The sequence below is a fragment of the Methylobacterium sp. NFXW15 genome (assembly GCF_049887755.1).
Lineage (GTDB): Bacteria > Pseudomonadota > Alphaproteobacteria > Rhizobiales > Beijerinckiaceae > Methylobacterium.
Genome location: NZ_JAGEKG010000004.1, coordinates 394286 through 447909, shown reverse-complemented (window position 1 = coordinate 447909; position 53624 = coordinate 394286). Strand labels below are relative to the sequence as shown.

The window sequence follows — 53624 nt, the reverse complement described above, 5'->3', positions numbered from 1 at the left end:
GCGCCCCTGCCCCTGGCGCTGCTGCCGCCCGGTAGTCTCTATCGGCAATGCGCCCTCGACGCTCTCGGTGAGAGTGGACGCAGCTGGACGATCACGGCGGTGAGCGACAGCATCGCCGGACTCCAAGCGGCAGTCCGTGCGGGGCTCGCCGTCTCGATCTTTCCCCTCTGCGCGGTGGATGGCGAGGTGCGGCGCCTCACGGTTGCCTCGGGGCTACCGGACCTCCCCGCCCTTCGAATCGTTTTGCAACGCAAATCGGGCGAGGTCTCTTCGGCCGTCGAACACTTGGCGCAGTATATCCTGTCGGAACTCGGCAGCATCAGCGGCTGACCGCCTCCTCTGCTTCCCAAGCAATCCGGCAATGCGGCAGCGCGACGCGATTGTTTTTGCAGCGCAACAGGACAGATGGTAGTTCACTTCACCGAGTGACGACCCTTCCGGCTGCCATGAACCATCTCGAACGCGTGCGTGACATCCTGCCGATCCTCGCCGCGCTCTATGCGATGGTGATGGTCGCGAATATTCATGCGGGCCCACGCCTGATGTTGCCTGCCAGCACGGGTATCGACGCGGAACGCGTGGTCGCGGGCCTCAAGTGGCACATGCTCGAAATTGGCCGGAACGAGCAGAACGAAGCCCTGCTGTTTCCGGGAAACTAGAGCGGTTTCGGGAAAACCTGGATCACACGGCGCCCCCGTCTTTGCGAGCGTCAGCGAAGCAATCCAGGGTCGCGCGACTTGGCCAAACGTGGCGAATCCCTGGATTGCTTCGCGTGCGCTCGCAAAGACGATCAAGTCGGCGATCCAGATCAAACCGAAAACGCCCTAACGCCCCGCGTCGATGACATCCCAGCCGCCATTGCGGACGCAGTGAAGCAATCCAGGGGGCGGGTCGCTGCCCTGAATTGCTTCGCATTGCTTGCAGTGACGTGAAAGTTCGATGTCGACGGTCAGACCGGCGGGCGCTGTGGGCGCATGTCCGACTTCTCGATACCGGCGATCGGAACCGGTTTCTTCATCGCATCACGCCGGAAGGGCTCGCCGAGTTCCTGGTTCAGGATCACCTCGATGAAGGTGGTGATGCCACGTCCCTGGTCCTCGCCAGCCTGCTGGATCGCCTGGGTCAGGTCACGAGTGTTGTCGACCCGGACCCCCTTGAAGCCGCAACCCTCGGCGATCTTGGCGTAGCTGAGCTTGGGGTCGAGTTCGGTGCCGACGAAGTTGTTGTCGTACCAGAGCACAGTGTTCCGCTTCTCCGCGCCCCATTGGTAATTGCGGAAGATCACCATGGTGATCGGCGGCCACTCGTCCCGGCCGATGGAGGTCATCTCGTTCATCGAGATGCCGAAGGCCCCGTCCCCCGCGAAACCGAAGACCGGCGTATCCGGCTGGCCGATCTTGGCGCCGACGATGGACGGGAAAGCGTAGCCGCAGGGACCGAACATGCCCGGCGCGAGGTATTTCCGGCTGCGCTCGAAGCTCGGATAGGCGTTGCCGATGGCGCAGTTGTTGCCGATGTCGGTCGACATGATCGCGTCGCGCGGCATCCCGGCCTGGATCGCCCGCCACGCCTGGCGAGGCGACATCCGATCGCTGTCACGGGTCTGCGCCTCCCGATTCCACGTCGTGCCCGGATCGTCGTCCTCGTGATCGAGGGAGGTCAGGGCCTGTGCCCAGGCCGACTTGGTCTGATGAATCAGTGCCTTGCGCTCCTCACGGCCCGCATGTCCGGCGTCTGAGGTGACCTGCTCCAGAAGCTGCCGGGCGACCTGCCGCGCGTCGCCGCAGATGCCGACCGTGATCGGCTTCGTGAGCCCGATGCGATCGGGATTGATGTCGACCTGGATGATCTTGGCCTGCTTCGGCCAATAGTCGATGCCGTAGCCCGGCAGGGTCGAGAACGGGTTGAGGCGGGTGCCGAGCGCCAGCACCACATCGGCCTTGGCGATCAGCTCCATCGCCGCCTTCGAGCCGTTATAGCCGAGCGGGCCGACCGCCAGCGGATGGCTGCCGGGGAACGAATCGTTGTGCTGGTAGCCGGAGCAGACCGGAGCATCGAGCCGCTCGGCGAGCGCCGCCGTCTCGCGCACCGCGTCGCCGATCACCACGCCCGCGCCCGCCAGGATCACCGGGAACTTGGCGCTCGAAAGGATTTCGGCCGCGTCGGCGATGGCCTGACGCCCACCCGCCGGACGCTCCAGGCGCACGATCTGCGGCAACTCGATATCGATGACGTGGGTCCAGTAATCCCGGGGGACGTTGATCTGCGCGGGCGCGCAGCCCCGCCACGCCTTCTCGATGACTCGGTTCAGCACCTCCGCCACGCGGGACGGATCGCGCACCTCTTCTTGGTAGCAGACCATGTCCTTGAACAGGTTGAGCTGTTCCACTTCCTGGAACCCGCCCTGGCCGATCGTCTTGTTGGCCGCCTGCGGCGAGACCAGCAGCATCGGCGTGTGGTTCCAGTAGGCGGTCTTCATCGCGGTGACGAAGCCGGTGACGCCGGGGCCGTTTTGGGCGATGGCCATCGCCATCTTGCCGGTCGAGCGGGTGTAGCCGTCGCAAATCAGGCCCGCATTCGTCTCGTGAGCACAGTCCCAAAACGTGATGCCGGCTTTCGGAAAGAGGTCCGAGACCGGCATCATGGCCGAACCGATGATGCCGAAGGCGTGCTCGATGCCGTGCATCTGCAGCACCTTCACGAAGGCTTCTTCCGTGGACATCCTCATGGCGCGCTCTCCTGGCGTTTTCCCTGGCGTTTCCCCGCACCGGCCCGTACCGGGCCTTCCTGCGACCCTCGCCTGGGGGACGTGATCCAGCCTCTCGACGGAGTGTCCCCACCCGGTGTCGCAGCGCCCCACTCGCCGTCTCGACCCAGGGAGCGCTTGCAGGCCATTCATGGACGCACATTCGAGGCGCTGCAACAGAAATCTCGTTTTTTTGCTTTGAACGTTCTGATTTTTGGAATAAAGGTCGAACTGAGATGGACGAAGCCGCCGAGTCCTCACCCGCCCTCAAGGCCTTCGGCCTGCTGGAGGCGATCGCCGCCATGGACCACGCCCCGACGCTCGCGGAACTGACGGAGGTCGCCAACCTCCCGAAGCCGACGCTTCACCGCTGGCTCACCATGCTCGAAGGGGCGGAACTGCTGCGGCGGCTGCCGGACGGACGGCGCTACGAGCTCGCGGCGCGCTCCACCTCGCTCGCTTTCGCCATCCTCTCGAACAATCCCGGTTCGATCCGCCGGCACCAGATCCTTCAGGGCGTCGTCCGAGATCTCGGAGAATCCTGCAATCTCACGGTGCTTCAGGGCGGAGAGGTCATGTATCTCGACCGCGTCGAGGCGGCGGCCCCCTTGCGGGTCGCCTTCCAGAAGGGCTCCCGCGTGCCGGCGCATTGCTCGGCGAGCGGCAAGCTCTTCCTTGCGCTCATGCCGCGCAGCCGCCGCGAGCGCCTGCTCGCGACTCTGCCGCTCGACCGCTTCACCGCCAACACCCTCACGGAGCCGGGGGCGCTCGAGGCTGAGCTGCAGCAGATCAAGCGGCAGGGCTATGCCCTCGACGACGAGGAGTTCCTGACCGGGCTCTTCTGCGTCGCGGTGCCGATCCTCGACAGGGACGGGCGCGATTGCGTCGCGGCCCTGGCCCTCCAAGCCCCGGTGGTCCGCCTGTGGCGGGAAAACGCCCCCGAGCGGCTGCCCGTGCTCCGCGCCGCCGCGTCCGCGCTGGCGGCGACACTCACCTGACAGCTCAGGAGAATTCCATGAACATGCTGCGCGTGGCGCCTTCCTATCCGAGGCTCGACGACCTCGCGCAGCGGGCCCGGGCCTCGGGGGCGATCAAGGTCGGAGTGGTCTACCCTTGCGAAGCCTCTGCTCTGGCGGCGACGTTCCAGGCGGCCGATCTCGGCTTCATCGATCCGGTGCTGATCGGCCCTTCCGCGGCGATCCATCGACTGGCGGAGGAGGCGGGCCTCGCCCTCGGAGAGCGGGAGATCGTGGAGGCCGCCGATCCCCTGGCCGCCGCCCGGCGGGGCGTAGCCTTGGCAGGCGTGGGTGAGGTCGCGGCGCTGATGAAGGGATCGCTCCACACCGATGAATTGCTCGGCGCGGTGGTCGGCCGGGATAGCCCCCTGCGGATGGGCCGCCGCACCAGCCACGTCTTCTGGTTCGACTGCCCCGCCTACCACAAGCCGCTGATGCTGACCGACGCGGTGGTGAACATCGCCCCCGGACTGATGGAGAAAGCCGACATCGTGCGCAACGCGATCGACCTCGCGCATAGGCTCGGCAACCCGATGCCGAAGGTCGCGATCCTCGCCGCCGTCGAGACCGTGAACCCTGCCCTGCCCTCGACGATCGACGCCGCCGCCCTGTGCAAGATGGCCGATCGCGGCCAGATCACCGGGGCCGTCCTCGATGGTCCGCTCGGCTTCGACAACGCCGTGTCACTGACTTCGGCGACCACGAAGGGCATCGTCTCCCTCGTCGCGGGCGAGCCCGATATCCTGGTGGTTCCGAACCTCGATGCCGGCAACAGTCTCTATAAGTCGCTGGTCTATCTCGGCGGCGCCGCCTGCGCTGGATTGGTTCTGGGAGCCCGGGTGCCGATCATCCTCACGAGCCGTGCCGACTCGGTCCAGGCGAGGATTGCCTCCTGCGCCCTCGCCACCCTGGCCGCGGCCGAAGATCGGGCTGGCTAGGCCGACGGCACTGTCCGTGCGCTGCTTGGGTTCGGGGGATCGCGGGGACCGGCATCGCATGGCTGGGCCCAGCTTTGCGAGAGCTCGGTCGAGAAGCGTAGCAATCGGGGAGGGTCGTGTGCACGCTCGTGCTCGACGGGGAGCGGCGCTTGCCGCTCACACCCCTTTGAGCAGCCACCGCAGCGGCAGGGCGATGGCGGTGAGGCTCGCCACGCTCATTGCCCAGATCAGCACGAACCAGCCGAGCTTGCGCATCAGTGGTACCCCGCTTCCGCCGTGACCTTGCCGCGGAAGAGCCAGTACACGTAGGCCGTGTAGGTCAGGATGAGCGGCACCAGCACGGCCGCGCCGTAGAGCAGGAAGGCCTGCGACTTCGGGGTCGTCGTCGCCTGCCAGATCGTGACGCTCGGCGGCACGATGTAGGGCCACATGCTGATGCCGAGCCCGACATAGGACAGCAGAAAGACGCCCAGCGCGCAGAGGAAAGGCGTGACCTCCTCGCGCCGCTCCAGGGCATGGGCGAAGCGCCACGCCAGGAGCCCGACCAGGATCGGCACCGGCGCGCCGATGAACAGGCCGGGCAGGCCGAGCCAACGATCACGGAAAGGCGCGCTGATCGCCAGCATCGTCGCCGAGACCACGGCGATGAGGATGAGTGTCGCCACCGCCAGCGGCTTGGCGAGGTTGTAGGCGCGGATCTGCAATTCGCCGTTGGTCTTCCAGATCAACCAACACGCTCCGAGCGAGCCGTAGCCCACGACGAGCGCGAGGCCGGTCAGCACCGAGAACGGCGTCAGCCAATCCCACCAACCGCCCGCATAGGCGCGGCCCTCGATCTTGATGCCCTGCACGAAGGCGCCGAGCGCGATGCCCTGGCAGAAGGCGGCGACGTAGCTGCCCCAGGAGAAGGCGCGGTCCCACCAGAGCTGCCCGCGCGGCGTCGCCATGCGGAAGCGCATCTCAAAGGCCACGCCCCGGAACACCAGGGCGAGCAGCATCAGGATCAGCGGCATGTACAGGGCGGGGAGGATGGTGGCGTAGGCCAGCGGAAAGACCGCGAACAACCCGCCGCCGCCGAGCACGAGCCACGTTTCGTTGCCGTCCCAGACGGGGGCGACCGAATTCACCATCACGTCGCGCTCGGCCTTGCCGCGCACCGCCGGGAACAGGATGCCGAGGCCGAGATCGAACCCATCCATCGCCACGTAGAGGAACACGGCGGTGGCGATGAGGATCGCCCAGATGAGGGTGAGATCGAGTTCCATCGTGGGCTCTCCTCACTCGGCCGGTTGCAGGTGAACGTCACCTGCCAGGGCGGGCGCCGGGGTGATCCCGGCCGTACGCACCGGCTGGCCGACGGGCGGGCCGGATTCGTGGGGGCGCGGCGTCTGGTTGAACAGATGGAGCAGGTACCAGATGCCCGCCCCGAACACTGCGAAGTAGACTAGGGCGAAGGCCGCGAGCGAGGCCGCCACCGCGGGCGCAGCAATGGGCGAGACGCTGTCGGCCGTGCGTAGCAGACCGTAAACCGTGAAGGGCTGGCGACCGGCTTCCGTCACCACCCAGCCTGACGTCACTGCGATCAGCCCCGAGGGCCCCATCGCCACGGCGAAGCGGTGCAGCCAGGGCGTCTCGAACAGGCGGCCCTTGGAGCGCAGGTACAGCGACCACAGCCCGAGGCCGATCATCAGCATCCCGAGCCCGACCATCACCCGGAAGGCCCAGAACACCAGCGGCAGGTTGGTCGGCCACGTGTCGCGCGGCAGGTCCTTCAGCCCCGTGACCTTCGCGTTCAAATCATGCGCGAGGTAGAGGCTCGCGAGGCCGGGAATGCCGATCTCGTACTTCGTCTCGGCGGCTTGCGCGTCCGGCCAGCCGAACAGGATCGAGGGCGCGCGGGTTACGCTGTCGAAATGGCCCTCCATCGCCGCCACCTTGGCCGGCTGGTGGTGGTAGCTGTTGCCGCCGTGGAGATCGCCGAGCACCATTTGTACTGGGGCAACGAGGGCCGCCATCCACATCGCCATGGAGAACATCAGCCGGGCGCGGGGATTGGTCCGGTCGCGCAGCAGATGCCACGCGCCGACCGCGCCGACGATCATCGCCGTCGTCAGGTAGGCCGCCGTCACGGTGTGGGCTAAACGGTAGGGGAAGGACGGGTTGAAGACCACCGCCCACCAATCCTCGGGCACGAAACGGCTTTCGGCATCGAGGACATAGCCGGTTGGCGTCTGCATCCAGGAATTGGCGGACAGGATCCAGAAGGCGGAGATCAGCGTCCCGAAGGCTACGAGGCCAGTGGCGAGGAAGTGCAGGCGGGGGCCTACGCGCTCCATCCCGAACAGCATCACCCCGAGGAAGCCCGCCTCCAGGAAGAAGGCGGTGAGCACCTCGTAGCCGAGCAGCGGTCCCAGGATCGGACCGGTCTTGTCCGAGAAGACCGACCAGTTGGTGCCGAACTGGTAGCTCATCACCAGCCCCGACACGACGCCCATGGCGAAGGCTACAGCGAAGACCTTCAGCCAGTAGCGGTAGGTGTCGAGATAGACCGGCTTGTCCGTCGCCAGCCAAAAGGCTTCCAGCACCGCGAGGTAGCTTGCCAGCCCAATGGTGAAGGCCGGAAACAGGAAATGCCAGACGACCGTGAAGGCGAACTGGCTGCGCGCGAGATCGAGCGCGCTCGGGAGATGGTCGACCAGCATCGGATCGGTCCCTCATAGGGATGGCCCGCGGGACGGCCCTGGAGGCCGACTCGCGACGCATGTTGTTACCTCGCGCCGATGCCGTCTTATGTCAATCCATGTTTTTGTTAGACGTCATTTTCCGAATATGTAAAGATATATCGAGCTGAAGTTGTTAGTGGATCTCTTAGTGCCACTTCTAGGGGCATCGCTTTATGAATTCAGAAAGCAATGATTCGGGCCTCGTCAAACCGCCTCCGGCGTGCCCCCCCATCATCGGTGACGCCGCGCCGAACTTCCGCGCCCGCACCACGATGGGCGTCCGCACCCTCTCCGCCTATCGGGGACGCTGGCTCGTCTTCTTCTCGCACCCGGCCGACTTCACGCCGGTCTGCACCAGCGAGTTCGTCGCCTTCGCCAGGGACTTCGACGCCTTCCAGGCGCTGGATTGCGATCTGCTCGCCCTGTCCGTCGACAGCCTGTCCTCGCACCTCGCTTGGCAGCAGAGCATCGAGCAGCGTTTCGGCGTCCGGGTGCCGTTCCCGATCGTCGAGGATCCGGCGATGGGCATCGCCCGCGCCTACGGCATGCTGCCGGCGGGGGCGACCTCTACGGCGACGGTGCGCACCACCTTTGTCATCGATCCGGAGGGCCTCGTGCGCGCCTCGCTCGCCTATCCGCTGACGGTGGGGCGAAGCATCGATGAGATCTTGCGTCTGGTGCAGGCGCTGCAGGCCAGCGATGCGGGCGACGTGTCGACGCCGGAGGGTTGGCGGCCGGGCGAGCCAGCGCTGATGAACCCGCCGCTGACGAGCGACGAAGTCGGTGGCTGTGGCATCGATTGGTACTACCGCTTGGACAACGCATGATGGCAGCCGGAACCGACGAGGCGCTGGCCGGGCCTGCCGCCGATCTGCTCAAGCTGGTTGCCAACCCGAACCGATTGCGCATCCTTTACCTGCTCGCCGAGGAGGAGTGTTCGGTCTCGGAGATCGAGCAGCGCCTCGGCATCCGCCAGCCGACGCTGTCGCAGCAGCTCGGGGAACTGCGCAACGCCGAGGTCGTGGCCACACGGCGGGAGCACAAGGTGGTGTTCTACAGCTTGAGCGATCCGCGCCTCAGCGCGCTCCTCGCCGCGATCGAGGACATCCTGATCCTCGACCGCCCGCAGCGACGGGCACCCGTGCGGACGGCCGAGGCGCGGGCCCGCGCCCGCGACCGCGCCTTGGGGCAGGCGGCCCAGTTCGGGTCGGTCGGAGACGAGCCATGATCACGTTCCTCCCACCGCTGGCAGGCGGGGCCCTGATCGGCGCCTCGGCCGCCTTGCTGCTGCTGGCCAGCGGGCGCATCGCCGGAATCAGCGGCATCCTGGGCGGCCCGCTCGGACCCTCCGTGCGGGGCCGGGTTCGGCCCCGGCCCGGCGCAATGGGTCGGGTGCCTGCCCGCATAGCGAGGCAGTCTCCTGGCTTTCAGAGTCGAGTGGTCAACGCTGTGAGCCAATCCGGCGAGGCGTTGACCAGGGCAGTCTCGGCCGCCTTGTCGAGCCCGGTGGCGATCATCAGGCCAGTGGCCACGAGGATCAGGCCGAGGACCGCCTTCAGCCCCTTGCCGAGCCCCATCATCCGGTCGCGCCAGCGCATCAGCACTTCGCGGGACAGCGTCCCGAGCAGAAGCAACGGCAGGGCCGCGCCGAGGCCGAACAGCAGCATCGTCAGCGCCACCGTGCCGAGGTCGCGCCCCTGCGAAGCCAGCAGCGAGGCCGCGCCGAGCGTCGGCCCGACGCAGGGGCTCCACACCGCCCCGAGCAGGAGCCCGACGCCGAATTGACCGGCGAGCCCGCTCGTGGAGAACCCACCGAAGCGGCGCTCTGTCCAATCGCTCACCGGCCCCGCCGCCGCCGCGAGGCGGGTCTGCGTGATGGGTACCATCAGCACGAGGCCGACAAGTATCAGCAGGATCGCCGCCGCCACCCGGAACACGCCCGCATCGAGGCCGATGGCGAAACCGATCGTCGCTACGAACAGGCCAATGACGACGAAGGACAGGGCGAGCCCGGCCGCCAGCGCCGCCGGGCCGAGCCGGTGCTCGGAGGCCGCCGCCCCCAGCACCAGCGGCAGCAGGGGCAGAACGCAGGGTGAGAGCACCGAGAGGATGCCGGCCAGGAAGGCGAGGCCGAGGGTTGCGACCATGGCAGGCGTCAGATCGCCTTGCCGAGCCGAGCCGTGCGCAGTTTGGCAGCGCGCAGGTCGACCCCCGAGAGATCGAGGCCGGAGAGCAACTTGTCGTGCAGGTCGATCGGCTTGCCGTCCGTCGCCTTGATCATCGCCTCGATGTCGGCGCGGCTCACCTCGGCCTGGGTCATGGCGGGGGATGTCATGTCCGCTCCAAGCAGCAGACCCTGCTCGGCGGCAGCGGGTCCGACGACGAAGGCGGCGAGCAGGACGCTCAGGGCAAGGCGGCGCATCGTGTCACTCCCGAGGGGCCCGCGCAGGGACGGCCTCCATATCGTTTTCGTTCACGAGCGAAGTTATACCGGAAGATGGCGGTGCATGTCGGCTGCTCCATCGCCACGGTCAGCCATGTCGCGAAGGTCGATCGCGCACCGGGTCCATTCCCATCGAGCCGGAGCGGAGGCGGGGACCATCCAAACTTGATCCGTCGCCCGTTCGCACGAACAGCGAATGCGCTCGGCAGCTCGCCGCGCAGACCTGGTGGGGGATTGATCGGCCTTCCTGTCGGGAGACGTCGCGGTCCGTTTTCGGGTATGGAGTCGCGGATTTCATCACGAAGCGTCGATCTTGGAGCAGATTGAAGACTGTGCTGGCCCGGATCGGGGCAACCATGTGCCCCTGAGCGCAGACGAACTCAGGCATATCCTCGATGAGTCGGGCATCTGTACCTGGGTGCTCGATGTCGCGACCGGCCGAGTCACGGTCTCGCCAAACTGCGCGGGCCTGTTCGGTGTCCCGGTCGAGCGCTTGGCCTCCTTCGAGGAGACTCAGGCGCTGGTCCATCCGGACGACCGGCCCGTCAGGCAGCAGGCCATCGGACGTGCGCTCCGGGAGGGCGGCGGCTACGAGGTCGATTACCGGGTCGCACGCCCGGATGGGACGACCCATTGGCTGCGGTCGCGCGGCACCGTGCGGACCGGGCCGGATGGACGGCCGTCCCGGCATCGGGGCGTGATCTTCAGCATCCACGAGCGGCGGCTGGCCGAGGATGCCTCGCGTGCCCGCGAGGCGCACCTGCGCTCGATCCTCGACACCGTGCCGGATGCCATGGTGGTGATCGACGAACAGGCTCGGATCAAGTCGTTCAGCGTCGCCGCCGTGCGCCAGTTCGGCTACGAGCCGCTAGAGGTGGTCGGCCGCAACATCAGCCTGCTGATGCCGGAGCCCTATCGCAGTCACCACGATGCCTACATGGCCCGGTACCTGACCACGGGTGAGCGTCGCATCATCGGAATCGGCCGCGTCGTGGTAGGCCAGCGCAAGGACGGCTCGACCTTCCCGATGGAATTGTCCGTCGGCGAGATGCGGTCGGGTGGTGAGCGTTACTTCACCGGCTTCATCCGGGACCTCACCGAACGCAATCAGACCGAGACGCGCCTTCAAGAGCTTCAATCCGAACTCGTGCACATGTCCCGCTTCACGGCGCTCGGCGAGATGGCCTCGACGCTCGCGCACGAGATCAACCAGCCGCTGACCGCCATCGCCAGCTATCTCAAGGGCTGCCGCCGCCTTCTCGGGCGGATGGAGGGGCCTGAAGTGTCCCTGCTGTCGAATGCGGTGAACCAGGCGGCCGAGCAGGCCCTGCGGGCCGGGCAGGTCATCCGTCACCTGCGCGAGTTCGTGGCCCGCGGAGAAGGCGAGCGTCACATCGAAAGCCTGCCCAAGCTCATCGAGGAGGCGAGCGCCCTTGCCCTGGTCGGCGCGAAGGAGAAGGGTATCCGCGTCCGCTTCACTCTCGACCCTGATGCGCCGCTCGTCCTGGCTGACCGGATCCAGGTGCAGCAGGTTCTGTTGAATCTCATCCGCAACGCCATCGAGGCGATGCAGGACGCGAGCAACCGCGAACTGACCGTCGCGACGCGGGCGCTTTCCGACGAGGGATTCGTCGAGGTGTGCGTGTCGGATACCGGAACGGGCCTCGCGCCCGAGGTCGCCACCCAGTTGTTCAAGCCCTTCGTGACGACCAAGGCCAGCGGGATGGGTGTCGGCCTCTCGATCTGCCGCACCATCGTTGAGTCGCATGGCGGGAAGATCCAGGCCGGGCCGGGGCCGGATGGCGGGACGACTTTCCGGTTCACCCTCCGCACTCTCGACCGGGAGGAGTTGGCGCATGTCGACTGATGCGCTCGTCCATATCGTTGATGACGACATCGCGGTGCGTCAGGCTTTGGCGTTCCTGCTCGCCACGGACGGGCTGGCCGTGCGCGTGCATGAATCGGCGAGCGCGTTCCTCGCCGAGGTTGCGGAGCCGACGGGCTGCATCGTCACGGATGTGCGGATGCCGGAGATCGACGGCATCGAGTTCCTGCGCCGCCTGCGCCAGCGGGGAGACATGCCGCCGGTCATCGTCATGACGGGGCATGCGGATGTCCCTCTGGCGGTCGAGGCCATGAAGGAAGGCGCGATCGACTTCATCGAAAAGCCGTTCGACGACGAGATCCTGCTCGCGAGCATCCGTTCTGCGCTGGCGCGAGCGGATCGGAAAGCGGGCGCGGCTGCCGAGACCAGGGCGGTTCGGGCGCGTCTCGCCGCCCTGTCCGAGCGCGAGCGGCAGGTGCTGGAAGGGCTTGTCGAAGGCAAGGCCAACAAGGTGATCGGCCTCGATCTCGGCATCAGTCCCCGGACGGTCGAGATCTATCGCGCCCATGTCATGTCCAAGATGCAGGCGGGGAGCCTGTCCGAACTCGTCCGCATGGCGCTCGTTTCAGGGCAAGCCCCCGGCGGCTCATGAGGCAGGGCGCGGTTTGAGGCAGGTCAAGGCAGCGCCCCACGCGTCGCCTTAGGCCATGTCGACACGCCCATGGATGCCGCGATGCGCAAGCGCACTGGACCGGTGCTCATCGTCGATGATGACGCCGCCGTCCGTCATTCCCTGAAGTTCGCCCTGGAACTCGAGGGGCTCGACGTGCGCCTCTATCAAGATGGCGCGGAGTTGCTGCGCGAGGCCGCCCTCCCCCGTACGGGTTGTCTGGTCGTGGATTACTGGATGCCCGGCATGGACGGGTTGGAACTCGTCGGCCAGCTGCGCGACCGCGCCGTCGATCTTCCCGCCATCCTGATTACCGCCAGACCGACGGACGACCTTCACCGCCGTGCCAGCCATGCCGGGTGTCGTGGGGTGATCGAGAAGCCCTTCGAGGATGGAAGCCTGCTGGACGGCATCCGTGACGCGCTCGGCACAGTTCAGGGCCATCAGTAGAATCCCTTAGGGGCGCTCCTTAAGAGAAGGCACGGAATTTCGCGGTCGCCGTCCGGGACGTAGCCATGGTGTCACGTTTCACGACACGGAGGCTCCCATGCAGACCGCTCTCGCCGCCGTCGGCCTTCCACCCGCCCTCGCCACCATCCCGCCGTGTCGGACCCCGTCGTCGCCTGTCGCGGAGGCGAGGAGCGGCTTTCGCCGCACCGTCTCGGCTGAGGAAGAGATCTTCACGGAGGGCGACCGTGCAGGCACGTTCTACAAGGTGGTCTCGGGCGTGGTGCGCACCTGCAGGCTCCTGTCGGACGGGCGCCGCCAGATCGACGCCTTCCATTTGCCCGGAGACATCTTCGGGTTGGAGGCGGGCGCGGAGCATCGCGTCAACGCCGAGGCCGTCACCGCAGCGAAGCTGGAGGTCTATCGCCGCGAGCCCCGCGCCCTGGCGGGCGACGACGGCACGCTGGCGCGGGAGATCGTCGCCTCGATGATGAAGGGGCTGGAGCGGGCGCAGGATCACATGATGCTGCTCGGCCGGAAGTCGGCCCGGGAACGCATCGCAACCTTCCTGGTCACGTTTTCACGGCGCATGGCCTGTGCCGGGACCGCGGTGGACCTGCCGATGTCGCGGACCGATATGGCCGATCATCTGGGCCTGACGGTCGAGAGTGTCTCGCGGGCCGTCACGCAATTGGAGCGCGAGGGTCTGATCGCCCTGCCGCCGAACCGCCGGATGGTGGTCCTGCGGGACGAGGCGGCCTTGGCCCAGCTTGCCGAGTGATTCCGAGTCGAGCTCGGCCCTAGAGCCGTATTCGACCGATTTGAGCCGCCCCCGTCGATGAATTCCCGGCCGTCTTTGCGAGCGCAGCGAAGCCATCCAGGGCGGCGCACCGATCTGAAGCGTCCCGCTGCCCTGGATTGTTTCGCTCACGCTCGCAAAGACGGAGGCAGGTAAGCCACCTTGGTCGAAGACGGCTCTAGTCTATCGATCCAGACAAAGATGTCAGCAGCGTCCGGAAAACGTGATGCAGAGACAATGAGCTCAAGCAGGGACGCATGAACGGAGTGAGTGCGTCCCTGGACTATGAGAAGAGGCTCGTCGCCAGCATAGCGAGGACGGCGAGCAGCATGCAGGCGGTCGCGATCCAGCCCAGCCGAAGGAGCCATCCTCGCACTGCGAAGGCGCCCATGATGTCGGAGCGGGCCGCCGCGAGCATCATCACCGCCATGACCGGCACGGCGATCACGCCGTTCACCACCGCGCTCCCATAGAGCGCCTTGATCGGATCGACCGCGCCGAGGCTGATGACCATGCCGGTCATAGTGGCGAGCGCCCCCGTCCCGTAGAAGGCGCGTGCTTCGAGGGGGCGCCGGTCGAAGCCCACCGGCCATCGTCGTGCTTCTCCGATGGCATAGGCAGCCGACCCCGCCAGCACCGGCACGGCGAGGAGGCCGGTCCCGACGATGCCGAGGGCGAACACCATCGCCGAGAATGGACCGGCCAAGGGCCGCAGGGCCGCTGCGGCTTGGGCCGAAGTCTGAATGTCGGTGATGCCGTGCGGGTGGAGCACGGCCGCTGTCGTGACGATGATGGAGAGTGCCACGAGATTCGAGAAGGTCATCCCGACCACCGTGTCGAACTCGATCCTCTGCAGGGCGCTGCGGCCCTGTTCGGGGGCGTGGAGGAGATCGCGACGGCGCGGGAAGGCCTGGAGATCCTCGGCCTCCTCCGCCGCTTGCCAGAAGAACAGGTAGGGGCTGATCGTCGTCCCGAAGAGGGCGACAAGGGTGGTGAGCCCGCCGCCGCTGAAGTCGATGCGGGGAATCGCCAGGGCCCTCGCCAGATCCCACCACGACACGTTGGCGAGGATCACGACCGCCGGGTAGGCGAGCAGGCTGAGCGTCAGCCATTTCAGGATCGAGACGTAGCGCGCATAGCGCAGGAAGACCTGCATCGTGACGCAGATAACGGCGAAGACGACGACATAGAGCCAGCGTGGTCCCGGCAGGATCAGGTTGAGGGCATCCGCCATCGCGCCGAGATCGGCGCCGAGGTTCAGGATGTTGGCGGCAAGCAGCAGCAGGACGACGGTCTGGAGAAGGCGGTTTGGGTAATGCTCGCGCAGCACGCCCGCGATGCCGTGTCCGGTCGTCCGCCCAATGCGCGCGGAGATCATTTGGACCGCCGCCATCAGGGGCAGCGTGTAGAGCATCGTCCAGCACAGGCCGTAGCCGAATTGCGCACCGGCCTGGCTGTAGGTGGCGATGCCGCTTGGATCGTCGTCGGAGGCGCCGGTGATCAGGCCCGGCCCGAGACGGCTCAAGAGAGGCGGCGTCGATGGCGCCGCCCCCGAAGCCGTAGCCTCCGGGTCGATGACCTCCTCGGATAAACCGGTCGGTGAAACGGTCATGCGCCCTTCACCGATTGAGCTCGGGTCGAAGCCGGTGCTTGACCAACTCACGCCATTTGAAGGGCGAGTTCAACCACCTCGCAGGTGTCCGCCCTGAGCCGCCAGTCGGCCACACCCTCCGCCTTGCAGAGCATCGCCTTGGCCTCATAGGAGGCCGACATCTCGGAACGGGCGGAGACCACCGCCTGACGTTGCAGCACCCGATGCTCGTGGCCGGTATCGTCCGGCAGGGTCTTGTGGAAGGTGACGAGGAACTTGCGCATCTCGTGCCCCGGCTGGTTGTGACCGCCGATGCATAGATCCGGGTTCGCGTGGCGACCTTGATCCAGCGCAAGGAAATCGGCGCCGCCCCTCCCCTTGCGTTGCATCAATGCGCGCCCTCCCCCCTGGGTCATCATCGCCGACGGCCGGGGCGAGCCCAGTCAGACGCAACGCGAGGGGGGTGGCATGCTGGTCGATACGGGCACGGTCGAGCGAATTCCCCACGCGTGCCATCATGGGCGTTCGGGGGACGGTTGTGCCGATTGCAAGGTTCGCCTGATCAGCGTCTGCTCCGTGCTGGCGCTCGCCGAGTTGGAAGAACTCGAGGCGCTGAGCCACCATCTCACCCTGGACAAGGGCCAGACGCTGTTCGGGCAGGGCGAACCCGCCTGGTCGGTGTACAACGTCATCGACGGCGCCCTGCGCCTGACGCGGCTGCTCCCCGACGGGCGGCGTCAGGTGATGGGCTTTGCCCTGCCGGGCGATTTCCTCGGGCTCGCCCTTCAGGAGCGCTACTCGGTCTCGGCGGAGGCGCTGGGGCCGGTGGAGACCTGCCGCTTCGGTCGCGAGAATTTCGCGGAGGTGATGGCGTTCAAGCCGCACCTCCTCAAGAGCCTGCACGAGCGGGCGGGCTACGAATTGAACCTCGCGCAGGAACAGATGCTGCTGCTTGGGCGCCGGACGGCCGAGGAGAAGGTCGTGGCCTTTCTGCTGTCGCTGCGCGACCGCTACGCCCGGACGGGCCATGCCTCCGTCACCGTCGAACTGCCGATGGGCCGACAGGACATGGCCGACCATCTCGGCCTGACCATCGAGACGGTCAGCCGGATGCTGTCGCGGCTCGATCGCGCGCACGCCATCCTGCTCGTGCCGGGCGGCGTGCGCCTGCTCGATTTGCCGAGGCTCGAGCGGATGGCGGCGAGCTGAGGCACGGCCTCAATGGCTCATCAGACACGGGATCGGTGAGAGGCGCAGCATGTCCCGCGTCGCGCCCCCGAAGAACCATTCCCGAAACCGGGAATGTCCGTAGGCGCCCATCACGATCAGATCGACCTCCTCGCGGCGCGCAAAACGCAGGATCGCATCGGCGATGTCGCCCGCCGGTGCGCCCAACAGGTTCGTCGTGACATGCGCGCCGTGCCGGGCGAGATGTTCCGATACCTCGTCCGCCCCCTCGAACCGCGCCTCGTTGCCGGCGGCGGCGACGAACACCTTGTCCGCGCGGCCGATGAACGGGAGGGCGGCGGTGACGGCGCGGCGGGCCTCGACCGAGTCCTTCCACGCGACGACGATGCGGGCGGCATCCAGTCGTTCGGTGCCCGGCGGCACGACGAGCACGGGACGCCCGGCCTCCATCAGCACCGTGCCGGGGTCGGGCTCCATGGTGTAGCGTCCGGCACTGGAGGCATCGCGCCCGATGACGATGAGGTCCGTGGCGCGGGCCTGCCGGATGAGGAAGGCCTCGGAGCCCGCCTCCGCTTGCCGCCAAGAAGTGCGGATGGTCGTTCCGGCATTCGTCCGAAACAGATCTTCGGCCCGCGCAAGTTCGTCGGCGAGCCTATTCTGCTCCTCGTCGTAGGATGCTTGCGATACCACGATGTCGGCGGCCGGGCCGGGGATCGGGAGCTGGCGGGCGGCGACGCCGGTCAGCGTCGCCTCGAAGCGTTGCGCGAGATCCGCCGCGAGGCGGACCCGGGAAGCGGCAGTCTCGCCCGTGTCGAGGGCGACCGTGATGCTGGCAATGGACATGGAGTGGCTCCGGCGCATGGGGAAACCCGTGCAGGATGCTTCGCCGACCGGGCGCGGGTGATCCTTGATCCAGCGCAAGGGCTGCTTCCTGGGCCGGGCGCATGAAGAGGTCGGCCCAAAGGAGACCTGCCGCCATGACCAGAATCCTCTTCGCCCTTGCAGCCCTTTCCCTCGCCACACCGTCCCTGGCCGCTCCCACTCTATCGGTGGCGGAATGTTCGACGCGCTTCTTCGCCGCCCAGCGCGACGGCAGCCTGAACGGCCGTGATTGGGAGAGCTTTCGCCAGACCGTGTGCGAAACCGCGACGGACGCGGCGCGCTCGTCCGTCCGTCGTGCGTCGGAACTCCGTGAGCCGACCGGGTCGAGCCGGTGATGTGACGCGCCATGGCGCGAGCGACATGACGAAGACCGCAGGAACCGCCCGCTCCGGCCGTGGCGACCTGCCCGATGCGAGAGGATGATTCCGGTGCCAAGTGTTCTGAAGCTCGACGGCAATCGCTTCGCCATCGTGGAGGGCGATCTTTGGTGGCCGGGGCGTTTCGACTCCCCCGAAAGCGCCCATCGCGCGGCGACCCTGCATGAGGACGCCATCGCCCGTTTGCAGGCGCGAAAGAACGCCGAGGCCCGCGACGCGCGCGGCGTCATCACGGTGAACGACCTCGAAGCCGTCGACTGACGACCGAGACTCAACCCCCGTATCATTCAGGGCAACGGGACGTCTTCGGGCGTTGCGCTGCCCTTCAGTCGTCGCGGAGCGCGCGATATTCGGCGCCCTCGATGTCGTCGTACTGGCCGGAGCGGAGCGCCCAGAGGAACGCCGCGAGCCCCAAGCCGCCGAGACCGAGCGCGATGGGGATGACGAGCAGGAGCACGCTCACGGCGACTTCACGCGGCTTTCGGAAGGGTGAGGTGTGCGGCGGCTTGGTTCTTGTCCTCCGTCTTAGCCTCGCCCGATCGTGCGCGCAGCGCATTCGCGGTCACGATGAGGGACGAACCCGACATGGCCAGCGCCGCGATCAGCGGTGTCAGCAGTCCGGCGGCGGCCAGAGGAACGGCGAGCCCATTGTAGGCCGCCGAGATCCAGAGGTTCTGCAGCATGAGCCGTCGCGCCCGTCGGCCTGCGTTGAGGACCGACAGGACCGGCGACAGTCCTCGGCCCAGGAACAGGGCATCGGCGGCGGCCTGGCTGACATGCGAGGCCGTGACGGGAGACAGAGACGCGTGGGCGGCGGCGAGTGCGGGCGCGTCGTTGAGGCCATCGCCGACCATCAGCACATGGCGACCGCTCGACCGCAGGGCCTCGATGCGGGCGATCTTGTCCTGGGGCGTCAGCCCGGCTTCCCATTCCGCGATCCCGAGGCGGCAGGCGACTGCCGCGACGGCGGCGGCACGGTCGCCCGATAAAACCAGGACACGGTGGCCCGACGCCTTGAGCGCCGCGACCACCTCCTCCGCATCCGGCCTGATGGCTTGGCGCACCGGAAACGCGAGGGGCGCCTGCGCGCCTGCCCGGAAGCAGATGACCGAGGATTCGGGATCCGATGCGAGTGCCGCCTGTGCTTGCGCTTCCGCCCCGCAGAAGCGGGGGGAGCCCAGTCGCAACTCCTCGCCATCGACGATGACCCGCACGCCGAGTCCGGCTGCCTCTTCGGCACCGAGGAAGGGTGTTGCCCCTGGCGCGAGCGTGGCGAGGGCCGCCGCCATCGGATGGCGACTCGACAGAGCGAGCCGCGCGGCGGTTTCGAGAGCGGGCTGATCGAAGATCCCGCCGGCCAGGACCGGCTCCGGCAGGGTCAGCGTGCCGGTCTTGTCGAACACGACCGTGTCGATGCGGGCGAACCGCTCTAACGCCGTGCCGTCATTGAGCAGCACGCCTTCCCGGAACAGGGCACCCGATGCCACGACCTGCACGGCGGGGATGGCGAGGCCCAACGCACAGGGGCAGGTGACGATGAGCACCGCGACCGCATTGAGGAGCGCCACGTGCCACCCGGCTCCGCCGACGATCCAGCCGACGAGGGTCAATAGAGCCGCCGCATGGACCAGCGGGACGTAGAGGCGTGTGGCCTTGTCAGCGAGAACCAGGGCACGGGAGCGCGCTTCCAGGGCCCGGCGCATCAAACTTTCGACCTCGTCGAGGAGCGTGGCGCCCGCTGTCGCGGTCACCCGAACCGTCAGCGCCCCGCTGCCGTTGAGGGCGCCCGCGAAAACGCGGTCGCCGCTCCGAACGGTGACGGCGGCGGTCTCGCCGGTCACGAGGCTCTGGTCGAGATCGGAGGTGCCATGCTCGACGAGGCCGTCGGCAGGCACCCGCTCGCCGGGCCGGATCAGAATGCGCGCGCCCGGGGCGAGGTCGGACAGGGGCACGTCGCGCAGCCCGCCATCCGGTTCAGCGAGTGTCGCGCGCTCACTGCGCAGGGTCGCGAGGTTTTCGGCGAAGGCGCGTGTGCGCCGACGCATGGTCTGGTCGAGAACGCGCCCGATCAGCAGGAAGAACAGCAGCATCACGGCGCCGTCGAAATAGGCATGGGTGCCGCCCGACAGCGATTCCACCACCGACATGACGAGGGTCAGGACCACGCCCAGCGTGATGGGGAAGTCCATCGTCACTCGGCCCGCGCGCAGCCCACGGAACGCCCCCTCGTAGAAGGGCCGCCCCGCATAGGCGGCTGCCGGGAGCGCGATCACGGCCTGGATCCAGTGGAAGAGGTCGCGGTTCTCCGGGGTCATGTCCGAGACGTTGCCCGCCCAGACCGAGATGGCGAGGAGCATCACGTTCATCGACGCGAAGCCCGCCACCGCCAGCGCCCGGATCAGCCGCCGTGTTTCGGCGGCCTCCGCATCCGCGATTCTGCCGGGCGCGAAAGGCTGGGCTGCGAAGCCGAGCGACTCCAGTGCCTTCAACACGGTTGCGACGTCGGCTTCGGCCTCACTCTTCCACGTGACCGTGAGGCGCCTGTCTGAAAAGTTGAGCCGGGCGGAGGCGACACCCGGAAGGGGCGCGAGCCCCCGCTCGATGGCGTTCATGCAGGAGGCGCAGCGCACGCCCTCGACCGCGAATTCGGCGCGGGTGGCTCCGTCAGGCAGGGCGGTGAGGAAGGCGGCGTAGTCGCGGCCGAGGGACGGCTTCGTATTCGCTTCGCTCCACGAGGCGTGGGCCTCGACGTAGGCGAGCGCCATGTCGGTGCAGCACATCGGGGGCTTCCCTCAATCCAGGACGATCCGGTGCTTGCGCCGGAACGCGACGCCCTCCTCGCCGACGACCTCCACCACGAGGTCCCACTGGCCACGCGCCAGCGGTTCGGCCTGCGCAGCGTAGGTGCCGGCGGCGATCTCCGTCAGATCGACCAGGACGTCCTTCCGCTTGTCGGTCGGGCGCTCGAACCGGGCGCGCAGCACCTTGCCCCGCAGCGCCTGGGCATGGGCGTCGGACAGGCTCACGCTTACCGTCGCGACCCCCGCCGGATGGAGGATCGCCGACATGTCGAGGTGCCACCCGAGGGCGTCCTGTTCGCGGGCATGGCGCAACTCCGCGTTGTATAGCTGGCCCGCCCTATACGGGGAGGCGACTTCGAGGCCGGACCACGTTCGCGTCGCCGAGACGAACAACGTGGCATCGGCGGCGGCGACCGTGCCGAAGAAGACGACGAACAGGGCCAAAACCTGCCGTCCGGTCAGGCCGCCTTGGGCCCGGGGTTGCTGAGCGGTGAGCGTCATGGCGCGGGTGCCTTGAAGTGATCCTGTGCCTGGATGCTCTCGCCCGTCGCCGGATCCGTGAGGGTGAATGTGAGCGGGATGCTCGGGGCGGCGGGCAGGCCTGCAGGGGCGAAGACGAGGACGCGGAATTCCTGCGTGGAATCCGACGGGACCGGCATGTCTCGGGGCGTGCCGCCGACAACCTCGACGCGCGCTCCGGCCAGTCCCTCGACCGTGAGCGCATAGTGGCGCTCGCCCGGCCGCTTGTTGCTGAGCCTGAAGGTGTAGCCGTTGCGGATTGCGCCATCGGACAGGGTGACGAACAGCGGGTTGCGGTCGTGCAGCACGCTGAAGGCGGTGAAGCTGCGCGTCACGAGGCTGTAGAGCATGAAGCTGCCGATCCCGGCGACGAGGGTCGCGTAGAGGATGGTGCGCGGCCGGACGATACGGCTGACGGCCCCTCCTCCGGCGGCCCGGCTCCGGCGGTTCGCCTCCGTGTCGTAGCCGATCAGGCCCGCAGGGCGCCCGAGTTTGTCCATCACCGTGTCGCAGGCGTCGATGCACAGGCCGCACTGGATGCAGTCCATCTGCTGACCGTCGCGGATGTCGATGCCCGCGGGGCAGGCCGTGACGCAAGCGAAACAGTCGACGCAATCACCCGCCGCCTGGCCTGCTGCGCGCAACGCCGTGGCTTGCTTGGCCGACATACGGGGCTCGCCCCGCGCATCCCGGTAGAGGATATTATAGGCGTGCTCGTCCGTCAGGGCCGCCTGGATGCGCGGCCAGGGGCACATGTAGGTGCAGACCTGCTCGCGCATGTGGCCCGCCAGAAGGTAGGTGGTCGCGGTCAGCGTCAGGATCGCGACATAGGCGACGGGCGGGGCTTGGTAGGTCGCGAGCTGGCCGACCAAGGTGGGTGCATCAGCGAAGTAGAGAACCCAGGCGCCGCCGGTCCACCACGCAATCAGCAGCCAGATGGAATGCTTCATCGTCCGCAGGGCGATCTTCTCCATCGACCACGGAGCGGCATCGAGCTTCAGACGCTCCCGCCGGTCGCCCTCGATCAGCCGCTCGACGGCGAGGAACAGGTCGGTCCACACGGTCTGCGGGCAGAGGTAGCCGCACCAGACGCGACCGGCCACGGCGTTTACGAGGAAGAGGATCAGCGCGGCCAGGATCAGGAGGCCCATGACGTAGGTCACGTCCTGCGGCCACAGTTCGATGGAGAAGAAGTAGAAGCGGCCCTTGTCGAGATCGAGCAAGACCGCCTGGGAGGGCTCGCCCGGTCCCCGGTTCCAGCGGATGAACGGAACGAAGTAGTAGATGCCGAGGGCTACGGCGAGGATCATCCACTTGATCCGCCGATAGGTGCCGCGAACCAGTTGCGGCTGTATCTTGGCCCGCGCCGCATAGAGCGAGCCGTCGGCGGCGGGGATCGCCGTGCGGGTCGCCGCTGCGCCGAACTTCGTCTTGGCGCGGGCACGGCGCGGTGGCGCCGGAGCAGGTGTGTCTTTGGGTTGTGCGAGGGGCATCGGCGGACCATCCTCCGTCCGCCATCGGGACGGGGTCCGGAAGCCCTAGGCCGCGCTGGCGGACGGGGCTTTGATCTCGCTCAAACGAGAAGTCGTTAGGCCCGGCTCGTCTTTGCGAGCAACGCGAAGCAATCCAGGGAGCCGCCACGGTTGGAAGGGTCCCGCTGCCCTGGATTGCTTCATGACGTTCGCATTGTTGGCGTCGCTGCGGGAGAGCCCCGAAGCCCTACCGTCCGCCGCCCAGGCCGTGGACGTAGACGGCCAGCGACTTGATCGTCGCCGCGTCGAGGCGGCCCTCCCAGGCGGGCATCACGCCCTTGCGGCCGCCGGTGATCGTGGTCACCACCTGATCGGGGGAAGAGCCATAGAGCCAGATCGCGTCCGTCAGGTTCGGGGCGCCCATCTCCGGGTTTCCCTTCGCTTCGGTGCCATGGCAGGCGGCGCAATTACCGGCGAAGATCTCCGCGCCTTTCTCGACGCTTGCACCGGGAACGCCGGGCTTGCCCGAGAGCGAGAGCACGTAGCTCGCCGCCGCCTCGATCTCCTCGCGAGACAGCATCCCGTCTCTCCCGAAGGCGGGCATGTCGCCGATATGGGCCTCCCCGTTGCCGGAACGCGCGCCGTAGCGGATGGTCTTCTCGATCTCGTCCGGCGTTCCGCCCCAGAGCCAGTCGTCGTCCTGAAGGTTCGGGTATCCCAGGCGGCCGGTGGCCGAGGTGCCGTGGCAGGCGGCGCAATTGTCGCCGAAGGCGGCCTTGCCGGTGGCGAGGGCGAGGCGCAGCAGGGCCGGATCGGCGCGGATCTGTTCCACCGTGGCGCTGGCGAGTTGGGCCTGACCCCGCGCGTCGCGCTCCTTTCGCACGGCGTCAACTTCACCGAGCACCTTGGCGCGCTGGGAATAGCCCAGAAGCCCCGTTGAGTAGCCGCTCACCATCGGCCAGGCGGGATAGAGCACCCAGTACCCCATGGCCCAGACGATGGTGGCATAAAGGCCGTAGAGCCACCAGCGCGGCAGCGGATTGTTGTATTCGGCGATGCCGTCCCATTCGTGCCCAGTGGTCTCGGGGCCCGCAGGCGGTTTGCCGGGATTGGCGGTGTCGGCCACGGCTCAGTCCTCGATCAGGGGAAGGTGGGCGGCCGCATCGAACCGGGTGCGGTTGCGCGGCCAGAAGGCGTAGAGGGCGACCGCCGCGAAGATCGCGACGAAGTAGAGGAGGCCGCTCGTCTGGGCGAAGGCGGCGGCGCTTTCGTAGGTCATGGCGCTCACCTCAGGTTCTTCTTGTCTTCGTAGATCTTGAAGTCGACCATCGTGCCGAGCATCTGCAGGTAGGCGACCAGGGCATCGATCTCGGCGACACGTCCCTTCTCCCCGCCGAAATCGTGGACGACGGCTCCGGGATAGCGGTGTTGGAGGTCGGCGGCGGCAGGTCCGTCCGGGTCGAGCTGCGCCTTCAGGTCGGCGGCGGCGAGCGCGATCATCTCGTCGCTGTAGGGCACGCCGAGGGCCCGGTTCGCCTTCAGGTCATCGGTGATCGCCTCGCCGTCGAGGGGCCGGTCGAGGAAGGCGTAAGCCGGCATGATCGAGGCGGGAACCACGGCACGGGGATCACGCAGATGCTCGCGGTGCCATTGGTCCGAATACTTGGCCCCCACGCGGGCGAGATCCGGCCCGGTGCGCTTCGACCCCCATTGGAACGGGTGGTCGTACATGCTCTCGGCGGCGAGCGAGAAGTGCCCGTACCGCTCGACCTCGTCGCGCATCGGCCGAACCATCTGGCTATGACAGAGGTAGCAGCCCTCACGGATGTAGATGTTGCGTCCGGCAAGCTCCAGAGGCGTGTAGGGGCGAACGCCTTCGACCTTCTCGATCGTGCTCTTGAGGTAGAAGAGCGGCGTGATCTCCACGAGGCCGCCGATCGCCACGACGAGGAGCGCGCCGATGAGCAGGACGATGGAGTTCTTTTCGAAGACTTCGTGCCTCTTCCAGAGGCCGGGCTGGGCGGTAGCCATCGGACAGGTTCCGTGATGCGACGGGTATGATGGGTTCGGGTGGGGCCGCCGCGACCGGCGGCCCCTGATCGCTCGTCACTCCGCCGGGGCGAGACCGGTGGTGCCCGCGAGCGGCTCGCGCTCGGAGGCTTCCTTGCCCGCGATCGTCATGGCGAGGTTGTAGGCCATGATCAGCCCGCCGATCAGGAACAGCACTCCGCCGAGAGCCCGGACGAGGTAGTAGGGCTGCATCGCCTCCACGGTCTCGACAAAGGAGTATTCGAGGAAGCCGAGGGCGTTATAGGCGCGCCACATCAGGCCCTGCATGATGCCGGCGACCCACATCGAAGTGATGTACAGGACGATGCCGAGCGTCGAGATCCAGAAGTGCCACTCGACGAGCTTGAGGGAATACAGTTCACGCCGGTTCCAGAGCCACGGCACCAGGCAATACAGGGCGCCGAAGGAGATGTAGGCGACCCAGCCGAGCGCTCCGGAATGGACGTGGCCGATGGTCCAGTCCGTGTAGTGTGACAGGGCGTTGACCGCCTTGATCGACATCATCGGACCCTCGAACGTCGCCATGCCGTAGAAGGCCAGCGACACCACCATGAAGCGCAGGACGGGGTCGGTCCGCAGCTTGTCCCAGGCGCCCGACAGGGTCATGAGACCGTTGATCATGCCGCCCCAGGAGGGCATCCACAGCATGATTGAGAAGGTCATGCCCAGCGTCTGCGCCCAATCCGGAAGGGCTGTATAGTGCAGGTGGTGCGGGCCCGCCCAGATGTACATGAAGATCAGAGCCCAGAAGTGGATGATCGACAGCCGGTACGAGTAGATCGGCCGTTCGGCGCGCTTCGGAACGAAGTAGTACATGATCGCGAGGAAGCCGGCGGTGAGGAAGAAGCCGACCGCGTTATGGCCGTACCACCACTGGATCAGGGCATCCTGCACGCCCGCGAACATCGGGTAGGACTTGGAGCCGAGGAAAGAAACCGGCATCGCAAGGTTATTGACGATGTGCAGCATGGCAATCGTCACGATGAAGGCCAAGTAGAACCAGTTCGCCACGAAGATGTGCGGTTCCTTGCGCTTCCAGATCGTGGCCAGGAACACGAGGAGATAGACGACCCAGACGAGGGTGAGCCACAGATCGGCGTACCATTCGGGCTCGGCGTATTCCTTCGACTGGGTCACGCCCATCAGGTAGCCGGTGCCGGCAATGACGATGAACAGGTTGTAGCCCAGCACGACGAACCAGGGGGCGAGGTCCCCCGCGAGCCGCGCCCGGCAGGTGCGCTGCACGACATAGAGGGAGGTACCGATCAGGACGTTCCCGCCGAAAGCGAAGATCACCGCCGAGGTGTGCAGTGGCCGCAGCCGCCCGAACGTCGTGTATTCGAGTCCGAGATTGAGCGAGGGCGCCCAGAGCTGGAAGGCGATGATGCAGCCGACCAGGAACCCGGCGATGCCCCAACCCATGGCGGCCACGGCCGCAAACTTGACCGGACCGACATTGTAGTTCGGCTTGCCGTCGATCTCCTGAGGAACGGGCTCGGCCGGTCGGCCCTCATAACGCTTCAGGACGGCGGCGAGACCGCCGATCGCGGCCAGCGCGAACAGCCCCATATGGATGGAGAAGGGGCCATCGACCGCGTGGGCCGAGGCCAGCGCGCAGAGGAAGGCGCCGGCCAGAAGGAAGACGCCGAGCCCGGCTTCCCCCTCCGTCATGTATTTTGAAGATGATATCGCGGCCATGGCTCGCTGATTGTCCTCGCGCAGGAACGGCTGAACCAGCGCTTAGGAAAGCGAGCATCCCGGGGCCTTGATTTCGATCAAAGGCATCGCCGCAAGGCAGACGAGGCGTCGTTCGCTGCATCGGCGGACGCGCCGCCCGATCCTTGATCCAGAGCAAGGCACAGGTCTTCGCTGCGGCACACAAGGCGGCGTCCGGTACGGTCACTACCTGCCCGACTGCCAAGGAAACCATCGATATGCGTCGCTCCCGTCCCCTCGTCGGTGCCGCCCTCCTCGCCTGCTCGGCCCTTCCCGCGTTGGCGACTCCCTGCGGACAGCAGGTCAGCGCCCTTCAGCGCCGCCTCGACAGCGTAGGCGCCGTTCGTGTGGCGGGCCTTGAGCCGGGGCACACCCTGACGACTGGGTCGGTCAAGGCCCTGCCGCACGTCCTGAACGAGCAGCCCAGCAACCCGCAGGTGAAGTCCACGCGCGAGAACATCGCCGCCGCGCGGGTGCTGATCCGTGAGGCGCAGTCGGAAGATCAGGAGGGCAACCAGCGGGCCTGCGAGAACATCCTGACGGACGCCAAGCGCCTGATCGGCGCCTTGCCGTAGCGGGCGTCACGTCCCGCCTCGGTTCCGGGCTTCCCGTGCTGGAATACGGGACCGGGATGTCCATCTCAGTTCAAGTGTCCCCTCGATTGACTTACTTCGCGTCCTTGTGTCGGACATGAAGGCGGGAGGACAGGAAGCGAGATGGTGCAAACCGCCGCTGCGATCGTCATCGTCATGGGCGTCTCCGGCTCCGGCAAGACGACCCTCGGCCTCGCCCTGGCGGAGCGCCACGGCTTCCACTTTCTGGACGCTGATGACTTCCACCCGCCCGAGAACGTCGCGAAGATGCGGGCGGGCATCGCCCTCGACGATGCGGATCGCGCGCCGTGGCTGGCGCGGCTGGCCAATTTGTTGAAGGACGCGGCAAGGCGGGGTGAGCCGACCGTGCTCGCCTGCTCGGCGCTGAAGGTCAGCTACCGCGCGATCCTGGCTGCGGCGAGCCCCGACATCCTGTTCGTGCTTCTGCAGGGCGATCCGGCGATCCTCGCCGCGCGGCTCGGCGCGAGGCGCGGCCATTACATGCCCCCTTCCCTCCTGGCGAGCCAGTTGGCGACGCTGGAGATTCCAATGCCGGACCAGGCGACGCTGATCCTCGATTGCCAGCAACCGGTGACTGTACTGTGCGAGGCGGTGATGGCGCGGCTCCGGCCGCTCGGCCCCGGCGGCGAAATCAGCCCCGTGCAAGCGTGAACGATTAGGCCTGTGCGCCGCGAGGGCGCCATGAGGGCGCCTCAGGGAGTTCTGGGCGCCATGGGTATCGGGATCGGGCTGCTCATCGCGATCGGCTGCATGCTCGGCGGCTTCGTCGCCATGGGCGGCCACCTGATCGTCATCTGGCAACCCTGGGAGTTCGTCATCATCGGCGGCATGGCCATTGGCGGCCTCGTGATGGCCAACCCGATGAAGGTCGTGATCGATTCCGGCAAGGCCACCATGGAGGCCCTCCTCGACAAGGTGCCAAAGCGGAAGGACTACCTGTCGCTGCTCGGCCTGCTCCATGCCCTCCTGCGCGAATTGAAGACCAAGCCGCGCAACGAAGTCGAGACCCATTTCGACGATCCGGCCAATTCCGAGATCTTCAAGAACTATCCCGACGTCACCAAGAACCAGGATCTGGTGCTGTTCATCTGCGACTATTGCCGCCTCATCCTCATCGGCGGCGCACGATCCCACGAGATCGAGTCGCTGATGGAAGAGGAGATCGGCACGCAGAAGAAGGCTGCCCTCAAGCCTTACAACGCGGTCAACACCGTGGCGGAGGCCCTTCCCGCGCTGGGCATCGTGGCGGCGGTGCTCGGCATCGTGAAGGCCATGGGCGCGCTCGATCAGTCGCCGCAGATCCTCGGCGGCCTCATCGGGGCCGCCCTGGTCGGTACCTTCTTCGGCGTGTTCGCTTCCTACGGCGTGCTCGCGCCGCTGGCCGTGAAGATCAAGGGCGTGCGCGAAAAGCAATGCTCGGTCTACACGATCGCGAAGCAGAGCCTGATCGCCTACATGAACGGTGCGCTGCCGCAGATCGCGATCGAACACGGCCGCAAGGGCATCGCATCGGCGGACCGGCCCACCATCGACGAGGTGGAAGCGGCCACCGTGCCGGGCGCCCGCGCCGAGGCCGCCTGAGATGCAGCCCTCCCCCACCGAGGCCCCGGCGATCCGGCGCGGCGCGAGCGAGATCCGCGCGCGCATTCAGGACGCCGCCGGGCTGTCGCTCGACCGGCTGCCGATGCTGCAGCTCATCTTCGACCGCCTCGCCACCGGCTGCGGCGACGCGCTGAAGCATCGCGTGGCCTCGACGATCTTCTACGCCCTGTCGGGGGTGACGAGCGGGCGCTTCGGCGATTTCCTCGACGGCTACGACAATAATGCCGTGGTCGGCATCTTCCACGCGACAGGCTGGGATGGGCACATCCTCGTCGGCCTCGATCGCGATTTCATCTTCACGATGGTCGAGGTGCTGTTCGGCTCCGATGGCTCCGAGCCGCCCGTGGACGAGGAACGAGCCTTCTCGGCTATCGAACTGCGCGTCGCGCAGATGGTGTTCGAACAGGTGGGCAAGGCCTTGGAAACGTCCTTCGGCCTCGTCTCGCAGACCGCGTTCCGGCTGGAGCGCACCGAGACGCGCATGGAATTCGCGATCATCGGGCGCCACAGCAATAATGCGTTGCAGGCCAAGTTCCTGTTCCAGGGGCTGAGCCGCAGCGGCGAGATGTTCCTCGTCATCCCCCAGGCGCTTCTGAACCCCCTGCGGGCGAGCCTCGCCAAGGTGTTGACCGGGGAATCGACGGCGCGGGACCCGCGCTGGTCACAGCAGATCGCAGAGCAGGTCCAGAAGGCCGAGGTGACGCTCCGCGCCGTGCTGGAAGAACGCCACCTCACCCTCGGTGAGATCGCCGGACTGAAAGTGGGTCAGGTCATCGGCCTCGACGCCACGCCGACGACCCGCATCAAGCTCGAAGGCAACGACCGGCCGCTGTTCTGGGCCCATGCCGGGCAGGCGCAGGGCGCCTACGTGCTGCGGATCGACGAGGTCATCGCTCAGGACAAGGACAATCTTCATGGCCTCGCTGGTTGACGGCGTGCTTCTCGTCGCCCTCGTCGGCACCAGCGCCTGCGTGGTGCCGATGTATCTGAAGCTGAAGCGCCTGGATCGGACCCAGGCCGAGTACGGCCGGGCCATGGCCGCGTCCGGCCATGCGCTGGCCAGCGCGGGCGAAGCCGTGCGCAGCTTCGCGGGCGAGGGCCGCGAAGTGTTGGAAGCGCTCGGTCGCAAGATCGATGAGGCCCGCGCGACCCTCGTCCAGCTCGAAGCCGCGCGGGACAGGCTCGCGCGCGAGGAGGGCCGGGTCGGCTGAGGCGACAGCCTCGCATCAGCCAGACCCGCTAGAGACCCCCAGGCCGCACGGCTGAAGACCCCGAGTCCGCGATGAGCAACAGCCCCTTCCCCGACACCGCGACCGCCCCTGCCGCCGACGAGCCTCTGGTGGGCGAAGGGCGCAACCTCGATTCCATTCTGCGCATCCCCGTGCTGGTGCAGGTGGTGCTCGGTTCGGCCACGATGCCGGTCGCCAACCTGATGAAGCTCGGGCGCGGCGCCGTGGTGCCTCTGGACCACCGGGTGGGCGAGCCCGTGGACGTGATGGTCAACGGGCGCGTCGTCGCGCGCGGAGAGATCGTCATCGTCGAGGAGGACAATTCCCGGTTCGGCGTCTCGCTGACCGAGGTCGTCGGTCCGTCCGAATCCGACTCGGCCGCCTGAGGCCGACGCCGTGGCGGTCGCACCCCTCGGCCCCTCGCCGGCCGCACCGCCCGTCTTCCCGGCGGGAGCGGCCCCGGCTCCACGTGGGCCGGGCCGGTCCCTCGCGCCGGTGGATCAGGTCGCGACCCTGCTGCTCGCCATGGGTAAGCCCGCTGCGGGCCGCCTGCTGAAGTATTTCGAGCCGGACGAGATCAAGCGCATCACCCGCTCGGCGGTGCAGCTCGGACCGGTGAGCGCCGACCAGCTCGACGGTGTCGTCGAGTCCTTCGCCGTCGAATTCGCCAACGGCGCCAGCCTCATCGGCACCGTACAGGAGGTCGAGAAGCTGCTGAGCGGCCTGATTCCGGCCGAACAGCTCGCGGAGCTCCTGGCGGATGTGCGCGGCAACGGCGCCCGCTCGGTCTGGGAGCGGATGGGCAGTGCCTCGGAGAGCGTGCTCGCGAGCTACCTCGTGAAGGAGCATCCGCAGACCGCCGCGCTCATCCTCTCGCGGATCAAGCCCGCCGTCGCCGCCAAGGTGATGAGCCAGTTGCCCGCGCCCCTGCGCAACACGCTGATGCGGCGGATGCTGAGCTTCAAGCCCGTCGATGACGAGATCCTCGCCATGCTGGAGAAGACCCTGCTGGAGGATTTCATGGCCAATGGCACGCGCAATTCCGGCGCGGATACCCATGCCAAGATGGCCGACATCATCAACAAGATGGACCGCGCGCAGATGGACGAGGCGCTGACGAGCCTCGGCGAGTCGCGCCCGAAATCGGTCGAGATCCTCAAGGGCCTGCTGTTCACCTTCGACGACATCGTCAAGCTGGTGCCGCGCGCCCGTACCACCCTGTTCGACGCCGTGCCGAACGACCGCCTCGTCCTGGCGCTGAAGGGCACGGATGCGGAGTTCCGCGGGGTGATCCTCTCGGCACTCTCGGCCCGCGTGAAGCGCATGGTCGAGCACGAACTGAACGGCGGCGAGCCCGCAGCGCAGCGCGACGTGATGGAGGCTCGCCGCACCATCACCGACCTCGCCATGGACATGGCCGCCCGTGGCGAGATCGAGATCAATCCGGGGGGCGAGGAAGATGCGCTCATCCGCTAGCAGGGTCGCGCAGCCTTCCCCGCTTGCCATCGTCCTTGCGAGCGTGAGCGAAGCGATCCAGCGGTGCCACGACCGGACCGGTCCGGCTGGCCTGGATCGCTTCGCCGAGTTCGCAATGACGGAGGCCGTCTCGTCGTCAGTCAGGCCGAGCCGCGCGCATGGCTGAAGATGTCGATCACGAGAGCAAGACCGAGGCGCCGACCGAGCGGCGCGTCCGCGAGGCCCTCGACAAGGGCGACATCCCGTTCTCGCGAGAGGCGCCGGTCTTCGCCTCCATCCTCGGTTTGCTGATCGGCCTTGCCTTGTTCGCGCGGGGGCAGGCGGCGGAGCTCTCGCGAGACCTCTCGGCCTTCTTCGACCACCCGCAGGGCTTCTCCCTGTCGAGCGCCGGCGATGTGACGATGCTGCTCGCGGCCACGGCGAGCGCTGCGGCGCGGTTCCTCCTGCCCTTCCTGCTGCTGCTCGCGGCCTGCGGCCTTTCGGCGTCCATCCTTCAGAACGTGCCTCGCCTCGTCGGAGAGAGGATCCGGCCGAAATGGCGCAACGTTTCACCGGCCTCCGGCTTCAGCCGGATCTTCGGACGATCAGGTCAGGTCGAGTTCCTGAAATCGGTCTTTAAAGTCCTCGGTGTCACACTGGTGGTAGTTCTGCTCCTGCGCTCGGAGCAGCAGAAGGCCGTGAATGCCATGTTCGTCGATCCGAGCCAGCTGCCCGAGCTGATCCTCACCATCTCGATCCGCCTGGTTTCGGCGATCTCCATCGCTACGATCATGATCGTCGCGGGCGATCTCGTCTGGGCGCGGCTACGCTGGCAGCGGTCGCTGCGCATGTCGGTGCAGGACATCAAGGACGAGCAGAAGCAGAGCGAGGGCGACCCGACCGTGAAGGCGCGCCTGCGCTCGCTCGCCCAGGACCGGTCGCGCAACAAGATGCTCGCGGCCGTGCCGCGCGCCACGGTGGTCATCGCCAACCCGACCCATTTCGCGGTCGCCCTGCGCTATGAGCCGAGCGAAAGCCCCGCGCCCCTGGTCGTCGCCAAGGGTCAGGACCTGATCGCCCTCCGCATTCGCGCTATAGCCGAAGAAAACGGGATCGCGGTCATCGAAGACAAGCCTCTCGCAAGGTCGCTGTACGATGCTGTGCAGGTCGATCAGACGATCCCGGCCGAATTTTACCGGGCCGTTGCTCAAATCCTGTTCTTTTTGTTCGCGAGGCCCCGATGATCACCCAGGCCTACGATCCGGCTGCCGGCCGGCCCGCACCGGCCGAACTGATCGCCGCCTCGGAGCGCGTCTTCGCGGAGGAGTTGCGCGACTTCATCGGTGAACTCTGCCTCCTCGACGGCAGCGTGCTGATCGGCTGGATCCGTGGGCAGCACCACGGCAATATCGCGGATCTCGTCGCCTCCTCCGCCGAACCCTTCTTCAAGGACGCGACGCTGGCCTATGCCGATGCCGCCGACGTGTCCTTTGCCTGGGGCCGGTCCATGCAGGTCGTTCTCGACATGGAGTTCGTGACGAAGCCGGTCACGGTCTTCTTCAAGCTCGTGCTCGACAGCTATTTCGCAGGCGTGGCGATTCAGCGGATCATGGCTGGGACCGAGCCGCCCTTCTCCCCGGAGATCCTCGCCCGCGCAGTGTCTGACGCGCGGCTGCAACGCGCCAGCACCTGAGCCGCTACACCCATTCGTTTCATCGGGGGCATCAAGTCGGGTCCGCAAGGGCCCGGCTTTTTACTTCCGACATCCGCATTGTCGACGGGGGGACAGGAAACATACCACTGGTGGCTGTACTTTCGCGTCCATGCAACGAAAACGATCATACTTGCAAAGATGTGACACTGGTTGGGCTGCAATTACTTAGGTTGCTGAATTAGAAGTGGAACATACTTTACAAAAACCGATCCTTACTGCGTAGTGAATCACCGCGCGCCGCCATAACTGATGAGCGAAAAGATATCGCGCGAAGGGGTTCGGTCAGAATGTACTGCCTTGTAGATGGTCGGAAATCTGTCAACGAGGGCTATGCAGCGAGCTTCGACCGGGAAGGTGTGTCGGCTTTCGGTCTTTCGCCGGACGAGTTCGCGGGATGGATCCGCGCGGCCTCGCGGAGTGATGTCGATGCCGTCCAGGGTTTCCTGCTCGGTGATTTCGACGAGCGAGCGAAATGTGCGTCCGTCATTCGCAAGCATTCGCGGGCGCCCGTCATCGCGCTGGCCGATCAGCGTTCGCTCGAGCAGACCTTGGTCCTGTTCGATGCCGGGATCGACGACGTTTTGCCCAAGCCCGTCCACGTCCGTGAGATCCTGGCGCGATCCGAGGCGATCTGGCGACGGGTGAACGGTGGCATCCAGCCCGTCGCCGGCACCGAGGCTTCCCCTCGGCCGGAGCGCCTGCGAGTCTTTTTCGACGGGCGTGAGCCGGAGGTGGATGGCGAGCCGCTTTCGCTACCGCGCCGGGAGCGTCACATTCTCGAATATCTCGTCCGCAACCGTGGGCGCCGCTTGACCAAGACGCAGGTCTTCAACGTGATCTATGGCGTCTACAGCGATGGCGTCGAGGAGAGCGTGATCGAGGGCCACGTCAGCAAGCTGCGCAAGAAGCTGTCGCAGCGGCTCGGCTACGATCCGATCGAGGCCAAGCGCTACATGGGCTACGTCTACGTCGGCTGACCTTCGGCTCGCCCACCGGGATTCCTACGGCTGGCAGAAAGCCTTGGCCCCCGGGGTCCAGTTGCCGAAGCCGGTGGCGACCATGTTCGTGATTACCCGGCAGACATAGACCTTCTGGGCCGGATTGTTGTTCGGGCCCGCATGGTAGCGCGCGACGGCGAGCGTCCAGCTGCCCTCCCGGTCCTTCAGTTCCTTCAGGAAGCGCGTGGCGTATTCCACGTTCTGGCGCGGGTCGATCATCGCTTCGAGCGAAGGGAACTTCGCCCGGTGGTAATGATGGTTGATCTGCATGCAGCCGAGATCGACCAAGCGGATGCCGCTTGCCTGCGATTCCGCGAGCTTCTGCATCACGTCCTGCGCGCTCGTGCCGAAATAGGCCCGGCCCTGGATGTTCATCGCATAGGGCTGAAGCGAGCCGCGCTTGCCGCTCTCGGTCAGGCCCACGGCATAGAGCATGCCGAGCGGCACGCCGTGCTTGGCGGCCGCCTGCGCCATCTGTTGCTCGCAGACGCGGCTCGGCGTGGCCGGGCTCATCCCCGTCGCTGGCGCCGTGGCCGCGCAGGCGGAGTCAGAGATACAGGCCGCTGCGATCGCGCTCGACAGGATACGCTTCATGTCCCCCTTCCCTTGAACGGGCCGTTTCGGCGCGCGGTGCGTCCCTGCGGTCGGACGAGCCGGGTTGCGACCCGCCTCCGCCCTGCCCGCCATCGGTGAAGGCCATCTGGCCCCGTCCGGATTGGCCCTGCGGCTGGCTCTGGGCCTGCGCGCCCTGCCCCGATCCCTGCTGGGACGGCTGGCCGCCCGCCATGTCCGCGCCACTGGCCCGGATGGCGACGAGATCGGCCTGATAGCCTGCCCCGCGCAGGAGATCGGACAGGGCTCCGCCATCCCGGCGCAGCAGCTCGGCCGTTTCGTGTCGACCGGTCTCCATGCCGACCTCCAGGCGGCCCTCCTGCAGGCGCATCCGCACCGTCACGGTGCCGAGGTCGGCGGGCTGAAGCTGGATCGTGAGAAGACGTAAGGGGCCTTCCGGCATCTGACCGGGTTTGGCGGGCTGACCGGGCGGCGCGACCGGCGCCGAGGGCGCCTCGGCGGCGATCGCCTCTGCGAGATGCCGGAGGGTCGTGACGGGCAAAGCCGCCTCCCCTGGACCGAGTGCCGGCGCCGCGACGGGCGCCGTCTCCGGCAAAGGCTGGCCGGGCTCGCGGGAGGTGTCGCCGTCGCGCTCCGGTCGGGGCGCCACCGGTCCCGCCTGGATGGCGGGGACAGGTGGGCTCTCGACGCTTTCGGCTGCGGGCGCTGAAGGCGCGATCGGGAGAGCCGGTGTCGAGGCGCGCGGCGTGGGCCGCGCTGGGCGTGTCAGGGCTGGGGCGGGAGCTTGAACGGGCGTCACCGATTCAACGACGGGCGCTACCGCGACTGCGACGGGCGCCGCGGCAACGGGCTCGACCGGCTGTGGCCGCACCTGATCGGGCGGGGGCGCGGACTGCGCAACCGGTGCTCCGTCGATGGCGGGGGGTGCGGCAGGCTGCAGCGAAGGACGATTCTTCACGGCCTGCGCGATGGGAACGACCGGCGTGGGCTGGCCTGGCAGGACCGGCGCGAAATGCGTCTCCTGTGCGAGCACAGCCACCTTCGGCCGGTCGGTGGGAAGGCTTGCGATCGGGTTCTCCGCTGGGATGGTGCCCACTGCCCTCTCGGCCAGAGCGACGAGATCCGTCGCCATCGCGACGGTCGGCCCAGCGGACTGGACGGTGGTTGCGGGTTGGATCGGCATAGGCGCACACGGCGCGGCTGCGATCAGGGCGCGCAGGGCCGCCTGTGGATCGATGACGAGCCCGGACGCGGGAGGCCCGGTCACGACATCTTCTGCCGGGATCTCGGTGGCGGCTTCGCCCCCGGCCGGCGGGGGAATGATCTCCTCGCCGCGCGACGGGGGCCGTTCCAGTCGGCTGAGTTCCTTGCCGAAAGGGCTGGCGGAGGGCGCGGCGTCGCGAACGGGCACGTCCGCGGCGGAGCTTTTCGAGGCGGGTTCAGGGCGTTGCCGGGGGCCGGGCAGCAGGGCGTCGAGGGCTGTCACGGGTCGTTCCTGTCGTCCATCAACCGGTCGATGCGCGCCAGCGCCTCCTGTGCCCGGCCGATGGCAGCGGGGTCGGGGAGCTTGCGCTGTCCTGAAAGCGGTGCCGCCGCACGGGCGGTATCGGCCTGTGGCGGGATACGGATCTGCGTGGCCGCTGACAGGGCCTCATCGAGGAGCCGCCGGTCGGCCTCGCCGAACTGTTCCCGGTCGAGGCTACGCAGGGCCTGGATGCTCTCGTCCAGACGCCCCTCGACGACAACGAGGGCGGCCGCGCGGTAGAGCCGAGCCTGAGCGGCGGCAGCGGTCTCCGGGGCCGCGAGCCCCGCCGCCCGCTCGGCGGCGAAGAGCGCCGTGCCGCGCCGTCCTTGGTCGAGCCCGGCGCGGGCGACGAGCAGGTAAAGGTCGCGACGGTCGTCGGGCTCGATCTCGTCCAGCATGCGGGCGAGTTTCGCGTCGCGGGCGCCGTCGCTGGCGAAGTCGAGCCGGGTCAGGGCCGCCGCGAAGCGCTGGCGGAAATTGCCCGCATAGACGGAGCGCCGGAAGCGGCGCAGATACTGAATCGACAGGGCCTCGAAGCGGCTGGCATCGCCGCCCTGCGCGATCACGAAGATCTCGCGGCGGAGTGCGCCTTCTTCCACCAGGGTCCCCGGTGCGAGCAGGCGTGCGAGAGCCAGGAGTTCGATCGCCTTTCGCGGGGCATCGCGCACGGAAAGGGCGGCCTGGGTCAGGGCGAGTTGCCCAGCGAGGCTTGGCGGCGCTTCACGCGGATCGAACTTCGCAAGGAGCGTACGGGCTTCCTTCTCGCGGCCCTCGACATAGGCGAGCGCACCGAGAACCAGGGGCGCATCCGCCTCGGCGACCTTGCTACTGTCGAGCATCTTGCGCAGGACCGCCGGGCCGCCACCGGCCAGGGCGAAGGAAACGCCCGCCCGCGCATTGGCGGATTCCGCCCAGGTCTCCGGTTCGAGCGCCAGAAGCCGCTGCTCGATGTGAACGAGCAACTGCCTCTGCGCGAGATGTGCCTGGGTCGAGCCCTTCGCGATCCGGTCCTGCAGCAATTGCAGCGTGCGCATCAGCTCCACCGGCAAGCCACGCGGGACGACCGGAAGGGGCTCGATCGGCTTGGGCGGCTCGGCTCCGTGCCCGCCGCCATGACCGTCACCGGCCGCGAGCGCGTGGGTGGCGATCATCACGATCAGCAGGAGGCCGGCCAGCCGCATGACCGCCATGCCGCCCATCCACGAGCTGCGATGGAAGCGCCGCCGTTCGCGCCGCCGCGCGTGCGAGCCGCGCCTCGGCGATCCGGCATCGGAGGGGGGAGCTGCCCATCTCATTCGGGCTTGCTCCGCAGCAAGATCTCGATGCGGCGGTTCTCGGCTGCCTTCGGATCTGGGCTGCGCGGCTGGCGGTCGGCATAGCCCTCAATGCGGTCGAGCCGCTTCTCGTCGAGACCCGCGCGGACCAGCATGTAATAGGCCATCTGCGCCCGCGCCGAGGACAGACGCCAGTTGTCGTAGGTTTCCGAGCGGAACGGGCGCCCGTCCGTATGCCCGCGCACGACGACCTGTCCCGGATGGGCGTTCAGCACCTTGGCGATGCGTTCCAGGGCGCGCACCACCTTCGGCGAGGGCTCGGCCGAGCCGATCTCGAACATGCTGAAATTGATCTCGTCGGTGACGCTCACCAACACGCCCTCGCCCGTACGGCGCACCTCGATGCGCGGCGCCGGGGAACCGGTGCGGATCGGCTGCACGGCCTTGGCGATCTCCGCCTTGATCTCGGCGAGGGCGGCGGTGTCGCCCGTCGGCTCCTCGGCGGGCTTCTGGGCTTCCTTGGGAAGATCCTTGGGCGCCTCCTTCGGCGCCTCTTTGGCTTCAACTGGCTTTTCCGCGGGCTTCTCTCCGGTCTTGGCCTTCGGAGAAGCGAGCGCATCGCGCACGGCAGCGGGCAGGCTGGCCTCGGCGGTGGCGACCTGCGTGACCTTCAGCGCGTCCTTCGAGGGTGGCTTCGGCTCCTTAAGGGATTGCGCCTTGGCGTCGAGGCGGGTCTCGTTGGTGGCACGGGCGACGGTGTTCACCGCGCCAGGATTGTCGCTGCGGGCGCGGGGCAGCGTCTCGGTCTGCCAGTAGAGCGGATCGAACGGATCGCGCGCGGCCTCGCCCCCCGCGATGCCGGGCTGGGCGCCGTCCTGCGCCATGGCATCGACGCTCGCCACGTCCGGGCGGTCGGCCTCCGTCTCACTGGCGAGCTTGGCAAGCACAGCATAGGGATCCTGGAACAGAGCGGATTCCCGGGTACGGCTGCCGGGGGGCGCGGGCTGGCCCTTGTCCGGCCCCTTGCCTTCGCCCTTCCCCTCGCCTTCCCCCTTGCCCTCGGCCTCCTTGGACCCGCCACCCTTGTCGGCCGATTCGTCCTTGGGCTCGGACAGACCTTTGCGGTCATGCGTGACCTCGGCGAGCTTCACCGGGTTAAAGTATTCGGCAATGGACTGCTTCTGCTCCTTGCTGGTCGAATTGATCAGCCACATGACGAGGAACAGCGCCATCATCGCCGTCATGAAGTCGGCGAGCGCGATCTTCCAGGCACCGCCATGGTGCCCATCCTCATGGTCGCCGTGACGCTTGATGATGATGATCTCTTGGTGGCCCTCGGACATTTCAGCCCTCCGCCGCAGCGGTCAGCAGGCGGGTCCAGGCCGCGAGCCGCGTTTCTAACACGGTCTGGTCGGCGATCACGGAGACCTCGGGTGCCGCGCTGGGCTCGAACGTCACCCCCTCCGCCTGAAGGCCGAGCCGTTTGCGGAGGGCGTCGAGCAGATCTTCCGGCCCGCTCACCCGGATTGCCGCTTGGCCCGGCTCCGCGAGCAAACGTCCGAGGGCGACGCTGAACTCGTCTAAAGCACGCCGCCGCAGGGCATCGTTCAGCACTGGGACGAGCAGGCGCCCGATCCGCTGGGTCAAATCGGCGTCGAGGGCACGCAAAGCTGCGGAAAACCCATCCGCCAGCCGCTCGGCCTCGCCCTCGCACCAGCGCGCTCGCTCCTCGGCGAGGCGCATGGTGAAGGCCTCACGCTCCGCTTCGTGTTGGGCTTGCGCTTCGGCACGGGCTTGCGTCAGTCCCTGCTCAAGACCGCGAGCCTCCGCCTCGGCAAGGGCCGCCGCACGCTCCTCCGGCGTTTCGGCCGGTCCGGCCGGTTCGGCCTGGGGCGTCGGGCTCGACCGTTTCAGGCCGGTCCAGGGGCTCGAAAGGGTGTCTTCGGTCGGGCGCTCGGGCTCAGTCCTCACCGGCGTTGGGGCGGCTGCAGAGGAAGGCGGAGCCGTCTGGACCAGCGACCGCAGGGCATTCAGCGCGTCCGGTACGGTCATGGGCGCGAGCGGCATGGCGTTGCGCGGAGTCGTGTCCGATGGAACCGGAGCATCCTCCCCGGAACGCTTGGGCAGCTTCACGACCCGCGTCGGCAACCACGGCGTGGTGCGGGCTGCCTGGGGCACGGCCGGGGCTGCAGGCTTCACCGCGTCCGAAAAATCGGGGAGTACGCTTTTCAGGACCGCGCTCACGCCGTCGCCTCCTCACGCATCAGCCAGCGCTTGAGGATCGAGGCGACCTGCTCCTCGTCGAGGTCGATCATCTGCTCCAGCCGCTTCTGGGCCGAGCGATCGGAGGTCTGGGCCATGGTCTGCGCCATGTCCTCGATCATGCTCGCTACGGCGGGCGGGGCGAGCGCCGCGGCCTCCGCCGGGCTTGGCGGGGCGAGAGCCGCATCGGCCGGTGCGGCGGCCGCCGCGATGGCGGGGTTCGCCGCGCGTTCGAGGGCGCCGACCTCGGCTTGCTCTGCGGCAGGCGTCGCGAGGATGGCACGCAGCGCCGGGCGCAGGCCGAACCAGATCAGGAGCGCGGCGACGACGAGGATCGTCGCGGCGTTGATGAGCGTGCCGGACTGGCGCAGCATCACCTCGCTGATCGAGAGCGGCGGCAACGGCTCCATGGCCTGCCCGTCGTTGATGAAGCCCACGGCGGCGACTTTCACCGTGTCGCCACGCTCCTTGCTGAAGCCCGCCGCCGAAGCGACCAGTTGCTCGATCTCGGCGATCTGGCCGGACACATCGGCGTTCTCGCTCTTGCCGTCCTGGCCGCTCTGCGCGGCGAGCCGCGAGCGATTGACCAGCACCGCTACCGAGAGGTGACGGATGGCGTAGCCGTCGCTCACCGTCTGGATGGTCTTCTGCGAGATCTCGTAATTGGTGAGATCCTCCTTCTTGGAGCTCTCGTTCGACGAGGTGTCGTTGCCGTCCGAGCGCGGGCGCTGGTCGGGCAGGTTCTGCTGCGCGGTCGTAGGCCGCTCGGATTTGCGGTTCTGCGCATTCTCGTTCTCGCGCACCGAGCGGACGGACCGCTCGACCCGCTGGTCCGGGTTGTAGATCGTCTCGTTGGTCGAGGTCTTGTCGGTGTTGAGCTGGGCGGCGACGCTCACCTCGAAATTGCCGGTGCCGAGATAGGGCGTGAGGGTGCGGCGGATGTTGTCCTGCACCTCGCGGCTGACGATCTTCTCCAGGCTCGCCATCTTGCCCGTGGGGGCGAGGCTGTTGTCATCGCCCGCCATCAGGATCGTGCCGTCCGAGCCGATCACGGTCACGCGGTCGGGCTTCAGGCCGGGGATCGCGGCGGCGACGAGTTGGCGGATCGCCTGGGCGCCGCTGACGTCGTCGGCGGGTTCGGTGCGCACCACCACGGAGGCCGAAGGCGGCTGCTGATCCCGGCGGAAAGAGGCGCGATCGGGCAGGACGATGTGCACGCGAGCCGCGCGCACGCCCTTCATGCCCTGGATGGTGCGGGCGAGCTCGCCTTCGAGGGCGCGCACCCGCGTCACCTCCTGCATGAACGAAGTCATGCCGAGCGACCCGAGATCGTTGAACAGCTCGTAGCCGGACTTGGAGCTTTGCGGCAGACCCTTCTCGGCTAGCAGCATGCGTGCCTGGGCGGTATTGCCGTAGCGGACCATGACGGCGGTGCCGTCGGCACTGACGTCGAACGGGATGCCGCTATCCTTCAGCACGCCGCCGATGCGGGCCACGTCCTCGCGGGAGAGGCCGGTATAGAGCGCCTCCTGAGCCGGGCGGCTGAGGTAGTAGGCGCCGAGGCCGACACCTGTGAAGACGAAGAGACCGACGAGGCCGAGCGCCACGAGGCGCCGCGCCCCCAGTTCGATGATGTTGCTCCACAGCCTCTCGGCTTGCTCGCGTCCGAACATCCCTGGACCAACCCTGCTGGCGACCTGATGGTGTCGCGAGCCTGTGTGACGGGTCAGCCTTGTGCGGGGATTGCGCGGGAGGCGGTGGCTTTCGTCGGAAAGACGAGGATCAGAAGAACGAGCGTACCAGCCCGCTCACCAAGAGATTCCAGCCGTCGATCAAGATGAAGAACAACACCTTGAACGGCAGGGAAATCACTGTCGGCGGCAGCATCATCATGCCCATCGACATCACGATGGTCGATACGATGATGTCGATGACGAGGAACGGCAGGGCGATCAGGAAGCCGATCTCGAAGCCACGGCGCAGTTCGGAGATCATGAAGGCCGGGATCAGGATGCGCAGGTCGATCTTCTCGCCCGCTTCAGCCTTCGGGAAGTTGCGGCTGGCGAGGTCGGAGAAGGTCTGGAGATCCTTCGGGCGTACCTGCGCCGTCATGAACTCCCGGAACGGGTCGACAATCTTGCCGTAGGCCTCCTCCTCGGTGATCCGGTTCTCCTGCAGCGGCTTGACCCCGTCGTTCCAGGCCCGGTCGAAGGTCGGCGCCATGACGTAGAAGGTCATGAACAGCGACAGAGACACGAGGAACAGGTTGGCGGGCGTGCTCTGAAGGCCGATGCCGGAGCGCAGGAACGACAGGGCCACGGCGAAGCGGGTGAAGCTCGTGACCATCACGAGCAGACCCGGCGCCAGCGACAGGACGGTGAGCAGCGCGACGAGTTGCAGGATCCGGCCCGAGGCCGCGCCGTTGCCCGCCGGTAGCAGCTGGTCGAGGGCGGGCAGGCCCGTCACACCGCCGCTCTGAGCCTGCGCGGCGCCGGCTGCCAGCGTGAGGCCGAGGATCGCGGCGAACCGCAGGGCGTTCCGTCGGGCGATCATTGCACCACCAGCGATTCGACGATCAGTTCGCGGATCGCGCCCTTGCTGCGCAGGACGGCCCGCTCGTTCAGGTCCTCGCGCAGGTGCTGAAGGCCGCTCGCGCCCTCGACCTGCGCCATGGAGACGGTGCGCAGATAGGCGAGGAGATCGGCGCGGATTTCGGCCAGCGTGACGTCGGCGTTCGGGACGACGCCCTTGAGCACCACGGAGGATTCGATCCGCACCCAGGATTCGGCGGGCTCCGCGAGGTTCGTCACCACGGAGCCGACGCTGCGGAGGGAAAGGTCGCCCGCATAGTTCATCACGGGCACGACCTTGCTCTGCTCGTCGCGGACCTTCCGGTCCACGGCCTTCTCGACCGTCGAGAGCAGGTACACGCCGAGCATCCCGCCCGTGCCGACCGCGACCAGGGTGGACAGGAGCAGCCCCCCGATCCAGCCCTTGCCGCCCTTCTTGGTCTTGGCATCCGCCATGATGAGTTCCTGCTGGTCGTGCCAACCGGCCTTACGTCATCGCGTCGCGTTCGCTCGCAATGACGGAAAACCGGATCAGAACGGTGTGACGGTCTCGAAGATCTGCTGGCCCAGCGTCGGGTTCTGGACGTCGGTGATCCGGCCGCGACCGCCATAGGAAATGCGGGCCTCGGCGATCTTGTCGTAGTCGATCGTGTTCTTCCGCGAGATGTCGCGCGGACGGACGATGCCGGTGACGGCCAGGACGCGGACCTCGTTGTTCACGCGCACTTCCTGCGAGCCGGCGATCAGCACGTTGCCGTTCGGCAGGACTTCGGTGACTACCGCCGCCACCGACAGGCTCAGCGTCTCCTTACGGTCGATCGAGCCCTGACCCTTGGTCTCGGTGCCGGAGCGGATGCCCGTGTCGGCGGTGGCCGAATCCTTTAGGCCGCTGACGCCGTAGCCGAAATCGAAGCCGAGCGTCGATTTCTGGCTGCGCGAGCGGTCCGTGGCGTTGTCGAACTGCGCCTTGTCGTTGATCGCGATGTTGACCGTGATCACGTCGCCGACATTGCGGGCGCGCGGATCCTGGAACAGCTCGGCACTCCCGGGGGCCCATGTGGAATGGTAGCCGGAACGCGGGCCATGGGCATTGAAGGTCACCGGCAGGGGATCGCGCGGCGGGTTCAGCCCGGCCCCCACGGGGGTCAGAATCGGCTGGCGCCCGATCTCGTTGATGTTGCTGTGGCAGGCCCCGGCGCCGAGGGCCAGGGTCAGAGCGGCAAGCCGGAGGGCGGGGTTCACGATCTCTCGTCCTTCTTGCTCTCGTCCTTCTTGCGGCCGAGATCCGACATCTTCCGTGCGAGACCGGCGGCGCGGGCCGCTTCCATCTCGGCCAGGATGGCGCTCGCCGCACGGGCGTTGAGCTTGGTGAGTATCGCGGCGGCCGCGTCCTCGGGCATGGTGGCGAGTTGGGGCGCGGCCGCGTCGGGCCGCATCTTGGCGTAGAGGGCGACGACCGCCTCGTCCGCCTTGGCGAGGAAGGCGTTGCGGCGCTTCAGCCACTCCTCATACTCGGCGCGCTTGGCTTCGAGCTTGGCGATGCGGGCCTCGACATCCTTCTCCAGAGCGGCGAGCTGCTCCTTCTGCCACGCGAAACGGGCATCGGCGGCGGCATCGGCGATGCCCGCGCAATAGCCCGCCTTCGGGGGCTCCTTCACGTAATCCTGCGCGCCGACCTCCTTCGGGCCGTCGCGGGCGGCGAGCGCCTTGAGCGCCGCCTCCTTGGCTGGGTCCGGCTTGTCGCCGCCGCTGCCCGTGGCCCAGGCAGGACCGGCGGCGAGACAGGCGAGAAGGATCAGGGCGGGCCTCATTGCACCACCAGTTCGGCTTGAAGGGCGCCTGCGGTCTTCACCGCCTGCAGGATCGCGATGATGTCGGTGGGCTTGAGGCCGACCGAGTTCAGGCCGCGCACCAGCGTTTGGAGGTCTGAGCCGCCGATGATGGCGAGCTTGCCCTGCTCCTCGCGGGCCGCCACCTCGGTGCGTGGCACCACCGTGGTCTGACCGTTCGAGAACGGCGCAGGCTGGGAGACTTCGGGGGTTTCGGTGACGCGAACAGTAAGGTTGCCGTGGGTGACGGCGACCGTGGAGATCTGCACGTTACGGCCGATCACCACCGTGCCGGTGCGCTGATCGACCACCACCCGCGCGGGGACGTCCGGCTGGACGGTGAGATCGCCGATCTCGGCGACCAGACGGGTCTGCGTCGCGTCGCGTCCGCGCAGCACCACCACCGAACGCTGGTCGCGCGGGTTGGCGATGCGGCGGTGGAAACGCGCCATCGACCACGCGTTGATCGCGTCCGCGACCAGGGTTGCCGTCTTGAAGTCCGGGTTCTTCAGTTCGAATACCAGTTCGGGCAGGTCGCGGAAGGTGCCGGGCACCTCACGCTCGATCAGCGCGCCGTTCGGGATGCGGCCCGCCGTCGGCACGCCCTGCGTCAGCTGCTCGGCCTGCCCCTGGACGCTGAAACCCGAGACCGCCAGCGGTCCCTGAGCGGCGGCGTAGACGAGACCGTCGCCACCGGTCAGCGGCGTCATCAGCAGCGTTCCACCGCGCAGGGAGGTGGCATCGCCCAGCGAGGTCACGGTGACGTCGATGCGCGAGCCGGTGCCGGTGTAGGGCGGCAGGTCGGCGGTCACCATCACCGCCGCGATGTTGCGGGTGCGCAGCCGCGAGTCGCGCACGTTGATGCCGAGCCGGTCGAGGAGCGATTGCAGCGACTGCTCGGTGAACTGCGCGTTGCGGAGGGTGTCGCCCGTGCCCTGAAGGCCGGTGACGAGTCCGTATCCGAAGAGCTGGTTGTCGCGCACGCCCTTGAGCGTGGCGATATCCTTGATCCGCGTGCCCGCGAAGGACGGCCCGGCGAGCAGGAGCCCGGCCAGCGCCGCGAGGGCGAGGAGGACGCGGCGCATCACTGCGCTCCGATGCGGATGCGCCCATCGGCCATCACGGTGCCGAGGACGATCCGGTTGGTGTCCGTGTTGCGGACGCGGATGACCTCCCCGAGGCCCCCGTTCTGCAACGGCGAGCCCACGGCGGTGATGATGAGGCCGTTCTCCTCGAAGATCATCTGCGTTGGCGCGTTGCGGGTGACGAGGCGGGGATCGTCCACGCCGTTCACCGGCACCGGCTCGCCGGGCAGCAGCATCCGCCGCGCGGTGCGCCCGACCATGGCCATCGGCGCGTCGACGATGGCCGACCGTCCGCGATAGGTCGCCGGATAAGCCTGCATCCGCAGCATCGAGTCCTTGATCGTGTCGCCCGCGTAGATCGTGACGACCGGCACCGGCAGCATGATCTCGTCGGGCTCGGCACGGGCCGGGCTCACGAGAAACAGGAGGACGGGCAGGGCCGCCGTGAGGAAGCGGGGCGTGCGGACGGACAGGGTGAAGGCCATGATCAATCGCCGGAGGGGTCGAAGCCGGAAGTCCTGCGGGGCCGGGCCGCCCCGCCGTGCGCGTCAGCGGATGCCCTTCGAAACGGTCGAGGACATCTCGTCCGCGGCCTGGATCACCTTCGAGTTCATCTCGAAGGCGCGCTGCGCCGTGATCAGGCTGGTGATCTCCTTCACGGGATCGACGTTCGAGCCTTCGAGATAGCCCTGCTGGATCTTGCCGAAGCTGACATCGCCGGGATTGCCGACGACCGGCGCGCCTGAAGCCGGGGTCTCGCGGTAGAGCCCGTTGCCGAGCGGTTCCAGGCCCGCCTCGTTGGCGAAGTTCGCCAGCGTCAACTGGCCGATCTGCGCCAGCGCGACCTGTCCGTCGATCTTTGCGAAGACCTGGCCCGAGAGGTTCACCGTGACCTCCGAGGCGTTGTTCGGGATGAGGATCGCCGGATCGACCACGTACCCTTCCAGCGTCACGAGCTGGCCGGTGGCGTTCTTGTTGAACGAGCCCGCGCGCGTGTAATTCGTCTCGCCGCCTGGGCTGGTGATCTGGAAATAGCCGCGCCCGTTCACCGCGAGGTCGAGCTGGTTGCCCGTCTGCGCAAGCGAGCCCTGCCGGTGCAGGTTGCGGATGGCGGCGGCGCGCACGCCGAGGCCGAGCATGGCGCCCTCGGGTACCGCCTCCTGCCCCGCTTGGTTCGGCACGCCCTGCTGCCGCTCGGCTTGGTAGAGCAGGTCGGTGAATTCCGCCCGTGCGCCCTTGAAGCCGGTGGTGTTCAAGTTCGCGACGTTGTTCGCGATGACTTCGAGGTTGAGCTGCTGGGCGGACATGCCCGTGGCGGCGATGGCGAGTGCACGCATGGGTCGGCTCCTCAGATGGCCATGCGGCTGAGTTCGAGATAGGCGGACACGACCTTGTCGCGGATGGCGACGGCGGTCTGGAGGCTCTGCTCGGCGGACATCACCGCCTCCACCACCTGCTGCGGCGAGGCCTTGCCCTGGATGCCCGCGATGGAGGCCGCTTCGCCCGCCCGCATGTCGTTGCGCACGCTCGCGGCGAACTGGGCCATGATGTCGGAGAAATCCGCCGGGGCGCTGCCGCCGATGGCCGCCGCGCCCGGAAAGGCACTCCGCTGCACCGGGGCGGCCGTGTCGGCCCGCGAGAGGGCGGCGGCTTGAACGGCCTTCTCGAAGGCCGAAAGCGATGCGAGGGCCTCGATCATCGGTCGCGCTTCCTTAAGGCTTGAGGAGATCGATCACGCTGGCCACCATCGCGCGGGCCTGCTTGATCACTTGGAGATTGGCCTCGTACGAGCGATTGGCCTCGCGCATGTCGGCCATCTCGACGAGCATGTTCACGTTGGGCAGCTTGACCATGCCGCGTGCGTCCGCGGCCGGGCTGCCGGGGTCGTATTCCGAGCGGAACGGGCTCGTGTCCCTGCCGATCTCCGAAACCCTGACGGAGGACGCGCCGATCGCCCGCTGCATCTCGGCGCGGAAGCTGATCGTCTTGCGCGAATACGGGTCGGCTCCCGGCGCATCGCCGGTCGACTGGGCGTTGGCGAGGTTCTCCGACACGATCCGCATGCGCAGGGACTGCGCTTCGAGGCCTGAACTCGCCAGTTTGGTCGCCGACAGGAGCGGATCGATCATGTCTTCACCGCCATCTTGAGCATGCGGTCGAATGCTTTCACGATCCCGGTATTCAGGTTGTGCTCGCGGGAGACTTCGCTTGCCTTGAGCATTTCCTGTTCGAGGCTCACCGAGTTTGTCGTCTCGGTCACGTTCCAGCCGTCCGTTGCGGTGTGGGTGCGGCTGAGCGGCCCGCCGCCGTCCACGTGTTCGGAGGCGGTTCTGGCCATGCCGGTGCCGACTTGCGCCAGCACTTCGGCGAAGGGCGCGACGTCCCGCGTCTTGTAATCGGGCGTATTCGCGTTCGCGACGTTGCCGGCGATGGTCGCCTGCCGCACCGCGAGGTGGCGCGCCTGCATGGCGGCGATGTCGAAGAGGTAGATACCGCTCATGCCGCCTCCAGCCGCACGCAGGGACGACCGGGAATCGGACCGCCCTGAAAAGCGGTCTAGGTCCGCAATCTTGCACGAGGCTGGCCGCCACCTCGCTTGACAGGCCGCCCTCCTCCGCCCCACTCCCGGTCACCGCTGACCCATGAGGAACGACCGCCGCCGATGCCGGAGGACTTGCCGGAGCCGACCGCCCGTTACCTGGGTGGCGCCGGGGCTGGCCCCCGGGCGGGCGAGCATGTGGTGGCGCCCAAGAACCGCTGGGCGCGCGCGATCCTCGCCTTCCGCGAACTGGTGCCGGAGGCGTGGTATACCCTCGACGTCACGCTCTCCTGGGATGAGGACGAGCAGGCCGCCGCTGCGTTGGATTTCGCCCTGGTGGGCTTCGACTTCATGGCGCGCGACGGATCGAGCCTCGATGTCGAATCGGTGCCGGGGTTGGTGCGCACCTTGCCCGATCCTCTCGGTGCATGGCTGCCGGGACCGGCTTATCACGCGACCACCGGCCTCTCGGCGCAGTGGCGCTGCGGCTTCCGCATGCCGGCCCAGGCGAGCGATCTCGCCCTCGGCTTCCGGTCCTGGCGCAACACGGCGCCTTTCCGCGTCTCGGGTGTTCGCCTGCGATCCGTCGAGGCGCCGTCCCTCCCCTCGCCGTGGTCGCGCCTGCGCCTCGGCGCGAAGCCGCTGATGATCGAGCAGGATCTGGTGCAAGGCGTCGGCCTCGTCTTGCGGGGTCAGATCGTGTCCGACCGGCCCGACGAGCACGCGGCCTATGCCGCGATCCGCTACCGCGATGCGTCGGGCGGCGAGATGCCCCTGCCCTATCCCGATACCGTCTCCGTGATGGGCCACGGCGCCTCGGTGAACCTGCCCGCCAAGCCGCAGGCGCGCCGCTTCACCCTCTCCCTCACGCCGCCCATCGGCGCGTCGCGCGTCGAGATCGGTCTGCGGACCTGGGAGGAGGCGGACGAGGCTCCGCCCGCCGTCGAACTCGTCGCTCCGCCGGAAGTCTCGCTGGAAGATCCCTTCCGCCTGGAAAGCCTGATCGGAGACGACCTTCTCGACGGTGCCGCCTTCCTGTCCCGGTTGGCAAACCGTCTCGGGCTTGAGCGGGGCGCGGAGGCGGCCTGGTGGCCGGACGCGCAGGCCGTACCCACCCCCGCGATCCTCGCCCGTGCCCGCCATCTGCGCCAGGGGCCGGAGCGGTCCTCGGCCGGCCCGGACGGACGAATCGTCCTGCGCCTCGCAGGCTTGCCCGATTGGACGCAGCCGGATGGGTCCGGCTGGCGGGAGGATCCGTTCCGTTCGGTGCCCTGGCGCCTCGACTATCACTCGCTCGCATGGATCCCCGCTGTCGGTGAGGCGGGACCTGCGTTGGCTGCGGCTTGGGCGGCGGCGAATCCGTGGGGCCAGCCTTCCGATGCGCTGAGTTTGCATCCGGCGGCCCTTTCCGCGCGGGCGGAGGTGTTGGCCCGTCTCGCGGCTGGGCCGTTGCCGGAGGGGGCGGATGACGCCCTCCGCACGGCCCTCGTCGGCGTCGCCACCCAGCACGGCTTCGCCCTGGCCGAGATCGTGGGGCAGAACGCCTTTGGGCGCTCGCTCCATGGTCTTCAGGCGGCGACGGCCCTGTACGTCATCGCCCGCTTCCTGCCACGCCTGCCGCTGGCCCCGTTCTGGATCGCCCTCGCTTCTCGCCGCCTCGGTGAGACCTTCGGGGCGCTCCTCTCGGCGGACGGGCATTTCGCGGACCCGGTGCTTCAGCGGCGGCTCGACTGTCTCTCCCTCGGCCGGGCCCTGGCCGAAGCCCTGGGCGGGCAAGCGCCGGGGCCCGACATCGCCGCGCGGCTTGAGGCGGGGCTCGCCGGACTTCCCGGCCTGCTCGATCCGGGCGGGCGGCTTCCGCCCTTCGGCGACGCACCGCCTGCGGGCGATGAGGCCGCCTGGATCGGGCGTCTCCTCGCCGCGAGGACTTCCGAACTCGCCATCGTGCGGGAGGCTGCGCCGAGCTCCCAAGCGGGCGGTCTCTTCCACGACATGTTGACGATGAGCGCGGATTCCATCGGGCGCGGCGCGGGGCATTTCGCCTGCACCTTCGCGGCGCCCTCACCGCTGGGGCACGCCGACTGCACGTCCTTCATCCTGGCGGCGGAGGGGCGGCGCTGGATCGTCGAGGCGGGCGGCTCGGAAAGTGCGGAGACCGGGCCGTCGCGCCACTATCTCGTCTCGGCCCGCGCCCATAACGTCGCGCTTCTCGACGGTCGCGAGCCGGTGGCCGGGCCGGTCTGGTTTGCGGGGAGCCTTCGCCTCGACAGTGCCAGCGCACATCGGATCGAGACACGCGTTCACGGGCCGGACGTGGCCCATGCCCGCATCTTCGTCTTGCTCGACGATCTCGATGGGATCGCGGTGATCGACCGCTTCAAGGGGCCGGGTCTGCTCTCTGTCGAGGGCGTGTTGCATGTCGCGCCGGACACGCTCGTCGCGTTGGCGGGGCCGCGCCGGGCGCTGGCGCAGCAGGGTGCACGGCGGCTAGGATTCACCCCGTGGGTCATCGCGGGCCGACAGGCCGGGCTGGAGATCGTCAACGGACGTGACGAGCGGGCGAGCACGCTTCAAGGCTTCGTCGCCACTCCGCGGGGCCTGACACCCGCAAGCACCCTGAGCTACCGCTTCGTCGGGGACGGCCTCGTCTACGGCGGCATGATGCTGGCCACTGACACGACTCTGGAAGAACGCCTGTCGCGCCTGCTCGTGAGCGAGGCACTGCGGAGCTTCCTGGCGGAGTGATGGTTCGCCCCGGATGATCAAGAGCGTCTGATCGGAGACGAGTATCGACGCTTCAGGACCTGACTTCGCGCTTGGCGACGAAGTTCATCTCGTCCACCAGCACGTCCTTCACCACTTCGGCGCCGAGGCGCTTGTTGACCTCGGCCTTCACCTCCGCGAGGCGCTTGGTGATGTCGTATTTGGCGAGCTTGCGAAAATCGAGCGTCGGGTCGGCGTAGATCTGCCGGAAGGCCTCATCGACGACGAAGGCATTCGGCGGCACCGGCAGGGTGTGCATCAGTCGCGCGTCGGCGGTAAAGACCAGGACGGCGATGACGTAGCCCTGTACTTTTCCATCAGCGATCATCGGAATGTTGATCGGCGCGAGCTTTTGATACTGCAAGCCTTCGAGATAGGCTTCGGTCTTCTTGGCGAAGAACCCGTCGCCCCAGGTCACCGCCCCGTAGCACGAGGCGATCGTGACGGCGCAGATCCAGAGGCCTGTGATCAAGATCTTGATCATGAATCGTGCCCGATCCGCGCGGTATAGGTGCCGTCCGACTCCGCCCGGAGCGCGGCGGCGGCCAGGGTATCGCCGATCTCCTCGACAGCGCGCAGGTGCAGCCCTACCACCTCTTGGTTGCGGGCGAGCTTGTCCCGCAGGCGCGCGAGATGGATCGCGGTGGTCGCGTCGATCCCGGCCGGATCGAGGCCGCGCGTCAACCGGGTGAGTTCGAGGAGGCTCTGACTCTTGGCCCGGTTGAGCGCGGCGTGGTCCGTGGGCCGGAGGGAGAGCAGCGCGTCGGTCTCGGCCTCCACGGTTTCCTCGAGGCGCTTGAGGGCGGCGAGCAGCATGGCCATCACAGCGTCCGCACGGCGTCGAGGGCTTGGCGGGCGGGCTCGATGCCGGGATGGGCCTTGTCCATCATCTTGGCGATGCCGACTCCGCCGGCCTTGGCGATCTGCTGGCCGATCTGCTCGGCGAGCATCGACTTCCAGATGTGCCCGGCATTGCCCTTGCCGAAGACGGTTTCGGACTTCTCCGGCATCATCGACTCGATGAACTGCTGAAGGACCATCCCTTCGAACTTCTTGTACGGGTCGCTGGACGGCCCGGAGCCATTCAGCGCCGTGTGGTTCTTGAGGGTGGTGAGGGAACCGTTCGCGTCGAGCGGCATGTGCAGGGCGAGCCCCGCCGCCTGCATTGAGTCGGTGAAGGCAGCCGGATCGCCGGGGGCCGAGAGCTTGGCCACGGCTTCCTGAAGCCGCGCCGGTTCGGCGGCCTTCGCCACATCCATCACGATGTCGGTTGGCAGGCTGATGCTCATCGCGTCTCGTCCTGGTGGCACGGCTCGGCCGGATCGTGATCCGCAGTTACGCCCCGTGGCTTACGGGAGGCTTGCATCGCCGGGGCGCCGCTGGCCGAGCCCATCGAGGCAATCGAGGAACGCACGGCGCTCGGTCTCCTTCGCATGAGCCTCGGCGGCGCGATCGACCAGGGCTTCGGCGCGTTTCTCGGCGAGGCCGCGCTCACGCAGGATGTCCGCCTGCCGGGTTCTCTCGGCTTCGATCTCGGTCGCCTGGACCGCGAGCCCCTGGAGGCGTCGGTTGGCCGCTGCGAGCAGGAGTTCCCCGAACTGCCCAGTGCCGAGGGCGGCGAGGAGCGAGGCCCTGTCCGCCTCCACGGCTGCGGCGCGCTCGCGCGTCGCGGTCAGTTCGATCTCCGCGACGCGGCGCATCTGCTCCTGGACGCGCATGAGACGCTGCGCGCGCTCGAGGCGGCGAGGATCATGCGCCATCGGCTCAGCCCTGCTTAAGCCAGGTTGCGTAGGTTTGCAGGTACTGCATCATGATCTCGCCGCCGAGATAGTAGAGCATTAGAAGCCCGCCGAACATCACGAAGGGTGTCGCGATGAAGTAAACGGGAATACTCGGCGTGAGCTTGTTCACGAAGCCCGCTGCGAGGTTCACGACGATGGCGTAGATGATGAAGGGCGCGGTGATGCGCAGCCCAAGCATGAACGCGTCCGCCACCTGATCCACCACCCGCACGAGCGAGGTCTGGCTGCCGATACCCTCCCCCGGCGGAATGCGTCCGTAGGAGTCCACGAGCCCTCGCACCAGTTCCCAGTGCAGATCGCTGGCGAACAGTAGCACCGTGGCCGAGACCAGGATCAGCGACTCGATCGCGGGCACCGGGTCCGAACCTTCCACCGCCGCGCCCGGCATGGCGCCGAACCCGACCATGGTGGACATGGCGTTGGTCACGGTCTCCAGCACCACGAGGAAGATCCGGCCGAGGAAGCCGATCAGCAGGCCGGTGACGCTTTCGGTCAGGATCCAGCGCAGGGTCTCGCCCGGTGCCTGCGTTCCGAGTTTCGCCTGGAACAGGGGCAGGAGCAGCGGTGACAGCGCCAGTGAGATCGCCCCAGCCACGAGCAGGCGGACCTGCTGCGGCACGCGGGGCGAGGAGAAGCCCGGCACGACGAGCATGCACCCGCCGATCCGGCAGAAGATGAGGAATACGCCGAGGAATGTCTCGGGGGCCGCGTTCATGGGGCGGGGGCGCTCACGAGATCGTCCCGAGCGACTTGATCTCGACGCCGCGCGCGATTTCCAGATGCGACAGCACCGGAAGGGTCGGAAAGATCCGCTCGATGATCATACGCACGTAGGGGCGGGCATCCGGCGCGGTGACCAGCGCGAAGCTGTGCACCTGCTTTTGGCGTTCGCGGATGGCGGTGGCCGCTTCCGTGCCGAATTGCTCCACGAGGCGCGGATCGATGTCGAACTCAATCACCTCGCCCTTGGCGTCGCGCTTCAGGCTCTGGTGAAAGGACAGGTCCCAATTCGGCCCGAGGCGCAGCACGTTGAGGATGCCGTTCTCCGCGAGGTCGCCGCAGATCTGCTGGGCGATCCGCATGCGCACATGCTCGGCGATCTGCTCGGCACGGCGGGCATGGGGGGTGATCTCGGCCACCGCTTCGAGGATCAGGTGCAGGTTGCGGATCGAGACCCGTTCGGCGAGCAGGAGCTTCAGCACTGCCTGGAGGCTCGAATAGGAGATCTGCGAGGGCGAGATCTCATCGAGCAGCCGCTTGTATTCCGGCTCCAGCCGGTCGAGCAGGCCGCGCATGTCCTTGTAGGACAGGAACTGAGGCAGGTTGTTGCGGATCACCTCGGAGAGGTGGGTGAGCAGCACCGAGGCGCCGTCGATGGTCTCGAAGCCGGTGCTGCGCACTTCGGCGGCGTAGGAGTCCATCACCCAGAGCGCCTTCATGCCGAAGGCGGGTTCGCGCACCTCTTCGGCCGGGACGTCGGGTCTCGGCCCGTCGCCGACCACCACCAGCAATTCGCCGGGCCGCATCTCCTGCGTCGCGACGACCGTGCCGTGAATGAGGATCTGAT

63 protein-coding genes and 1 pseudogene (2 of these 64 running past the window's edge) are annotated in these 53624 nt (G+C 67.7%); 25 read left to right on the top strand and 39 right to left on the bottom strand.

Features of this window, described 5'->3' with window-relative positions:
* Nucleotides 1-330, top strand: the final stretch of a protein-coding gene (locus J4O73_RS12220; protein ID WP_426217610.1) for a LysR substrate-binding domain-containing protein. 534 nt of this gene lie to the left of the window's left edge; only the last 330 of its 864 coding nucleotides appear in the window; the start codon falls outside the window, past its left edge; its stop codon occupies nucleotides 328-330.
* A 116-nt stretch (nucleotides 331-446) separates the two neighbouring features.
* Nucleotides 447-659 carry a hypothetical protein gene (locus J4O73_RS12215; RefSeq protein ID WP_426217608.1) on the top strand — a complete coding sequence of 71 codons (213 nt, stop codon included), beginning with the start codon at nucleotides 447-449 and terminating at the stop codon, nucleotides 657-659.
* A 290-nt stretch (nucleotides 660-949) separates the two neighbouring features.
* Here the strand turns inward: J4O73_RS12215 and xsc are convergent, their stop codons facing one another.
* On the bottom strand, nucleotides 950-2728 hold the full coding sequence (gene xsc, locus J4O73_RS12210) for a sulfoacetaldehyde acetyltransferase (protein WP_426217606.1): 1779 nt from the start codon (nucleotides 2726-2728) through the stop codon (nucleotides 950-952).
* Between the two features lie 254 nt (nucleotides 2729-2982).
* Between xsc and J4O73_RS12205 the strand changes: the two genes are divergently transcribed.
* Nucleotides 2983-3744: an IclR family transcriptional regulator gene (locus J4O73_RS12205; RefSeq protein WP_426217604.1), complete on the top strand. Its 762-nt coding sequence runs from the start codon at nucleotides 2983-2985 to the stop codon at nucleotides 3742-3744.
* Between the two features lie 17 nt (nucleotides 3745-3761).
* A complete protein-coding gene (locus tag J4O73_RS12200; protein ID WP_426217603.1) occupies nucleotides 3762-4700 on the top strand; it encodes a bifunctional enoyl-CoA hydratase/phosphate acetyltransferase in 939 nt (312 codons plus the stop codon).
* Nucleotides 4701-4856: 156 nt separating this feature from the next.
* On the opposite strand, the gene J4O73_RS12195 is transcribed toward J4O73_RS12200, so the two are convergent.
* From J4O73_RS12195 to J4O73_RS12185, 3 genes are read right to left on the bottom strand one after another with little or no spacing between them, the layout of a single operon-like run.
* A complete protein-coding gene (locus J4O73_RS12195; protein WP_426217601.1) occupies nucleotides 4857-4955 on the bottom strand; it encodes a DUF2474 family protein in 99 nt (32 codons plus the stop codon).
* Nucleotides 4955-5965 carry a cytochrome d ubiquinol oxidase subunit II gene (cydB, locus tag J4O73_RS12190; protein WP_426217599.1) on the bottom strand — a complete coding sequence of 337 codons (1011 nt, stop codon included), beginning with the start codon at nucleotides 5963-5965 and terminating at the stop codon, nucleotides 4955-4957. The genes J4O73_RS12195 and cydB overlap by 1 nt, the downstream gene beginning before the upstream one ends.
* A 12-nt stretch (nucleotides 5966-5977) precedes the next feature.
* The gene (locus J4O73_RS12185; RefSeq protein WP_426217597.1) at nucleotides 5978-7402 is read right to left on the bottom strand and encodes a cytochrome ubiquinol oxidase subunit I; all 1425 of its coding nucleotides are present in this window, start codon (nucleotides 7400-7402) and stop codon (nucleotides 5978-5980) included.
* Between the two features lie 194 nt (nucleotides 7403-7596).
* On the opposite strand from J4O73_RS12185, the gene J4O73_RS12180 reads away from it, so the two are divergent.
* From J4O73_RS12180 to J4O73_RS12170, 3 genes and pseudogenes are all read left to right on the top strand, one after another.
* Nucleotides 7597-8250 carry a peroxiredoxin gene (locus tag J4O73_RS12180; protein WP_426217596.1) on the top strand — a complete coding sequence of 218 codons (654 nt, stop codon included), beginning with the start codon at nucleotides 7597-7599 and terminating at the stop codon, nucleotides 8248-8250.
* Nucleotides 8247-8651 carry an ArsR/SmtB family transcription factor gene (locus tag J4O73_RS12175; protein WP_426217594.1) on the top strand — a complete coding sequence of 135 codons (405 nt, stop codon included), beginning with the start codon at nucleotides 8247-8249 and terminating at the stop codon, nucleotides 8649-8651. Before J4O73_RS12180 ends, J4O73_RS12175 begins: the two co-directional genes overlap by 4 nt.
* A pseudogene (locus J4O73_RS12170) lies at nucleotides 8648-8779 on the top strand (YeeE/YedE family protein); the annotation flags it as partial. The gene J4O73_RS12175 and the pseudogene J4O73_RS12170, both read left to right, overlap by 4 nt.
* 71 nt (nucleotides 8780-8850) lie before the next feature.
* Here the strand turns inward: J4O73_RS12170 and J4O73_RS12165 are convergent.
* A complete protein-coding gene (locus J4O73_RS12165; RefSeq protein ID WP_426217592.1) occupies nucleotides 8851-9570 on the bottom strand; it encodes a cytochrome c biogenesis CcdA family protein in 720 nt (239 codons plus the stop codon).
* Between the two features lie 8 nt (nucleotides 9571-9578).
* A complete protein-coding gene (locus J4O73_RS12160; RefSeq protein WP_426217591.1) occupies nucleotides 9579-9845 on the bottom strand; it encodes a hypothetical protein in 267 nt (88 codons plus the stop codon).
* A gap of 379 nt (nucleotides 9846-10224) precedes the next feature.
* Between J4O73_RS12160 and J4O73_RS12155 the strand changes: the two genes are divergently transcribed.
* The 4 genes from J4O73_RS12155 to J4O73_RS12140 all read left to right on the top strand — a co-directional run bounded on the left by J4O73_RS12155 (nucleotide 10225) and on the right by J4O73_RS12140 (nucleotide 13589).
* Complete coding sequence (locus J4O73_RS12155) at nucleotides 10225-11733, top strand: PAS domain S-box protein (protein WP_426217589.1); 1509 nt, start codon at nucleotides 10225-10227, stop codon at nucleotides 11731-11733.
* Nucleotides 11723-12343: a response regulator FixJ gene (gene fixJ / locus J4O73_RS12150; RefSeq protein WP_426217587.1), complete on the top strand. Its 621-nt coding sequence runs from the start codon at nucleotides 11723-11725 to the stop codon at nucleotides 12341-12343. Before J4O73_RS12155 ends, fixJ begins: the two co-directional genes overlap by 11 nt.
* 81 nt (nucleotides 12344-12424) lie before the next feature.
* Nucleotides 12425-12811 (top strand): response regulator transcription factor, encoded by a 387-nt coding sequence (locus J4O73_RS12145; RefSeq protein WP_426217585.1) that lies wholly within the window; start codon nucleotides 12425-12427, stop codon nucleotides 12809-12811.
* Between the two features lie 97 nt (nucleotides 12812-12908).
* Nucleotides 12909-13589 (top strand): helix-turn-helix domain-containing protein, encoded by a 681-nt coding sequence (locus tag J4O73_RS12140; RefSeq protein WP_426217584.1) that lies wholly within the window; start codon nucleotides 12909-12911, stop codon nucleotides 13587-13589.
* A gap of 301 nt (nucleotides 13590-13890) precedes the next feature.
* On the opposite strand, the gene J4O73_RS12135 is transcribed toward J4O73_RS12140, so the two are convergent.
* Complete coding sequence (locus tag J4O73_RS12135) at nucleotides 13891-15219, bottom strand: NRAMP family divalent metal transporter (RefSeq protein ID WP_426217582.1); 1329 nt, start codon at nucleotides 15217-15219, stop codon at nucleotides 13891-13893.
* Between the two features lie 47 nt (nucleotides 15220-15266).
* A complete protein-coding gene (locus tag J4O73_RS12130; RefSeq protein ID WP_426217741.1) occupies nucleotides 15267-15482 on the bottom strand; it encodes a hypothetical protein in 216 nt (71 codons plus the stop codon).
* Between the two features lie 184 nt (nucleotides 15483-15666).
* On the opposite strand from J4O73_RS12130, the gene J4O73_RS12125 reads away from it, so the two are divergent.
* Nucleotides 15667-16407 carry a cyclic nucleotide-binding domain-containing protein gene (locus tag J4O73_RS12125; RefSeq protein WP_426217580.1) on the top strand — a complete coding sequence of 247 codons (741 nt, stop codon included), beginning with the start codon at nucleotides 15667-15669 and terminating at the stop codon, nucleotides 16405-16407.
* A 9-nt stretch (nucleotides 16408-16416) separates the two neighbouring features.
* Here the strand turns inward: J4O73_RS12125 and J4O73_RS12120 are convergent, their stop codons facing one another.
* Entirely contained in the window at nucleotides 16417-17229 is an 813-nt protein-coding gene (locus tag J4O73_RS12120) for a universal stress protein (RefSeq protein WP_426217578.1), read from the bottom strand.
* A gap of 134 nt (nucleotides 17230-17363) precedes the next feature.
* On the opposite strand from J4O73_RS12120, the gene J4O73_RS12115 reads away from it, so the two are divergent.
* Nucleotides 17364-17603, top strand: a complete 240-nt coding sequence (locus J4O73_RS12115; RefSeq protein ID WP_426217577.1) for a hypothetical protein — start codon at nucleotides 17364-17366, stop codon at nucleotides 17601-17603.
* Nucleotides 17604-17696: 93 nt separating this feature from the next.
* Nucleotides 17697-17906, top strand: a complete 210-nt coding sequence (locus J4O73_RS12110; RefSeq protein ID WP_426217576.1) for a hypothetical protein — start codon at nucleotides 17697-17699, stop codon at nucleotides 17904-17906.
* Nucleotides 17907-17970: 64 nt separating this feature from the next.
* On the opposite strand, the gene ccoS is transcribed toward J4O73_RS12110, so the two are convergent.
* The 8 genes from ccoS to ccoN form a co-directional block, all read right to left on the bottom strand.
* On the bottom strand, nucleotides 17971-18108 hold the full coding sequence (gene ccoS / locus J4O73_RS12105) for a cbb3-type cytochrome oxidase assembly protein CcoS (RefSeq protein WP_426217574.1): 138 nt from the start codon (nucleotides 18106-18108) through the stop codon (nucleotides 17971-17973).
* A 7-nt stretch (nucleotides 18109-18115) separates the two neighbouring features.
* Nucleotides 18116-20425: a heavy metal translocating P-type ATPase gene (locus J4O73_RS12100; RefSeq protein ID WP_426217573.1), complete on the bottom strand. Its 2310-nt coding sequence runs from the start codon at nucleotides 20423-20425 to the stop codon at nucleotides 18116-18118.
* A 12-nt stretch (nucleotides 20426-20437) separates the two neighbouring features.
* Nucleotides 20438-20947, bottom strand: coding sequence for a FixH family protein (locus tag J4O73_RS12095; protein WP_426217572.1), 510 nt, complete (start codon nucleotides 20945-20947; stop codon nucleotides 20438-20440).
* Nucleotides 20944-22458 (bottom strand): cytochrome c oxidase accessory protein CcoG, encoded by a 1515-nt coding sequence (gene ccoG, locus J4O73_RS12090; protein WP_426217570.1) that lies wholly within the window; start codon nucleotides 22456-22458, stop codon nucleotides 20944-20946. The genes J4O73_RS12095 and ccoG overlap by 4 nt, the downstream gene beginning before the upstream one ends.
* Nucleotides 22459-22684: 226 nt before the next feature.
* The gene (gene ccoP, locus J4O73_RS12085) at nucleotides 22685-23563 is read right to left on the bottom strand and encodes a cytochrome-c oxidase, cbb3-type subunit III (protein WP_426217568.1); all 879 of its coding nucleotides are present in this window, start codon (nucleotides 23561-23563) and stop codon (nucleotides 22685-22687) included.
* A 3-nt stretch (nucleotides 23564-23566) separates the two neighbouring features.
* A complete protein-coding gene (locus tag J4O73_RS12080; RefSeq protein ID WP_426217566.1) occupies nucleotides 23567-23716 on the bottom strand; it encodes a cbb3-type cytochrome c oxidase subunit 3 in 150 nt (49 codons plus the stop codon).
* Between the two features lie 5 nt (nucleotides 23717-23721).
* On the bottom strand, nucleotides 23722-24468 hold the full coding sequence (gene ccoO, locus J4O73_RS12075; protein ID WP_426217564.1) for a cytochrome-c oxidase, cbb3-type subunit II: 747 nt from the start codon (nucleotides 24466-24468) through the stop codon (nucleotides 23722-23724).
* A gap of 75 nt (nucleotides 24469-24543) precedes the next feature.
* Nucleotides 24544-26205, bottom strand: coding sequence for a cytochrome-c oxidase, cbb3-type subunit I (ccoN, locus tag J4O73_RS12070; RefSeq protein WP_426217562.1), 1662 nt, complete (start codon nucleotides 26203-26205; stop codon nucleotides 24544-24546).
* A 236-nt stretch (nucleotides 26206-26441) separates the two neighbouring features.
* On the opposite strand from ccoN, the gene J4O73_RS12065 reads away from it, so the two are divergent.
* From J4O73_RS12065 to J4O73_RS12020, 10 genes are all read left to right on the top strand, one after another.
* Nucleotides 26442-26798 carry a hypothetical protein gene (locus J4O73_RS12065; protein WP_426217560.1) on the top strand — a complete coding sequence of 119 codons (357 nt, stop codon included), beginning with the start codon at nucleotides 26442-26444 and terminating at the stop codon, nucleotides 26796-26798.
* 141 nt (nucleotides 26799-26939) lie between these two features.
* On the top strand, nucleotides 26940-27488 hold the full coding sequence (locus tag J4O73_RS12060) for a gluconokinase (protein ID WP_426217559.1): 549 nt from the start codon (nucleotides 26940-26942) through the stop codon (nucleotides 27486-27488).
* Between the two features lie 60 nt (nucleotides 27489-27548).
* The gene (motA, locus tag J4O73_RS12055) at nucleotides 27549-28418 is read left to right on the top strand and encodes a flagellar motor stator protein MotA (RefSeq protein ID WP_378975496.1); all 870 of its coding nucleotides are present in this window, start codon (nucleotides 27549-27551) and stop codon (nucleotides 28416-28418) included.
* Between the two features lies 1 nt (nucleotide 28419).
* Nucleotides 28420-29370, top strand: a complete 951-nt coding sequence (locus J4O73_RS12050; RefSeq protein ID WP_426217557.1) for a flagellar motor switch protein FliM — start codon at nucleotides 28420-28422, stop codon at nucleotides 29368-29370.
* Complete coding sequence (locus J4O73_RS12045; protein WP_426217555.1) at nucleotides 29354-29650, top strand: hypothetical protein; 297 nt, start codon at nucleotides 29354-29356, stop codon at nucleotides 29648-29650. Before J4O73_RS12050 ends, J4O73_RS12045 begins: the two co-directional genes overlap by 17 nt.
* A 71-nt stretch (nucleotides 29651-29721) precedes the next feature.
* Nucleotides 29722-30054: a flagellar motor switch protein FliN gene (gene fliN, locus J4O73_RS12040; protein WP_426217553.1), complete on the top strand. Its 333-nt coding sequence runs from the start codon at nucleotides 29722-29724 to the stop codon at nucleotides 30052-30054.
* A 10-nt stretch (nucleotides 30055-30064) separates the two neighbouring features.
* Nucleotides 30065-31144 carry a flagellar motor switch protein FliG gene (locus tag J4O73_RS12035; protein WP_426217551.1) on the top strand — a complete coding sequence of 360 codons (1080 nt, stop codon included), beginning with the start codon at nucleotides 30065-30067 and terminating at the stop codon, nucleotides 31142-31144.
* 158 nt (nucleotides 31145-31302) lie between these two features.
* Nucleotides 31303-32367, top strand: a complete 1065-nt coding sequence (gene flhB / locus J4O73_RS12030) for a flagellar biosynthesis protein FlhB (RefSeq protein WP_426217550.1) — start codon at nucleotides 31303-31305, stop codon at nucleotides 32365-32367.
* Nucleotides 32364-32816: a hypothetical protein gene (locus J4O73_RS12025; RefSeq protein ID WP_426217548.1), complete on the top strand. Its 453-nt coding sequence runs from the start codon at nucleotides 32364-32366 to the stop codon at nucleotides 32814-32816. Before flhB ends, J4O73_RS12025 begins: the two co-directional genes overlap by 4 nt.
* Before the next feature lie 308 nt (nucleotides 32817-33124).
* Nucleotides 33125-33814 carry a response regulator transcription factor gene (locus J4O73_RS12020; protein ID WP_426217546.1) on the top strand — a complete coding sequence of 230 codons (690 nt, stop codon included), beginning with the start codon at nucleotides 33125-33127 and terminating at the stop codon, nucleotides 33812-33814.
* 24 nt (nucleotides 33815-33838) lie between these two features.
* Here J4O73_RS12020 and J4O73_RS12015 read toward each other — a convergent pair whose 3' ends face one another.
* The 16 genes from J4O73_RS12015 to flgB all read right to left on the bottom strand — a co-directional run bounded on the left by J4O73_RS12015 (nucleotide 33839) and on the right by flgB (nucleotide 47453).
* On the bottom strand, nucleotides 33839-34429 hold the full coding sequence (locus tag J4O73_RS12015; protein ID WP_426217544.1) for a transglycosylase SLT domain-containing protein: 591 nt from the start codon (nucleotides 34427-34429) through the stop codon (nucleotides 33839-33841).
* Nucleotides 34383-35894: a flagellar hook-length control protein FliK gene (locus J4O73_RS12010; protein ID WP_426217542.1), complete on the bottom strand. Its 1512-nt coding sequence runs from the start codon at nucleotides 35892-35894 to the stop codon at nucleotides 34383-34385. The genes J4O73_RS12015 and J4O73_RS12010 overlap by 47 nt, the downstream gene beginning before the upstream one ends.
* The gene (locus J4O73_RS12005; RefSeq protein ID WP_426217540.1) at nucleotides 35891-37123 is read right to left on the bottom strand and encodes a chemotaxis protein MotC; all 1233 of its coding nucleotides are present in this window, start codon (nucleotides 37121-37123) and stop codon (nucleotides 35891-35893) included. The genes J4O73_RS12010 and J4O73_RS12005 overlap by 4 nt, the downstream gene beginning before the upstream one ends.
* A 101-nt stretch (nucleotides 37124-37224) precedes the next feature.
* Nucleotides 37225-38550, bottom strand: coding sequence for a MotB family protein (locus J4O73_RS12000; protein ID WP_426217538.1), 1326 nt, complete (start codon nucleotides 38548-38550; stop codon nucleotides 37225-37227).
* Between the two features lies 1 nt (nucleotide 38551).
* Nucleotides 38552-39451, bottom strand: a complete 900-nt coding sequence (locus J4O73_RS11995) for a hypothetical protein (protein WP_426217537.1) — start codon at nucleotides 39449-39451, stop codon at nucleotides 38552-38554.
* Nucleotides 39448-41142 (bottom strand): flagellar basal-body MS-ring/collar protein FliF, encoded by a 1695-nt coding sequence (gene fliF / locus J4O73_RS11990; protein WP_426217535.1) that lies wholly within the window; start codon nucleotides 41140-41142, stop codon nucleotides 39448-39450. The genes J4O73_RS11995 and fliF overlap by 4 nt, the downstream gene beginning before the upstream one ends.
* Before the next feature lie 109 nt (nucleotides 41143-41251).
* Nucleotides 41252-42022: a flagellar type III secretion system pore protein FliP gene (fliP, locus tag J4O73_RS11985; protein ID WP_426217533.1), complete on the bottom strand. Its 771-nt coding sequence runs from the start codon at nucleotides 42020-42022 to the stop codon at nucleotides 41252-41254.
* Nucleotides 42019-42495: a flagellar basal body-associated FliL family protein gene (locus J4O73_RS11980; protein WP_378971233.1), complete on the bottom strand. Its 477-nt coding sequence runs from the start codon at nucleotides 42493-42495 to the stop codon at nucleotides 42019-42021. The genes fliP and J4O73_RS11980 overlap by 4 nt, the downstream gene beginning before the upstream one ends.
* 75 nt (nucleotides 42496-42570) lie before the next feature.
* Complete coding sequence (gene flgH, locus J4O73_RS11975; protein WP_426217531.1) at nucleotides 42571-43281, bottom strand: flagellar basal body L-ring protein FlgH; 711 nt, start codon at nucleotides 43279-43281, stop codon at nucleotides 42571-42573.
* Entirely contained in the window at nucleotides 43278-43850 is a 573-nt protein-coding gene (locus J4O73_RS11970) for a MotE family protein (protein ID WP_426217529.1), read from the bottom strand. The genes flgH and J4O73_RS11970 overlap by 4 nt, the downstream gene beginning before the upstream one ends.
* Nucleotides 43847-44953 (bottom strand): flagellar basal body P-ring protein FlgI, encoded by a 1107-nt coding sequence (flgI, locus tag J4O73_RS11965; RefSeq protein WP_426217527.1) that lies wholly within the window; start codon nucleotides 44951-44953, stop codon nucleotides 43847-43849. The genes J4O73_RS11970 and flgI overlap by 4 nt, the downstream gene beginning before the upstream one ends.
* The gene (gene flgA, locus J4O73_RS11960) at nucleotides 44953-45336 is read right to left on the bottom strand and encodes a flagellar basal body P-ring formation chaperone FlgA (RefSeq protein WP_426217740.1); all 384 of its coding nucleotides are present in this window, start codon (nucleotides 45334-45336) and stop codon (nucleotides 44953-44955) included. Before flgA ends, flgI begins: the two co-directional genes overlap by 1 nt.
* 165 nt (nucleotides 45337-45501) lie before the next feature.
* Nucleotides 45502-46290 carry a flagellar basal-body rod protein FlgG gene (flgG, locus tag J4O73_RS11955; RefSeq protein ID WP_426217525.1) on the bottom strand — a complete coding sequence of 263 codons (789 nt, stop codon included), beginning with the start codon at nucleotides 46288-46290 and terminating at the stop codon, nucleotides 45502-45504.
* An 11-nt stretch (nucleotides 46291-46301) separates the two neighbouring features.
* Complete coding sequence (locus J4O73_RS11950; protein ID WP_426217523.1) at nucleotides 46302-46652, bottom strand: flagellar hook-basal body complex protein FliE; 351 nt, start codon at nucleotides 46650-46652, stop codon at nucleotides 46302-46304.
* 13 nt (nucleotides 46653-46665) lie between these two features.
* The gene (gene flgC, locus J4O73_RS11945; protein WP_426217521.1) at nucleotides 46666-47082 is read right to left on the bottom strand and encodes a flagellar basal body rod protein FlgC; all 417 of its coding nucleotides are present in this window, start codon (nucleotides 47080-47082) and stop codon (nucleotides 46666-46668) included.
* Nucleotides 47079-47453: a flagellar basal body rod protein FlgB gene (flgB, locus tag J4O73_RS11940; RefSeq protein WP_426217519.1), complete on the bottom strand. Its 375-nt coding sequence runs from the start codon at nucleotides 47451-47453 to the stop codon at nucleotides 47079-47081. Before flgB ends, flgC begins: the two co-directional genes overlap by 4 nt.
* 162 nt (nucleotides 47454-47615) lie before the next feature.
* Here flgB and J4O73_RS11935 point away from each other — a divergent pair, with 162 nt between their 5' ends.
* On the top strand, nucleotides 47616-50237 hold the full coding sequence (locus J4O73_RS11935; protein ID WP_426217517.1) for a heparinase II/III domain-containing protein: 2622 nt from the start codon (nucleotides 47616-47618) through the stop codon (nucleotides 50235-50237).
* Nucleotides 50238-50289: 52 nt separating this feature from the next.
* On the opposite strand, the gene J4O73_RS11930 is transcribed toward J4O73_RS11935, so the two are convergent.
* The 6 genes in view from J4O73_RS11930 to flhA are tightly spaced (at most 60 nt apart) and all read right to left on the bottom strand, a layout consistent with a single transcriptional unit that may run on beyond the window.
* A complete protein-coding gene (locus tag J4O73_RS11930) occupies nucleotides 50290-50739 on the bottom strand; it encodes a hypothetical protein (protein WP_378971209.1) in 450 nt (149 codons plus the stop codon).
* Nucleotides 50736-51071, bottom strand: a complete 336-nt coding sequence (locus J4O73_RS11925; RefSeq protein WP_426217738.1) for a flagellar protein FlgN — start codon at nucleotides 51069-51071, stop codon at nucleotides 50736-50738. Before J4O73_RS11925 ends, J4O73_RS11930 begins: the two co-directional genes overlap by 4 nt.
* A 5-nt stretch (nucleotides 51072-51076) precedes the next feature.
* A complete protein-coding gene (locus J4O73_RS11920; RefSeq protein ID WP_426217514.1) occupies nucleotides 51077-51544 on the bottom strand; it encodes a rod-binding protein in 468 nt (155 codons plus the stop codon).
* Nucleotides 51545-51604: 60 nt separating this feature from the next.
* Nucleotides 51605-52015, bottom strand: coding sequence for a hypothetical protein (locus tag J4O73_RS11915; protein WP_426217513.1), 411 nt, complete (start codon nucleotides 52013-52015; stop codon nucleotides 51605-51607).
* Nucleotides 52016-52019: 4 nt separating this feature from the next.
* The gene (gene fliR / locus J4O73_RS11910) at nucleotides 52020-52772 is read right to left on the bottom strand and encodes a flagellar biosynthesis protein FliR (RefSeq protein ID WP_426217511.1); all 753 of its coding nucleotides are present in this window, start codon (nucleotides 52770-52772) and stop codon (nucleotides 52020-52022) included.
* A gap of 13 nt (nucleotides 52773-52785) precedes the next feature.
* On the bottom strand, nucleotides 52786-53624 hold the 3' end of the coding sequence (gene flhA / locus J4O73_RS11905; protein WP_426217509.1) for a flagellar biosynthesis protein FlhA. Its footprint extends 1255 nt past the window's final position; the window shows 839 of its 2094 coding nt (coding positions 1256-2094); its start codon lies beyond the right edge, outside the window; its stop codon occupies nucleotides 52786-52788.

Coding starts and splice junctions, on each gene's coding strand:
- J4O73_RS12215 (WP_426217608.1), top strand. CDS start 447: ATGAACCATCTCGAACGCGTGCGTGACATCCTGCCGATCCTCGCCGCG.
- xsc (WP_426217606.1), bottom strand. CDS start 2,728: ATGAGGATGTCCACGGAAGAAGCCTTCGTGAAGGTGCTGCAGATGCAC.
- J4O73_RS12205 (WP_426217604.1), top strand. CDS start 2,983: ATGGACGAAGCCGCCGAGTCCTCACCCGCCCTCAAGGCCTTCGGCCTG.
- J4O73_RS12200 (WP_426217603.1), top strand. CDS start 3,762: ATGAACATGCTGCGCGTGGCGCCTTCCTATCCGAGGCTCGACGACCTC.
- J4O73_RS12195 (WP_426217601.1), bottom strand. CDS start 4,955: ATGCGCAAGCTCGGCTGGTTCGTGCTGATCTGGGCAATGAGCGTGGCG.
- cydB (WP_426217599.1), bottom strand. CDS start 5,965: ATGGAACTCGATCTCACCCTCATCTGGGCGATCCTCATCGCCACCGCC.
- J4O73_RS12185 (WP_426217597.1), bottom strand. CDS start 7,402: ATGCTGGTCGACCATCTCCCGAGCGCGCTCGATCTCGCGCGCAGCCAG.
- J4O73_RS12180 (WP_426217596.1), top strand. CDS start 7,597: ATGAATTCAGAAAGCAATGATTCGGGCCTCGTCAAACCGCCTCCGGCG.
- J4O73_RS12175 (WP_426217594.1), top strand. CDS start 8,247: ATGATGGCAGCCGGAACCGACGAGGCGCTGGCCGGGCCTGCCGCCGAT.
- J4O73_RS12165 (WP_426217592.1), bottom strand. CDS start 9,570: ATGGTCGCAACCCTCGGCCTCGCCTTCCTGGCCGGCATCCTCTCGGTG.
- J4O73_RS12160 (WP_426217591.1), bottom strand. CDS start 9,845: ATGCGCCGCCTTGCCCTGAGCGTCCTGCTCGCCGCCTTCGTCGTCGGA.
- fixJ (WP_426217587.1), top strand. CDS start 11,723: ATGTCGACTGATGCGCTCGTCCATATCGTTGATGACGACATCGCGGTG.
- J4O73_RS12145 (WP_426217585.1), top strand. CDS start 12,425: ATGCGCAAGCGCACTGGACCGGTGCTCATCGTCGATGATGACGCCGCC.
- J4O73_RS12140 (WP_426217584.1), top strand. CDS start 12,909: ATGCAGACCGCTCTCGCCGCCGTCGGCCTTCCACCCGCCCTCGCCACC.
- J4O73_RS12135 (WP_426217582.1), bottom strand. CDS start 15,219: ATGACCGTTTCACCGACCGGTTTATCCGAGGAGGTCATCGACCCGGAG.
- J4O73_RS12130 (WP_426217741.1), bottom strand. CDS start 15,482: ATGCGCAAGTTCCTCGTCACCTTCCACAAGACCCTGCCGGACGATACC.
- J4O73_RS12125 (WP_426217580.1), top strand. CDS start 15,667: ATGCTGGTCGATACGGGCACGGTCGAGCGAATTCCCCACGCGTGCCAT.
- J4O73_RS12120 (WP_426217578.1), bottom strand. CDS start 17,229: ATGTCCATTGCCAGCATCACGGTCGCCCTCGACACGGGCGAGACTGCC.
- J4O73_RS12115 (WP_426217577.1), top strand. CDS start 17,364: ATGACCAGAATCCTCTTCGCCCTTGCAGCCCTTTCCCTCGCCACACCG.
- J4O73_RS12100 (WP_426217573.1), bottom strand. CDS start 20,425: ATGTGCTGCACCGACATGGCGCTCGCCTACGTCGAGGCCCACGCCTCG.
- J4O73_RS12095 (WP_426217572.1), bottom strand. CDS start 20,947: ATGACGCTCACCGCTCAGCAACCCCGGGCCCAAGGCGGCCTGACCGGA.
- ccoG (WP_426217570.1), bottom strand. CDS start 22,458: ATGCCCCTCGCACAACCCAAAGACACACCTGCTCCGGCGCCACCGCGC.
- J4O73_RS12080 (WP_426217566.1), bottom strand. CDS start 23,716: ATGACCTACGAAAGCGCCGCCGCCTTCGCCCAGACGAGCGGCCTCCTC.
- ccoO (WP_426217564.1), bottom strand. CDS start 24,468: ATGGCTACCGCCCAGCCCGGCCTCTGGAAGAGGCACGAAGTCTTCGAA.
- ccoN (WP_426217562.1), bottom strand. CDS start 26,205: ATGGCCGCGATATCATCTTCAAAATACATGACGGAGGGGGAAGCCGGG.
- J4O73_RS12065 (WP_426217560.1), top strand. CDS start 26,442: ATGCGTCGCTCCCGTCCCCTCGTCGGTGCCGCCCTCCTCGCCTGCTCG.
- J4O73_RS12060 (WP_426217559.1), top strand. CDS start 26,940: ATGGTGCAAACCGCCGCTGCGATCGTCATCGTCATGGGCGTCTCCGGC.
- motA (WP_378975496.1), top strand. CDS start 27,549: ATGGGTATCGGGATCGGGCTGCTCATCGCGATCGGCTGCATGCTCGGC.
- J4O73_RS12050 (WP_426217557.1), top strand. CDS start 28,420: ATGCAGCCCTCCCCCACCGAGGCCCCGGCGATCCGGCGCGGCGCGAGC.
- J4O73_RS12045 (WP_426217555.1), top strand. CDS start 29,354: ATGGCCTCGCTGGTTGACGGCGTGCTTCTCGTCGCCCTCGTCGGCACC.
- fliN (WP_426217553.1), top strand. CDS start 29,722: ATGAGCAACAGCCCCTTCCCCGACACCGCGACCGCCCCTGCCGCCGAC.
- flhB (WP_426217550.1), top strand. CDS start 31,303: ATGGCTGAAGATGTCGATCACGAGAGCAAGACCGAGGCGCCGACCGAG.
- J4O73_RS12025 (WP_426217548.1), top strand. CDS start 32,364: ATGATCACCCAGGCCTACGATCCGGCTGCCGGCCGGCCCGCACCGGCC.
- J4O73_RS12020 (WP_426217546.1), top strand. CDS start 33,125: ATGTACTGCCTTGTAGATGGTCGGAAATCTGTCAACGAGGGCTATGCA.
- J4O73_RS12015 (WP_426217544.1), bottom strand. CDS start 34,429: ATGAAGCGTATCCTGTCGAGCGCGATCGCAGCGGCCTGTATCTCTGAC.
- J4O73_RS12005 (WP_426217540.1), bottom strand. CDS start 37,123: ATGGCGGTCATGCGGCTGGCCGGCCTCCTGCTGATCGTGATGATCGCC.
- J4O73_RS12000 (WP_426217538.1), bottom strand. CDS start 38,550: ATGTCCGAGGGCCACCAAGAGATCATCATCATCAAGCGTCACGGCGAC.
- fliF (WP_426217535.1), bottom strand. CDS start 41,142: ATGTTCGGACGCGAGCAAGCCGAGAGGCTGTGGAGCAACATCATCGAA.
- fliP (WP_426217533.1), bottom strand. CDS start 42,022: ATGATCGCCCGACGGAACGCCCTGCGGTTCGCCGCGATCCTCGGCCTC.
- J4O73_RS11980 (WP_378971233.1), bottom strand. CDS start 42,495: ATGGCGGATGCCAAGACCAAGAAGGGCGGCAAGGGCTGGATCGGGGGG.
- J4O73_RS11970 (WP_426217529.1), bottom strand. CDS start 43,850: ATGAGGCCCGCCCTGATCCTTCTCGCCTGTCTCGCCGCCGGTCCTGCC.
- flgI (WP_426217527.1), bottom strand. CDS start 44,953: ATGCGCCGCGTCCTCCTCGCCCTCGCGGCGCTGGCCGGGCTCCTGCTC.
- flgA (WP_426217740.1), bottom strand. CDS start 45,336: ATGCTGCCGGTGCCGGTCGTCACGATCTACGCGGGCGACACGATCAAG.
- flgG (WP_426217525.1), bottom strand. CDS start 46,290: ATGCGTGCACTCGCCATCGCCGCCACGGGCATGTCCGCCCAGCAGCTC.
- J4O73_RS11950 (WP_426217523.1), bottom strand. CDS start 46,652: ATGATCGAGGCCCTCGCATCGCTTTCGGCCTTCGAGAAGGCCGTTCAA.
- flgC (WP_426217521.1), bottom strand. CDS start 47,082: ATGATCGATCCGCTCCTGTCGGCGACCAAACTGGCGAGTTCAGGCCTC.
- flgB (WP_426217519.1), bottom strand. CDS start 47,453: ATGAGCGGTATCTACCTCTTCGACATCGCCGCCATGCAGGCGCGCCAC.
- J4O73_RS11935 (WP_426217517.1), top strand. CDS start 47,616: ATGCCGGAGGACTTGCCGGAGCCGACCGCCCGTTACCTGGGTGGCGCC.
- J4O73_RS11930 (WP_378971209.1), bottom strand. CDS start 50,739: ATGATCAAGATCTTGATCACAGGCCTCTGGATCTGCGCCGTCACGATC.
- J4O73_RS11925 (WP_426217738.1), bottom strand. CDS start 51,071: ATGCTGCTCGCCGCCCTCAAGCGCCTCGAGGAAACCGTGGAGGCCGAG.
- J4O73_RS11920 (WP_426217514.1), bottom strand. CDS start 51,544: ATGAGCATCAGCCTGCCAACCGACATCGTGATGGATGTGGCGAAGGCC.
- J4O73_RS11915 (WP_426217513.1), bottom strand. CDS start 52,015: ATGGCGCATGATCCTCGCCGCCTCGAGCGCGCGCAGCGTCTCATGCGC.
- fliR (WP_426217511.1), bottom strand. CDS start 52,772: ATGAACGCGGCCCCCGAGACATTCCTCGGCGTATTCCTCATCTTCTGC.